This is a genomic window from Pseudoalteromonas sp. JC3, assembly GCF_030291895.1.
Taxonomy (GTDB): domain Bacteria; phylum Pseudomonadota; class Gammaproteobacteria; order Enterobacterales; family Alteromonadaceae; genus Pseudoalteromonas.
Window position 1 is genome coordinate 3,580,146 of record NZ_CP127855.1, and the last position, 54,855, is coordinate 3,635,000.

The following is a 54,855-nucleotide window of genomic DNA, read 5'->3' on the forward strand; positions in this document are numbered from 1 at the left end:
TCAAGTTTCACTTGTTGCAAAGACTCATTGAGTTTACTCACTTCGCCTTGTGCATCTTTTAATGCCGCTTGTTTTTGGGAAAGGTTTTCCTTGGCTTGGTTGAGCGTATCCAACATCGTTTGCTTTTGCGCCTTAGCTTCTAGATGTTGGGCGAGCAATAATTCAATGTCTTCATGTGCCTCCGCGAGCGGCTCTTCACAAAGCAAAATATCTTCTTGTGTTTGCTCGATGCGCTGGTTTATTTCATCGCGACGATGTTGCAAGTGTTCCAACTTAGAATTGCTGAGCTGTAGTTCACTTTCTGCCTGCTGCGACGCAAGTTTAGTGGTATGAACTAATTGCTGCGCTTCTTGTAATGCGGCCCGTCGAGATTGACTATATTGCTTGAACTCGGTCAACTTAGCCTCGGCCAGCTGTTGTGTTTGTTGTGCTTGCGCTAGCAGCTCATCACGTTGTAATTGCTGTTCAGTATAAAGCTCAAGTTGTTCGATGACCTCGCCTCGTTCTTGAGCAATGACATCAAGCTGTTCCTGAATTTTCTGTCCTTGCTCACGCCAAGCGCTCAGATTCTCATCCAGCATTTCAACTTTGGTTTTATGGCTGGCGATTGCTTGGGCCTTTTCGTGAACACATTGCTGTATTTCTAATAAACCAACTTGCGTGTCTTCAAGAGCAATACGCTTTTGTGCTACAACCTGTTCAGCCTCTTCTGCGAGTTGTTGCAAATGAGGAAGTTGAGTATGACATGACTGCAATTGGGCATAGCGTTTTAACGCGCCACTCTCTTCATTGCTTTTCGTCTTGGCCTTAAAGTTATCTCCCACAATAATGCCACCGACCGTCACGCCGAGAAGGAATTGTTCACACGATTTAAAGTCTGTAGATTCAGCACATAATTTTATTTTCGTTAAAAAGCTGGGGAACAGCCCTGAGCTTATTTTTGTCGCAACGGAATCAGCGGGAACTTCGAGTTCAGTGGGCCATAGCGTATTCATTTCGCGTTGCTCAACGACTAAATGCGTCAACCCAAGCAGTGCCGCCTCCACGCACTCTTCATACCCAGACTCAACAACAAGCTGCGATAACATAGTCGTAGCAGAAGTCTCCGACGTTTCCTCTGCCCAGCGTGATAACGCCTTTATTTCAGATTGCACTTCTTGTAACGCCTGAAGCGCTTTTTGAGCATGAGTCTGTGCCTGTAAGATTTCTTCTTTATTGGTTTTCTCTTGATCTTGCAACTTACCAGCTTGGCTTTGTAATTTAGCCATCGCTTGAACTAACTGATGATGTGCATCCTGAGCTTTAGCCAAGTCATTTTCCAACATAGATGCGTGATGCGCGTCAGCCTGTTCCTGCAACTCAGCCTGACGCTTATCTATGTGCAGTTTAGCTTGCTGTTGTTGCGCTAATTGGCTTGCCCCTTGCTGTACCTGAGCATGTATTTGTTGATACTGCTTCTGCGCGTCACTATACTGTGCTTCTAATTGAGTTTGCTCTGTGTCACTTTGCTCATTTGTGAGTTGAATTTCTTCCAATTGCAATAGCGCAATCTCAAGTCGCTCAGAAACTTCAGCGACTTTTTCAGCACTGCTCGCCACATACTCGGCTTGCTCGTCTTGCGCCTCAATCACTTCTTGCTGTTGTGATTTCAGTATTTGGGACTGCTCAATAAGCTGACGCTTTTTTTCAGTTAGATTGACTTTCTGTTGCTCAAGCGTTGCCAACTGGGTTTCAATTCGGTGCACGCTATGTTGTGCTTGCTCATAGCCATCATTGAAATGCTTAATTTCATGTTCTAGCGTCGCCAAAATGCTGTCATGGCCACTGTGAGCTTCATTAAAAAATGCTAATTTTTCGTTGAGTTTGGCAATTTCTTTGGCTTTTATTGCCTGCTTTTGCTCAAGGCTTTGCCACTTTAAAATTGCTATCCACGACTTTAAGTCACGTTCTTGCGACTTTAAAGACTTATATTCGCTCGCCTGTTGTGCTTGAAGTGCCAGTTTATCTAGCTGACTCTGTAGCTCTTGCCTAACATCGAGCAAACGCTCCATGTTTTCGCGAGTACTCTTGATGCGAGTTTGAGTTTCTCGTCGACGCTCTTTATATTTTGAAATTCCGGCGGCTTCTTCTAAAAAAACTCTTAACTCTTGCGGCTTACTTTCGATCAAGCGAGAGATCATCCCTTGCTCGATAATTGCGTAACTGCGAGGACCTAGGCCAGTACCTAAAAAGATATCCGTGATATCGCGCTTACGGCACTTACTACCATTTAAAAAATAAAGAGATTGGCCATCTCGCGTCACTAAGCGCTTAATGGCAATTTGGTTACGATCTGCAAACGTGCCGGGCAACCGGCCTTGAGTATTATCAAAAATCAGTTCTACAGAAGCTTGCGAGATAGGTTTACGTTTGGTCGAACCGTTAAAAATAACGTCCGTCATGGCATCGCCACGGAGGTTTTTCGCGGAGCTTTCTCCCAGTACCCAGCGAACTGCATCAATAACATTAGACTTACCGCAGCCGTTTGGCCCAACCACACATGTCATCTGGTCAGGAAACGGGATCTTGGTTGGCTCTACGAAAGATTTAAAGCCGGCCAGTTTGATGCTACTCAGTCGCATAGCTTATTATTATTGTTCGCGGTTACTTTTGAGAATAAGACAATTCATTAGTAAGATCTATGAGTTAGCAATGACAGCGTTTAATATTATCCAAAATGATCCCGGTAGCCATCGCCACATTCAATGATTCAGCACCACCAAACGCAGGAATAGTCACCTTTTTATTGATGTGCGCCGCTATGGTATCGCTAATACCATGAGACTCGCTGCCCATGACCAACACGGCATTACGACTAAATTGGCACTGATGTACGCTCTCACCACCAAGGAATGCACCATAGCACTCGCCTTGATATTGTTTTAAAAAGGCCTCGAGATCGGTTCTCACCACATTAACACGCACAAATGAGCCCATAGTGGCACTGATCACTTTAGGGTTAAATTGATCGGCGCAGTTTTCGCTTACCACGAGCTGCGTTAATCCATACCAATCAGCAAGACGAATAATGGTACCGAGATTACCCGGGTCTGAGACTCCATCTAATGCCAACACCAGCCCAGCAGTATTGATTTCTTCTGCTGGCGGCATTGCAACGACCGCTATCGCCGCATTATTTGACACCAAAGTACTCACCTTGCTCAACACTTCCTCTTCTGCTTCTACACAGTCAATATTAACGAGTTTGGATTTATACTTTGTCATGAACTCATTGGTCGCGAACAGCTGTTCAACAGCCAACCCAGCATCAACTAACTCAATCACATTCTTTTCGCCTTGTACTAAATACAGGCCATGTTGTTTGCGATATTTTTTTTGCCCTAAAGCACGAAGTAGTTTTTGTTGATTCTTGGAGATCATGTGCACCTCAAAAGTTGGATTTACCATTATACCTGTTCAGTATCAGATAAAAAGCGTTTCCACGAGGCATTAAGCTAAGAAATTATGTTATCTTGTGCCGAATGACACACAAGGCATAGAGGTAATCATGTCACCTGAGCTAACGCTTATTTTACTCAACTTTATTCTACTTTTTGTGGCCTACGTATTCGTTTACCCAAAGTTAAAAGAGAAAAGTCTCGCCAGTATCAGCAAACAAGATTTATTGGTTACTGCGGTTTCTTTAGTCGTGTCTGGAAGTTTGTACTATGGCAAGGATATCGAATTTTCGTTAGTGTTTTTTAAGAGTAATTGGGTGGTGTTTACGATTGTCGCATTTAGCGTGATTGAAATCCCATTTTTACTGTGGTTTAAGCGTCGCTATAACATTAAGTTTGGAGAGTAATAGAGAGGTAGCTACGCCTCTCTATTCGATTATCACTCAGCTCGCTTCTCGCGACCAAGTAACGCCATTGCGGCTTCTTTCACATCTTTTTGCTCATAAAGCACTTGATAGATCTGCTCAGTGATAGGCATTTCAATACCCGTGCGTTTGGCAAGTAGATAAACTTCTTTGGTATTGCGATAACCTTCGACCACCTGACCTATACTCGACATCGCCTCATCGACCGACTTTCCCGAGCCAAGTGCAAGGCCAAAACGGCGATTACGCGACTGGTTATCCGTACAAGTGAGAATCAGGTCACCAAGCCCCGCCATACCCATAAAGGTTTCAGAGCGCGCGCCTAACGCACATCCTAAACGACAAAGTTCAGCGAGTCCTCGGGTGATAAGCGCCGTTCTAGCATTCGCACCAAAACCAAAGCCGTCAGACATGCCCGCGCCAATTGCGATAACATTTTTGACCGCGCCGCCGAGCTGAATACCAATAAAGTCTTCGTTGCTATACACCCTAAACGAGCGACCGCAATGCAACAGCTCTGCGAGCTCTTCACGAAACTTTGCACAAATCGAAGACACTGAAATAGCAGTAGGTAATCCTGCGGCCATTTCTTTTGCAAAAGTAGGTCCACTTAGCACCGCCAGCGGCACATCGTCACCTAACACATCCAGTGCCACCTCTTGCAATAATCGCCCAGTATTTGGTTCGAGCCCCTTGGTTGCCCAAGCTACTTTTGCATTCTCAAGTAGCATAGGTTTAATCTTCTTTAAGGTGTCTGCAAACGCATGACTTGGCACAACCACCAAAATACGCTCGCTAGACTTAACAGCCGTTTCTAAATCGGCCTCGAGTTCAAGCGTGTTTGGAAACTGGATGTCAGGAAGATAACGTTGGTTTTTGCGCTCAGCTGCTAGCGCCTCAACGTGTTCACTATTGCGTCCCCATAGTGTCACTTGGTGACCATTTCGGGCGAAACAAATAGCAAGGGCGGTGCCATAAGACCCCGCCCCCAATACAGTTACAGCTGATTTTGCTGTACTCATCAATTATGCGTCAGCAGTTTGCTCAGGCTGTGCTTGAGCCGCACGTTGCTGCATATACTGAGCGAATAATGCGTCAAAGTTAACTGGCGCAAGGTTTAACTGTGGGAAAGTACCACGGTTAACCAGGCTAGCTACCGCTTCACGCGCATATGGGAATAGGATGTTAGGGCAGAATGCGCCTAGCATGTGTGCCATTTGCATTTCTTCAAGATCTGCAATTGCAAAGATACCAGCTTGTTGGATTTCACATAGGAATGCAGTTTCTTCACCAATAGTTGCCGTTACCGTTAGCGCGAGAACAACTTCAAAAACGTTGTCATCAAGCTTTGCTGAACGAGTGTCCATGTCTAGCTTAACTTCTGGTGTCCACTCTTTTTGGAAGATACCTGGTGAGTTTGGCGTTTCAAACGATACATCTTTAGTATAGATACGTTGAATGTTGAACTGAGCGCCTTCTTGTTGTTGTTCTGCTGCTTGGTTTTGTTCTGCCATGATAATTTCCTAAATTCTGTTGTGATCCTGCTAGTTCCTAGCAGTCATTATAAAAAGTAAGCTGAGCCAAAGCTCAATCAATCTTATGCTTGTAATAGCTTATCGAGTTCGCCTTTCGCTTCAAGCGCCATCATATCGTCGCAACCACCAATATGGCGCTCAGCGATAAAGATTTGTGGCACGGTATAGCCACCGTTGGCTTTTTCGATCATCTCGTCACGAAGCTCTGGCTGTGCGCCAATATCATACTCAGTGTATGTGACACCTTTTGCATCTAATAGTGCTTTTGCACGATGACAAAATGGACAATAGTCTTTGGTGTAAATTACGACTTGGCTCATCATAGACCTCAGTTATTTTCCGTTAGAGATTGGTAAACCCGCACTTTGCCATGCGCCAATACCACCTGATAATACGTACACTTGCTCGAATCCAGCTTTGTGCATGTTATCAGCAACAGCAGATGCCGTCATACCTGTGTTACAGACCAATATAATGGGCTTAGATTTATGTTTTTCAAGACCAGCAAAATCTTTTTGCTTGAGTTTTTCCGCATTCACCTGTTCAGAACCTGCAATGTGACCCTGGTTAAACTCTTTTGCTGCACGCATATCGAGTACCTGACCATCTTGGCGGTTAACAAGCATAGTCAACTGCTGGGGGTTAATTTGTCTAATTTTAGAAAACTGACTCTTAAACCAACTACTCACTAACATCGCGGCTAACACAACCCAAATGATGCTAAGTACCGGATGGTTACCTAAAAACGCAACGTATTGTTCCATTAATTTATCAACCAAAAATTATTAAACGATAAAGTGGCAGCAAGTATACCTGCTTTATTCTCGACAAAACAGACTTGTTCAACATGAGCAAATATCAATCTCAAAGTTGATAATTCATCACTGTGGGGCTGAATATTCATACAAAAACAGGTATTCTACTTACCAGCAACCAGAGCAAGCTTATCGAAGCGCTGCAGCCCAAGTTAGTAAATCTAACCTTGTAGCGTTTGCTATAAGACATCAACATCGTGCCTAATTCAGGATTTCAGGAGCGCAAATGACAGCTAAGAAAAAGCCATTGGTATTAATGATTTTAGACGGTTGGGGCTATCGCGAAGAAAGCGAGAGCAATGCTATTTTAGCAGCCAATACCCCAGTATTAGATGAACTATGGCGCTCTGCTCCGCACACCTTGATTTCAGGTTCAGGCCTTGATGTTGGTCTACCGGATGGACAAATGGGGAATTCCGAAGTTGGCCACGTTAACCTCGGTGCAGGACGTGTGGTTTATCAAGACTTCACGCGGATCACTAAAGCGATTGACGATGGTGAGTTTGAGCACAATCCAGCTCTGGTTGAGAATATCGACAAAGCCGTGGCAAAGGGAAAAGCCGTTCACCTAATGGGGTTATTGAGCCCAGGTGGCGTTCACAGCCATGAAGATCACATTGTTGCGGCAATTAAATTAGCAGCTGAGCGCGGTGCAACCGTTTATTTGCACGCATTTTTGGATGGCCGCGATACACCACCTCGCAGCGCACAAGCATCAATTGAAAAAATGGAAGCCTTGATGCAGTCACTCAATTGTGGCCGACTAGCGTCTATTATTGGTCGCTACTATGCTATGGACCGTGACAATCGTTGGGACCGCGTCGAGTCTGCATACAACCTGATGGTAAGTGGCGACGCTGATTTTACTTATAGTAATGGCGTTGAAGCGCTACAAGCAGCTTACGCGCGTGATGAAAATGATGAGTTTGTTAAAGCATCAGTGATCACCGAAGCTGGGCAACCTGCCGCTACTATCAATGATGGTGATACGGTTATCTTTATGAACTTCCGTGCAGACCGAGCGCGCCAGATGACCCGTGCTTTTGTCGATGCTGACTTTAACGGCTTCGAAAAACGCAAAGCACCGGACTTAAGTGCGTTTGTTATGATGACTGAATACGCTGCCGACATTAAAGCCCCTATCGCTTTCGCGCCTGAAGCACTTGTCAATGTGCTAGGTGAATGGCTAGCTAAGCACAACAAAACTCAGCTGCGTATTTCAGAAACGGAAAAATATGCCCATGTCACTTTCTTCTTTAGCGGCGGTCGCGAAGATCTCTTTGAAGGTGAAAAACGTGAACTTATTCCTTCTCCACAAGTTGCCACTTACGACTTACAACCAGAAATGAACTCAGAAATGCTAACTGATAAGTTAGTTGAAGCCATTCATAGCGGTGAGTTTGACGTCATTATCTGTAACTACCCGAATGGTGATATGGTTGGACACTCTGGTGTATTTGAAGCCGCAGTAAAAGCATGTGAAGCCGTTGATAAGTGTATCGGTCGTGTGGTTGCAGCGTTAAAAGAAACCGGTGGTGAAGCTCTGATCACAGCAGACCACGGCAATGCTGAGCAAATGCAAAACCCGAAAACGGGCCAAGCTCATACAGCACACACTAGTGAGCCTGTACCGTTTATTTATGTAGGTCGTGATGCAGAGCCACAAGCAGGAAAAGCACTAAGCGATGTTGCACCAACAATGCTGCATTTACTTGGTATGGAGCAGCCTAGCGAGATGACAGGCACTCCAATTATGCGTTTAAAATAACGGCCTGCCTGTATGCCGTTAAAAACGACATTTCACTATGCCGCACTTCTCGGTGCGGCGTTACTCATGACAACAGCGCCCGCTGTTGCCAACGAATCTAGAACCAAACAAGACTTAAGCGAAGTTCAGCAACAGCTTAAAGCTAGCCAACAAGCATTAGAAAAGCAGCGCGGTGAAATTAACAGTCACGAAGCAAAGCTCAAAGCCTTCGAACTTGATATTGCCAAAAGTGCCAAAGCTATCTCACTCACAGAAATCGGGATCAAAGAAAACCAAACCGAGCAGGCCGAACTTAAAAAGCAAGAAAGCACGCTGTTAAACGACAAGAAAAAATTTGAAAAGATCCTTGCGGCTCAGCTAAAAAGTGCCTACATGACGGGCTCTCATGATTATTCTAGAATGTTACTTAATCAAGAGCATGCAACAAAGCTCGAGCGCACCATTGCCTATTATGATTACCTAAATAAAGCACGTATTAAACAACTCGAACAACTGAAATCTATCGGCCAAGAATTGGCACAGACTCAAGCTGAGTTAGCAAGAACACAAGCACGCTTAGAAGCGCTACAAAACCATCAGAATGAACGCTTGGAAGCGCTCAAGAAGGCGCAGCAAGAACGTCAAAACCAGCTTGCAAACCTAAATAACAAACTCAGTGAAACACGCTCTGCCATTGCTTATTTAAAAGAAAATGAACAAACCTTAATCCAAACGTTAGAAGAGCTTGCCAAGGCACAAAGAGAAGCCGAAGTACGTTTAGATGGATTAGCCAAACTCAAAGGCAAAATGAGTTTACCAACCAAAGGTCGAATTAAACATAAATTCGGCCAAAGCAAACATGCAGGCATGAATTGGAAGGGCGTCCTCATTGGTGCAAAAGAAGGGGCTGAAATTGCGAGTGTCGCCCCCGGTCAAGTTGTGTATGCAGATTGGTTAAATGGCTTTGGCTGGGTTATTGTGCTCGATCATGGCCATGGTTTTATGAGTCTATACGGCCACGCACAAACGCTGCTTCGCGATGTTGGCGATCAAGTTCGCAGTGGTGAAGTGATCGCTTTGGTAGGACAAAGCGGCGGACAAAGAGATCCTGGTCTATACTTTGAAATACGGCATAAGGGAAGCGCTGTAGATCCGATAAAATGGTGCAGATCCAGTTAACTGAATAACCCGTGCTGCACCTTGATGAGGAGCAGCACATGAATAGACAAACCCGTTTTTACGCGCTCGCAGCGCGCTATGTTGCATTATTAAGCTTCCTGCTTTTGTTAAGTTTTAGCGCTTTTAGTCACGCGTCTACACAAAAGTTCTCGGCTCAAGAAATCGATGAAATCCTGTATCATATTCACACCTATTATGTTGAAGACTTGCCTCTCAGTCGCTACAACGCGGGCAACTTATCGAGCCTCTTTGATAATTTAGATCCCTACTCTAAATACCTCAATGAGGAAGACTTGGAATCCATCTTCAGTGCAGCAAATGGGCGCTACACGGGACTCGGTATTGAAGTCGAAGAGCAAGATAATTACGTGATTATCTTGGATACCCTGCCCAATTCACCAGCAGCCCAAGCAGGCATAGAGAGCGGTGATAAACTCCATGCAATCAATGGCGCTAATGTCGCGGGTAAATCGATAGAAGAAGTGTCTGCCCTACTCAAAGCTGCAAATAAAAATCTCATCAATTTAGTAGTATTAAGACAAGACGAGCTGGTTGCACTTGAGCTTAAACGTCAAGAGATAGTCATTGAAAGTGTCGCCAGTAAACTCTTAAACGACGGCACCGGCTTTTTAAGCGTCAACAGTTTTAATCATCACACCTACCATGATGTTGCAAGACACATAAACCGACTACAAGTACAGTTAGGTAGTCCGTTGAAAAAGCTGGTTATTGATTTACGTGACAACCCAGGTGGTACACTTAATAGTGCCGTGGCAATCTCAGATCTTTTTTTAGATAGTGGCACAATCGTCACGACCAAAGGCCGCTTCTATGACGCCAATCAGGCTTACATTGCAAAGCGGGGAGATATTTTAAATGGTGCGCCTATTTTGGTATTAATCAACAATAATTCCGCTTCAGCTGCCGAGATTTTAGCCGCCGCACTCAAGGATAATAAACGTGCCTTAGTCGTTGGCTTACGTTCCTATGGTAAAGGCTCGGTTCAATCCTTGATCCCGATTGGCAATGGCACTACTGCATTAAAGTTAACGACAGCGAGATACTACACACCTGCAGGTACATCAATTGAAGGTAAAGGCATAGAGCCCGATGTATATTTTACCAAACAAGCGCTTTCCCTGTTGGATAAAAGCGCTATAATCACTGGTGAAGAATCAATCAAAACAACAGGTATTGAACAACTTGCCTCGCATTGGCCTAAGGCACTGGCGTTAGTTCAATCACAGTAAATAAAAAACGGTCCTGTAGGGCTGTAAACTATAATAATAATTTGTGTGCTAAAAAAAATAATCGGGATAATACTGGCCTGCATGACTTTTGCAGTGCCAGCAAAACAGTTTGCCATTGTTATAGACGATATTGGCAATCACCAACGTGACTTAGAGTTGCTGTCCTTACCGGGTGGGATCACCTTTTCGATCCTGCCCCATACGCCTTTTTCTCAACAATTTGCCTTTGCAGCCAGCCGCCAACAACGCGAGCTTTTATTGCATGTGCCAATGCAGGCACAAGACACGGAAAAGGCCCTTGGTCCGGGCGCATTAACCACCGATATGGAAAAGTGGCAGTTGCAAATGACACTTGGCAATGCGCTATCGACACTGCCTCAGGTTAAAGGCGTAAACAATCACATGGGCTCAGCATTAACAGAACAAATAGAGCCAATGAAATGGACAATGGAAATACTAAAAAAGCGCGGATTATACTTTTTGGATAGCCGTACCACTAGCCACAGTCAAGCCCAATATGCTGCCAACCTTTACGGCGTAAAAAACGTCGCTCGACAGGTCTTTCTAGATAATGATATATCCACTGAGGCGCTCAACAAGCAGTGGCAACATATGCTTAAGCTACTTGATAATCACGAGCATGTTATTATCATTGCGCACCCATATAAGGAAACCGCCGCCTTTCTTGCAGCCAAGTTAGCTGAGCTTGAAAGTATTGATGCCAAACTGGTACCCGTCTCTCAACTGGTTGAACAAAAATACGTACGACTTGCAGAAATTGCTGAGCAGCATGCTATTTCCGGACAATTAAGACTCCAAGAATAAAGATTAACAATGATTATCATCAGACAGTTTCAAAACGGCGAAGAAGCCGTGCTACGCAAGCTTATGTTTGACACAATACGCTCGGTAAATGTACAGCATTACTCCAATAGCCAAGTTAATGCATGGGCACATAGCGACGTTGCCGATAAAGGCTGGCAAGACCGATTAAGGAACAATCAGCCCCTTGTCGCCGTACTAAATGGTAAAATTGTTGGCTTTGCCGATATCCAAGCTGACGGTCTTATTGATCACTTTTTTTGCCATGCGGAACATCAAGGCCAAGGCATAGGTAAAGCACTTATGCTCGCACTCTTAGAACACAGCAAAATAACCAACACAACGCGCTTATTTTCCCATGTTAGTAAAACGGCTAAACCTTTCTTTGAATATTTTGGTTTCCAAGTGATAAAGGAACAACAAGTGACGGTTCGTGGCGAAGTGTTAACTAATTACCTGATGGAAAAGAGTATGCCTGCCTGCTAGCAGGCATACGAACTTTCTTCCCTAATCTATGGGCGCAAACCGCGTGGGTAAGGCACTAAATTGCAAGGATGGATTTTGCTTCATCCACGTTTTCTTATTAGGGATTTGGATCTTAAATTCATCATCCGTCACAAACTTTTGGGTTTTACCCTTGGCATTCACAAACTGAATTGATGCAGGCTCGGTAAATGTAAACTCTAGTTCATCAAAGCTTGGAGCAAACCAAGACAAGCTACCTGCCATCAACTCAACAAAAGCGTCCATATCCTCTAAAAGAATAAACAAATCGCGATACATAACCTGCTGCTTAGTCAACGGCGCTATATCGGTATTGACCAGAATCGCAACGGCACCTTTTTCTTGATTGATCACTAAATTAACTTGATCTGCACGAGACTGCGGGAGAATAGGTAAATCAATATTGCCGTCTTTGTCTATGATACCGTTGGCAATGATCTTGTCATCTTGCTCCAGCCAAAGTTTAACATCCTCTAGCGCGATATCAGGCTGCTTCACTTCCACAGTAAATTTAGACAAGATATATTGCGACTGCGCTTTGTTGGCGATTAAATCTAGAATTTGATTAATCTCACCATATTCAACACTTCGCTCAGCGGCGAAAACAGAGTTGCAAAGTAAGCTCGCAACAGCACCTAACATCAGTAACTTTTTCATTGGGTTATCCTTTATTATTGTTGTCTTCATATGAGGAGTTCTTCGAGAAATAGTTCAAAACTTGATCTCAATTCCATACATGCCAAATAGATCAGGCTAAACTCAACATAAGCATATGGAGTGAAAAGGAGTAGCAGATGACCCAAACCGTAGCTGATTTAATGACCCCAGATCCGTTCGCAGTGATTGCTGAAAATACCTTGCAAGATGCGCACAATTTAATGAAAGAAAAAAATGTTCGTCACATTCCAGTGATTGACGAAGCAGGAGCCTTGGTTGGTATGCTCACGCAAAAGATTATGATCGCCAAGGTAATGGGAATAATGGCAACCTATGGCGCAAATGCGCTTGCAAGAAAAGAAAAGCAAACAAAAGTACAAGATATTATGGCGACCGATTTTGCGAGCGTGCGCCCAAGCCAATCACTACAAGATGTGGTGCGCTTTTTTGTCGATAATCGCCATGGCTGTATGCCTGTGGTAGACGAGCAAAACAAATTGGTTGGTATACTCACTTCATCAGACTTTGTGCGACTCGCTGCTGCACTCTTGTCTTAAACGTGGTAACAAGCGAGTGTATTCCACTGACTCGCGGAATACACTCAGCTATTAGCATGATTACGCTTTTTCTTGGAGCGTTCTCGCTACAGTTCTCATACCTAAAGTCGTTGCACCCGCAGCCCATTGACCACTAGCGCTATTTTGGAAAGAAGCCGCAAGGTCGATATGCACCCAACCTTGACCTTCATTTGGTACAAAGCGAGATAGGAAACCCGCTGCATTTGATGCACCACCAAAACCGCCACCTTTTTGCGCTCGGCTGTTAGCAGTATCCGCATAAGGCGATGGACAGTTATTTTGGTGCCACTTTTCTAGAGGCAATGGCCACGCGGCTTCAAATTCGTCACTCGCGAACTGCTGCACATCACCGACAAGTGTTTTGTCTAAACCAAATAACGCATTGTACTCTTGGCCTACAGCAACGAGCGCGGCGCCCGTTAATGTCGCGGCATCAATGATAAGCTCTGCGCCTGTTTCACCGGCAGCCATCAAGCCATCAGCAAGCACCAAGCGACCCTCTGCATCGGTATTTACGATTTCAACTGTGGTACCATTTTTGTAGGTAAGAATATCACCTAACTTATAGGCATGGCCTGAGATAAGGTTCTCAGCACAACATAGGAACAACTTAACACGACGGTCAAAACCACGTTGAATAGCCAGCGCTAAACCAGCCGTTACGGTTGCGGCCCCGCCCATATCACACTTCATCGTAAGCATGCCTTCGCTTGGCTTAATCGAGTAGCCACCTGAGTCAAACGTGATCCCTTTACCCACAAGCGCAGCGCTAACTGGTGCGTCATCATTACCTGTTGGGTTGTAGTCAAGCTCAAGCAACACAGGAGGACGCTCACTGCCGCGTCCCACTTCGTGGATACCAATCCATTGCTGCTCTAACAGCGCGTCGCCTTTAATGATTTGATAGCTAACATGCTCAGGTGCCAATGACTGAATAAACTCAGCCGCTTTTCCAGCAAGGCTTTCAGGATAAATATCTTCGGCCGTCCCGTTGATCATCTGACGCATCCATGTTGCCGACGCTTTTAGTGCATCAAGTTCGTTAAGACTTGACTGGTCGTTGTCAACAAACACCACACCATCTAATGCTTTTGGTGACACAAAACCTTGATAAAAAGCCCATTGAGATTCAGTACACCACAAGCCACCTTCTAGATGAACTTGTTTAATCCCTTGTTGTGCGATGCTACGAGCCGCCTTTTGAATATTCTTCAGCGTTTCGTCTTGTTGTAAATGGATAAAAGCACCGTCCTTTTCAAACGACAATGCAGCACCAGCAGATAAATACTCTGGTTTTGCGTCTTCACTCAGTCGTACAATAAATTTCTCTGACATTCTCTTTTCACTCTTGTGCTTGTAAGTGTGGTTAAGTGTACACTAGCCACTAAATACACCCAACCTAAAGCGACCAATGAAGTTTTCTAGGCAATTACAACAAGCAACCTTGCTCAAACGATATAAACGCTTTCTAGTCGATTTACGCGCCCCAAGTGGTGACGAATTCACCGTACACTGCGCCAATACGGGTAGAATGACCAATTGTGCAGATCCGGGATTTACGGCCTATTACTCCACCAGCGATAACCCTAAACGAAAGTACATTCATTCGTTGGAGCTGACGCAAGATAATGATGGTCATTTTATTTGTGTAAATACAGCGGTGGCCAATAAAGTGTCTGTTGAGGCCATAGAGCAAGGAAGAATAACGCAACTGCAAGGCTACAAAACACTTCAAACTGAAGTGAAATACGGGGCTGAAAATAGCCGAATTGATATTTTGTTGAGCGACCTCGAAAATGGACAATCCTCGCAATTCTGCTACGTTGAAGTAAAGTCGGTGACTTTGCTCGAGCAACAGCAAGGTTTTTTCCCTGATGCAGAAACCTTAAGAGGTCAAAAACATCTTAGAGAATTAATCCACATTAAACAGCAAGGTCATCGTGCGGTGTTACTGTTTGCCGCGCTCCATACAGGGATAAATTGTGTCAAACCAGCCAGCCATATCGATCAAAAATATGCAGCGTTAGTAAAAGAAGCAATTTCTCATGGAGTAGAAATCATTGCTTACCGAGCGCATATTGACGACAACCAAGTACAATTAATTGAAGAAATTCCTTTTGATTACGCTTGACTTTTTTCATGCTGCCCACATATAGCCGTGATAGTTTTCTCCCCCAAATAGTTAAACATTGAAAAAAGTGGCTGACATTTGCAGTAAAAAAGTGTTTGCTAAGGGGTAAAGATTTTGCTATTTATACCCGCCGGCGAAAGCTGGGGTTATGTATTAAGGATTTAGGAGAATGGTATGCCAGACCAGAAAAAACTAGGGTTATTGGCTCAAGCCGGTGTAGAACCTTATCAAGAAAAGCCAGGCGAAGAATACATGAATGAAGCACAACGTGCTCATTTCAAAGCGATATTAGAAGCATGGCGTGCCGATCTACGTAATGAAGTAGATCGTACTAAGACACACATGCAAGACGAAGCGGCAAACTTTCCTGATCCTGTGGACCGTGCAGCGCAAGAAGAAGAGTTTTCTCTTGAACTGCGTACTCGCGACCGCGAGCGTAAGCTAATCAAGAAAATTGAGAAAACACTTCAACTTATCGAAGATGATGACTTCGGCTTTTGTGAGTCGTGCGGTATTGAAATCGGCATTCGCCGTTTAGAAGCGCGTCCAACAGCTGATCTTTGTGTTGATTGTAAATCTCTCGCAGAAATCAAAGAAAAACAACAAGGCAGAGGATAATCTCAGCCCTGTGTCCCCAAGCTTAAAGCAAACTGGGAGCTATCGCGGTCGATTTGCTCCCTCGCCTTCTGGACCGCTTCATTTCGGCTCTCTAGTGGCCGCCCTGAGTAGCTATTTAGATGCAAAAGTCAATCAAGGTAAATGGCTCGTTCGCATCGAAGACATAGATACACCGCGCGTAGTTGCGGGTGCTGCCGACAATATATTAACCACTCTTGAAGCATATGGCCTTTATTGGGATGAAGACGTTGCCTATCAATCACAGCGCCATGCTCTATACCAAGCCTATTTGACGACACTGAAATCAGACTCCCTTGTGTATGCATGTCAATGTACAAGAAAGCAAATTAAAGCAATGGGTGGGTTTTACGACAATCATTGCCGAGCTTTAGCGCTAAGTTGGCAAGATAATGCTTTACGCCTACAGCAGCGCTGTCCAGTTACTGAATTTAATGATGCAATACAGGGCATGGTTGTCATTCCCCCTGCAATTGCGCATGAAGATTACATCGTTAAACGCCGCGATGGCTTATTTGCTTATCAATTGGTGGTGGTCGTTGACGACATAGAGCAAAAGATTAGTCATATCGTGCGTGGTGCCGACCTGCTAGAACCCACAGCAAGACAAATTAGTTTATTTCGGCAACTCAATCAGCCATCACCTAAGTACGCTCACGTACCACTGGCTGTCGCAGAGCCCGGATATAAGTTATCTAAGCAGAATCATGCTCCAGCTATTGATAACCATAACCCGTTACCAACCCTTTATGCCGCGCTGCGTTATTTGCATGTGCCGGTCGATTCTCTCCATAATTATCAAGATGTTGAGGCATTACTGACTCACGCTATTGATATTTTTAGTCTAGATAGCGTTCCTAAAGTACAAGAAATTCAACTAGACTCTCTAGAAAATGGCGATTTTGCTTTTCGCCCACTGTTTTCAAGTACTTCAATTTAGTCTCATTTGAGTATATGATAGCGAGCCTTAAATGCGACCTGTTTTAAGACAAAAGCAGTGGTTCACAACAACTAGAATAGAAAACTTGATTGCTCAGGAGACGAGTTATTATTTCCAAGCTTGTAAACTTTTGCCGCCAGTTTGTAACTGGAAAAGGCGATGAGACGGTGAAAATGGCCAGCCCGACACCTGCGATAATTCCTCGCAGCGAGCATGGTATATCTCGTAAACAATTTAGCCCTAACGCTATCAAAGTGCTCTATCGCTTAAAAGACGGTGGCTATGATGCCTACCTAGTTGGTGGTTGTATCCGCGATATCATGCTAGGAATAGAGCCTAAAGACTTTGATGTCGTTACCAATGCGACACCTGAACAAATCAAAAAGCTCTTCCGTAACTGTCGCTTAATAGGTCGTCGCTTCCGCCTTGCGCACATTGTTTTTGGACGAGAAATTATTGAAGTTGCCACCATGCGTGGCCATCATCAAAGTGATGACTCTTGTGCCACGACAAGTCAAGCCAGCGAACACGGGCAGCTATTACGCGACAATGTCTACGGCAGTATTGAAGAAGACGCCGAGCGCCGCGACTTTACTATCAATGCGCTATATTATTCGATCAATGACTTTACTTTACGCGACTTTGCCGGTGGTGTTGCTGACATTAAAGCGCGTAAAATTGAGCTGATTGGCGATCCTGAAACTCGCTATCGCGAAGATCCGGTACGTATGCTGAGAGCTATCCGCTTTGCAACCAAACTGGATATGGAGATTGCTACGCCGACCCGCACTCCGATTAAAGCATTAGCGCCGTTACTTGGGCATATCCCAGCTGCACGCTTGTTCGAAGAAACGCTAAAGCTATTTTTAAATGGTAAAGCGGAAGAAAACTTTCTTCAGATGCGTGAATACGGCTTGTTTGCACAATTATTCCCGGCGTTAGATAAAATCCTAGCACAGCCTGATAATGACTTTGAGCGTCGCTTTATTCAGCAAATGTTTGCCAATACGGATAGCCGTATCAACGCGGATAAAAAAGTAACCCCTGCATTTATCTATGCAGCACTTTTATGGTTCCCTATTTTAGCTAAAAGCGAAGCGCTCGCGGCCGAAGGTATGAATGAATATGATGCCTTTATGCAAGCCATTAATCACGTCCTTGCTGAAAATGCTAAACACGTTGCAGTGCCTAAACGCTTTACTTTAGGTGCCCGAGATATCTGGCATATTCAACAACGCCTAGATAAACGTTCAGGCCAGCGTGCATACCGCCTAAGCTTGCAGCCGAGATTCAAAGCAGCATATGATTTCCTATTATTGCGTGTTGAAAGTGGTGAACAAGAGCAAGAAGAACTTGCAGCTTGGTGGACTGACTACCTCAAGAATGACGTCACCGGCCAAAAAGACATGGTGCGCAACTTAGGTAACCAAAGCAAACCTAAGCGTCGTTATAATAGACGTAAGCCAAAAAGAAAACCGAAAGAAGATTAAATGAATATTGCGTACATTGGATTGGGTGCAAACCTATCCGAACCGATGGCACAAATACAGCGAGCACTCGATGTGCTCGCCGCCCATCCAGACCTCTCGCTTGTCCAGCACTCTAGCCTGTATGGCTCAAAACCTATGGGCCCTCAAGATCAACCTGATTATGTGAATGCCGTAGCAAAACTAGCGACATCATTAACAGCAGCATCTTTACTCGATGTGTTGCAACAAATAGAGCTTGAACATGGTCGTGTACGCAAAGCTGAGCGCTGGGGACCGCGCACGCTCGATTTGGATATACTGCTTTTTAATACCGACACCATTAACAGTGATAGACTGACGGTGCCACATTACGGCTTGAAAGAAAGAGAATTTGTCGTCTATCCACTGTTAGAGATAGCGCCAGAACTCAAATTACCTGATGGCACTGAGCTTAGCTCTTTAACACAAAAGTTACCACTTAACGGATTAACAATCCTCAAATAAACCAATCCAAGGGGTTTACCATGGCAAAAATTTCCGTCTCAACACTTGCCAAAATGAAGCGTGAAGGAACAAAAATAACAGCCCTCACCGCATACGATGCAAGTTTTGCAAAGTTATTTCACGACAATGGCGTAGATGTCATCTTAGTGGGTGATTCTCTGGGTATGGTTTTACAAGGTGGTGAAGACACTTTAGCCGTTACCACGGATGACATTGCCTATCACACCCGTTGTGTCAGAGCTGGTAGTAAAGAGCTATTCGTTATCGCCGATATGCCTTTTATGAGCTATTCAGATCCGCAGTCAGCCTGTCAGAATGCAGCTACCTTGATGCGCTCTGGTGCTAATATGGTTAAGCTTGAAGGTGGTGAATGGCTTTACGACAGCATTGCACTGCTTACTCAGCAAGGGATCCCAGTTTGTGGTCATTTAGGTTTAACCCCACAATCAGTGCACGTGTTTGGCGGCTTTAAAATTCAAGGTCGTGAAGAAGCACAAGCGCAAAAGATGATAGCCGATGCACAAGCGTTAGAACGTGCTGGTGCACAAATGATTGTGATTGAATGCGTACCTTCAGCACTGGCTAAACGCATTACCGACGCAGTGACAATTCCAGTCATTGGTATTGGCGCAGGTAAAGAGACCGATGGCCAAATTTTGGTTATGCATGACTTGGTTGGTATTTCTGCAGGATATATTCCTAAGTTTTCGAAGAACTTCCTGCTCGAAACTGGCAACATGCCAGATGCGGTGAAAAAGTTTTGTGCAGACGTGCAATCAGGTGAGTTCCCGGGGCCTGATCACGAATTTAATTAAATTTGCGATGAGCGATGCTTATCGCTGAGTCTGATCCAAGCGTTTTGTTTGGGTTAGTATTGTTATTATTGAGTTAGAGTACAACATGCAATCAGTTACTGAGATTAAATCGTTACGAAGCCAGATTAAAGCTTGGCGCCAACAAGGGTTGAGCATTGCCTTCGTACCAACGATGGGCAACCTTCACCGTGGTCATTTTTCCTTAGTAGAAAAAGCAAAAACCCTAGCGGATAAAGTCGTTGTCAGTATCTTTGTAAATCCAATGCAATTTGGTGCGAACGAAGACCTCGACAGCTATCCACGTACGCTTGAGCAAGACAAGCAAGGCCTTGCAGAACTAGAAACTGATATTGTGTTTACGCCTACCGTTGAGACCATATATCCTAACGGCCTAAATGCGCAAAGTTTTGTTGATGTACCAGGAGTATCAGAAGGACATTGTGGTGGCACACGCCCAGGACACTTTCGTGGCGTTGCAACGGTTGTCACTAAACTGTTTAACTTAGTACAACCTGATTTTGCCTGCTTCGGTGAAAAAGACTTTCAACAGTTACAGGTTATCAAAACAATGGTGAAAGACCTGTCTATTCCTGTTGAAGTGATTGGTGTTGCGACTCAAAGAGAAGTTTCTGGACTGGCGATGAGCTCACGTAATGGCTACCTCTCTGAATCAGAAAAAGACACTGCTAAAGTACTTTTTCAAGCACTAAAAGCAGCAGCTGGCGCTTTAGAAAATGGCGAAAAAGATTTTTCGAAGGTAACAAAAAATGCAACAGAAATGCTGCATAATGCAGGTTTAAAGTTGGATTATTTTAACATTTGTCAAAAAGATAGCTTGAAACCTGCTACACTCGAGGATAGTCAACTCGTCATTCTTGCCGCAGCTTTTCTCGGTAAAGTCAGACTGATTGATAATATTCAAGTCACAGTCTAAGGAATAATAATGAAAATTGCGTTCGCCTTGTTAGTACTTTCTACCACCCTACTGGGGTGTAGTAACTCTATCTCACCTGAGTTGAATCAATGTGCACAACAGAATTATCAATGCGAGCGCAACTGTGAGATGCAAAACACGCCAGAGACAATGTCGTTACAGATATGCACGGATAAATGTATTGAGCAGTATAATGCCTGTAAAGTACAGGCTGAAAAAATTACCGAGAGCAAACGATAGTTTGCTCTTTTTTAGCAAAAAATCCCCTTTATTCTTTTAAATACAAATACCTCCTGACTCCAGCAGTTATTTTTTATTCACCTTTTTAGAATATTTTGCGATACAATAAACTGGTCTGATGAGATAGACATACAACACCAACTTAGCTTGGCTTAAGGCTTGATTTACTAAACAATGCAGGTTGTAAGCACTAACTTTTCTTAATAACTTGTTATTTCTGGTTTTTATTCTAATCTCTAAGACAAAAGTAACACGACTGTTGAGCTCAGTATCAGTGCTTTTAATGCGTGTTACAGACACGACTCTTTGCAAAGAAAATGGGAATCAATATGAAAAAATCTGCAATTGCATTAGCGATAGCGCTTGGGACAGTGAGTTTTCAAAGTGCCGCTGAGATCAGAATTAATGGTTTTGCTTCCATTATTGGTGGTCAAACGCTAGATAGTGACGACACACTATATGGCTATGATAATGATTTTGATATGGAGAATCGTAGCTTATTCGCCTTACAACTTTCCGCCGATCTACAAGAAAGTCTAACTGCCACAGCACAGATCGTAGGCCGTGGTCAGAATGACTTTGATGCCGAGTTTGAATGGGCATACTTAACTTATGCGATTTCAGACTCGTCACAGATAAGCGCAGGTAAAATGCGTATACCATTCTATCGCTATTCTGACTTTTTAGATGTGGGTTATGCATACCGCTGGGTTAAACCACCTCAATCTGTATATAACCTAAGCTTTAGCACCTATAACGGATTGAGTTATATCCATAATTCGACATTAGGGGAATGGGAAAGCACTGTACAGCTAGCTTTAGGCAGCGTAGATGACGACATTGTTGCTATTACCTATTCAGATGAAGCCGAGTTAAATAACACGGTAGGTATTAACTGGACACTAAGCAGAGATTGGTTCAGTGCGCGTGCGGCCTACTTTGCTACCGAAGCGAGCATTAGCGCAGCTAATAGCCCTGAACTATCGGGATTATTGGCAGGGTTAACTGGCTACGGGCTAACGCAACAAGCGGATGATATTGCTGTCGATAAAGATGATGCTTACTTTGCCGCGATTGGTATTGCTATCGACTACAACGATATCTTGTTCGATGCAGAATACACTCAGTTTGAAGTGGATAACAGCATACTTGCTAAACAACAGCAGTATTACGCTTCCCTCGGTTACCGTATTGATGCATGGACAGTCCACCTAACCTACGAACACAATGAAGATAAGAATGACAACGACGAGTTTAACTCTGTCCCACTCACCATCACCGCTCCAAATGGTGTAACCATTCCTGTCACGACCGATCCAACCAATCCAAATGCACCTTATTTAAGAACACTTGTTAATGGTGCGCTTGCAGGCGCTCGTGCAGAATCAGAAACGTGGAGTATTGGTGCACGTTATGACTTCCATCCGTCAGCAGCATTCAAGATTGAACTAAACCAATTCGATAACACGCTAACAGATCAAAAAGTTGAACTGTTGAGCTTCGGTATCGATTTAGTATTCTAACGGAGGTTAATATGATTAAAAAAATAATGACCTTAGGGCTACTATTAGCCAGTCAGGCAGTTTTAGCAGATGTTGCTGTTATCGTGAACTCAGCAAATGCATCTACTGTAGATGATGGTACTATCAAAAAATTATTCCTTGGCAAAAGCAAATCATTTGCCGATGGTAGTAGTGCGACCCCTGTGAATCAGGATGGTAACGCGGTATTTGACGAGTTTAACGACAAAGTGATTGGTAAATCTAGCTCTCAGCTAAATGCCCATTGGTCTAAATTAGTATTCACCGGTAAGGGAACACCTCCGAAGAAGCTAGATAGCGATCAAGCGGTAATCGATTTTGTTTCGAGCAATGCAGACGCAATTGGTTATATCGATGCTACTAAAGTAACCGGTGCCGTCAAAGTGATTGGTAAATACTAGGGCCTGTTGACCTTTGCTGTTTGATTTTTGTTCTTCTGAGTGGGTTTTGGTCGCGACGCCCGACTTGCCGCCTAGTGATCTAGGCAAAAGTTGAGCAACAATGAACAAAGCGCACTCAGGTGAACCCAAAGGGCAGCGCTTGATTGGCATTTCTACTGTGTTCTCGCCTGACTCACATAGAATGACTATGCTACGCAGGCTCTGCCTTGTATAAATACCAATCAAACTGCTGCAAAAGCAAACTTGAAAGATAAACAGGCCCTAATATTCCTCATCAAATAAAAACAGCCACTTAATGTGGCTGTTTTTATTTATCGTTTAAAAATTAAAGCATTAGACTCTAAATTTTGAGGTTGCATCTTTCAAGTTGTCGGACAGTACATGGAGATTCTCAGCAACGTCTTGTACTTCATTCAACGCTTGCATTGTGTCTTGGAAAGACTGGTGCATAGATGTCACATTGTTTACTACCATAGCGGCTACCGAGGTCTGTTCCTCCGTTGCCGCAGCAATTTGACCATTCATGCTATTAATTGACAAGATTTGTGCTGCTATCTGCTCAATCGACTGCCCAGTTTGTGCAGCAGCTTCAGCATTATTAATTGCCATACTGCTTGCACTTGTCATTGCTTTCACCGCTTGATTTGCTGCTTCTGTTAGCACATTTAAAAGTTCTCTTATCTCATTGGTCGACTTTGCTGTTCTTGAGGCTAATTCGCGGACTTCATCAGCAACCACCGCAAAACCTCGACCTTGCTCACCAGCACGAGCCGCCTCAATCGCAGCATTCAAGGCAAGTAAATTGGTTTGCTCTGCAATTGATGTGATCACATTTAAGATTTGCGTCACGTTCTGTGTATCATCAGCTAGCTTATTGATCGTCTCTGCTGCATGATTAATTTCTTCACTTAACGCTTGTGATTCGTTAACTGACACCTGAATTTGGCGCTTACTCTGCTCAACTTCTTGTTCTGCCAGCTGAGCAGCATCAGAAGCTTGTGACGCTGAATGAGAGATATCACCCACACTTAACCGCATTTCTTCCATAGACTGACGTACTACTTCCGCGTCATGCGTTTGTTGATTCGTTGCCCCTTCAGCTTTTTCCATCCCCTGAATAAGGCGACTTGAGTCTTTCATCAAAGGTTCGACGACACTCATCACCTCAACAACAGCCCCTTTTAGTAACCCGACAAATTCATTAAAGTTTATGGATACCTGGCCAATTTCATCGTGAGAGCGCACATTGAGCGTGGTGGACAAAGAACCCTGCCCTTGCGCTAATAGTTTCAGATTTTGCGCCGCATCCTTAGCTGAGTTGCCTATACCTCTTGCGATCATAACCGCTAAGAAAACCAGCACAAGTAAAGAAATAACGGCCACAATCAACATTATCGTGAGCGCGTTTGCTGAGCGCTCTTCGGTATTTTGAAGTAATTCAACAAAACGATCATTCGCGTTCGTTTTAGCCTTGGTAAAATCTGCGACTAAGCCTTCGTAGATTTCAGTTTTCTTTTTGGCATCTTCTTGGATACGGGAAAAATCAGCTGTACCATCTATCATTCCTCCAGCAATTTGTTGCGCAATTTTGCCGTACTGCGTAAGTTCATCGCTATTATCTGAGGGCATAAAGCCACTTTGTACCGACTCAATTTTTTGCAAGTTAGCTTGGATTTGCTGTTGATATTCTTTTGCTTTATCTAATAATTCAGCATCCCCGAAGGTTACAGCTTGAGTGAATAGCTCATCTAAATTCTGCAGCTTATTTGCGTTTTCTGTGGCGAGGTTAAGAATTTTGTATGTCTGCTCCTCTAATTCATTTAAGGCCCTTTGGTTAGAACTAATAGCGTTGTAATTAACAAACACGATAACCACAAAAGCGACAACCGCAACGAGCGTAATTGCGTGGATCTTTTTGGTGATACTAAGATCAGCAAAAGCAGTACCTAGACTCATATATACACCTTTTGAAGTAAGACGAGTTCATTATCGACTGATTTATTATAAATTTTAACTAAATATAGAATATTTCCAGCTTTTTTGCCGCCTGAGGATGAAGATTTAAACAAATTATTCAATCTGGGAACATAGAAGTGTGAAAATAAAAAATGCCGCTCAACGAGCGGCATCAATAACAACAAGTAATTAGCGGGTTGAGTAATTGATTAAAGTAAACCTAACTTTTTCAATTCACGTGTCGCCATTTCGCTAGAAAGAGGAACGTAACCATCTTTCTCAACGATCTTTTGACCTTCTTTAGACAATACCATCTTCAAGAATTCAGCCTCGATAGGTGCTAATTCTTTATTAGGGTGCTTGTTCACATATAGGTATAGGAAGCGAGACAGTGGGTATTTGCCCTGTGCCACATTTTCTAATGTTGCATCAACGTAGTTCGTGCCTTTTTTCGCCAATGGTACGGTACGTACGCCTGACGTTTTATAACCGATACCAGAATAACCAATCGCATTCACTGAAGACGAGATAGACTGTACTACAGACGCAGAACCTGGCTGCTCGTTAACATTATTGCGGAAGTCACCTTTACACAGTGCTTTTTTCTTGAAGTAACCATAAGTACCAGATACTGAGTTACGACCATAAAGCTGAATATCTTTTGCTGCCCAATCACCCGTTAGACCAACATCACTCCAGCGATTTGCCTGTGCTGCCGAACCACACTTGCGCGTTGAAGAGAAGATTGAATCAACCTGTTCAATTGTTAAGCCTTCAATTGGGTTATCTTTGTGTACAAATACTGCGAGCGCATCAATTGCTACGCGGATTTCTGTTGGCTTATAACCATAACGCTTTTCAAAAGCTTCGATTTCTTTTGATTTCATCTTACGGCTCATTGGGCCGAAGTTTGCCGTTGCTTCCGTTAGTGCAGGTGGCGCAGTAGAAGAACCAGCAGCTTGAATTTGGATATTTACGTTAGGGTAAATTCTTTTATATTCTTCTGCCCAAAACGTCATCATGTTGGCAAGCGTATCAGAACCTACAGAAGAGAAGTTTCCTGAGATACCGCTGGTTTTATTATACTCTGGTAACTTTTCGTCTAAAGCAGATACTTGAGTAGAAACTAATGTAGTAATAGCCACACCCATTGCGGCAACTAAGCTTTTAAATTTCATTGGGGTCACTCCAGTTGTTGGTCCCAGTTATTTTACGCAGCTCATTGTGCAGCGATAAAATGACAATAAAATTACCCTTAAATTACACTTTTATGACTTTCATCATTTGTCATAAAAATTCGCTTTTGTTTGGGGAAAGTAAACCAAAAGCGAGAGCCTTCACCCACTTTGCTTTCAATATGTAAAGCTGAGTCATGACGAGACAACACATGTTTAGTAATTGCTAAACCAAGGCCCGAGCCGCCTGTTTTTCGGCTTCGTGCTTTATCCACACGGTAAAAACGTTCAGTTAGTCGGTTAATGTGTTCAGGCGCGATACCATCGCCATTATCGACGACACTAAAGGTCGGCAAGTCGTTTTCTAAATACCAACGTACACGAATGTGCCCACCGGGTTTAGTGTAATGAATAGCATTAAAAATTAAATTTGAGTAAGCACTGCGTAACTCATCCCCAGCCCCTTTGATATCCAAAGTCGGATCAATATCAAAAACGAGCTCATGGCCCTTTTCCTGATTAAGTGACTTCGCTTCGGTATGAATAAGATCAAGCATGGCAGGAATATTCACGGCTTTGTCATTGTCTTGCTTTCTCGCCCCTTCGATTCGAGACAAGGAAAGAAGTTGATTTACCAGACTATCCATCCGTTTACACTGATCTATCATAGTGCCATGTGCTTTAGCCCACATCGCGGGGGGTGGCATATTATCGCTATCCATCATCTCTAGATAGCCAGCCATGACGGTTAGCGGCGTCCTTAGCTCATGAGATACATTTGCGACAAAGTCTTTGCGCATTTGCTCTAATTGCTTTAGTCGGCTGACATCACGCGCCACTAGCATAAGCTGCTCGGCATAAGGCATGACTCGTATTTCCAACACTTGCTCATGTGCAAGTCCGGTCTCAAGCTCTAATGCTTCATCAAAGCGATGTTCATGCATGTATTTTACAAATTTAGGATCTCGGATAAGGTTATCCAATCTTTGACCATGATCTGTAGGCCATTGCAAACCTAACACTTTCAAAGCTAATTGGTTACACCACACAATACTGAGATCTTGTTGCAGTACAACGACCGCGTCTGGGATAGCTTCAGCCCCCTCACGAAAGCGTCGGATCAGTTCCGCGAGCTCATTACGCTTTTTACGATTACGTTGCTGAAGCTGATAGATCCCTTCAAACACTTGCTCCCAAGCGCCCTTACCTTCAGGTGGATTAAAACTACGTTGATTGAGCAGCCAGTCGCTCAAACGATAGAGTTGTTTGTAATGCCAAACTAATAAGACGAAAGCACCTATGAAAAGAAACAGAAAAGGTGCACTGACTAAATAGCCAATTAAGGCTAGTGGTAGGAAATACAAAAACAGGCGTCTCGTTAACGCCTGTTTATCAATCACTCGATACATAGACTAAATCCATTTAGGAACCAAATAATTCAGTTCCTCTTGGAATACTAATTACAGTTTACTCGAAAAGCGGTAACCTGCACCACGTACGGTTTGCACTAAGCGATCGTGGCCAAGCGGTGCGATAGCTTTACGTAAGCGACGAATATGAACGTCTACAGTGCGATCTTCAACGTACACGTTAGTGCCCCATACGTGATCTAACAGCTGTTCACGGCTATAAACACGTTCAGGGTGTGTCATGAAGAAATGTAATAAACGAAACTCTGTCGGCCCCATATCTAACTCAGTGCCCGCAGATGTCACTCGGTGAGAAATAGGGTCTAAACGTAATCCGTGAACTTCTATCGCTTCTTCTAGCGACGTCGGTGAAACTCGACGCATTACCGCTTTAATACGAGCCATTAGCTCTTTAGGAGAGAAAGGCTTTGTCACATAATCATCCGCACCAACCTCTAATCCTTTAACTTTGTCTTCCTCTTCACCTCTTGCCGTTAGCATGATGATTGGGATCTGACGGGTATATTCACTTTGCTTAAACTTTTTAGCAATTTGAATACCACTGCCTCCTGGCAGCATCCAGTCTAGTAGCACCATATCTGGATAAGGTTCTACCATAGCAGCAACTGCTGAATCATAGTCTTCCGCTTCAATTGCTTGAAAACCATTTTGCTCTAGTACGAACACCAACATTTCTCTGATAGGTGCTTCATCATCAACTACAAGTACTTTACGTGACATTCCCAATGTTCTCTCGTTACCGACGTTGTTGATGTCATTATTATGACTAACTGTGACATTTTTATGAAAGTGTAACGTGTAAACGCAAAACAAGCCAAAAAAATCTCTTTTTTGGCTACAAAGGGAATACCTTATTTATTTGTAATAATATGATTTTAAATATATTTTATACTAAAATATTGGTCTCAAAATAGTGTTTTCGAAATATGGACTACGATCTCCAAACCATACTACAGAAACTACGCTGCAATTCACCGCAAAATCAGCATGCTTTTTGTAAATAGCCTTACGCCTTTGTAAATTAAAAGTCATATCTCAATGTGACCGCCATCGTGTTGTGATCTTCGTTGTTATCCAAAGAAAATTTCGAATACCAAAGATACATACGAGCTTGTTTACTTAGACTTTTTTCCACACCTACTGAGGCTGCATTGCCAGAGTCTTTCAGCTTACCTGCAGCCCCATCCGAATCTTGATACTGGGCAAGTAAGGTATATGACTCAATCTGGTAAGCAGCACTCACCATGAAGCTATCTACTTCCTCATCACTATCAATCGCTTCATTTTGTTGATACATACCGCCGAGTTTAAAGTCTCCCAGTTTTCCTTGTACCGTCACGCGATTAATGTCTTGTCCCGCAACTTTATTGTCGTGGGCAACAGCAACATATACATTAGTTTTCTTGAGTTTGCTATCACCGTAACTTGCCGACAAAGATAAGCCATCTTCGCCGTTTTGTTTGCTGTTGTCTTCGGCAATATAACTCACTGTAAACTGCAAATGATTAATAGCCGGGGTCGTATATTGCACGGTGTCACCAAGGCGATTTTCACCAACAAATAACGAATTAATATCACCAGAAAAGTCATTCATTAAGTCCACTTTGCCTTGCGACTTTTTCATCGGTGTATCATCACGGCCGATCAGGAGCTGACCATAGCTCCCTTTAACCCCAAGATACTGAGAGCGTGCTGTAAGGTTATCACCTGACTTACCATCTTTGTCTTGATCTGTGATCTCAACTTGGAATTCATATTTATAAAAGACCTCAAGCCCATCCTGCAGCTTTGTCGATCCCTTTAACCCCATGCGAGAGTTATAACTCTCAATTGAAGTATCGCTATCACCGTCTTTATCAGAGTTTTGCACCCCGACATGAGCTCTACCGTATAGAGATACAGCTTCGTTTGCATAACTACAAACACTCATAGAGCAAAGGCTTAGAGCAACAAATGGTAGGTATTTCATTTTCATCTTTGATCACCTTGGATAGTATTTGGGCGCAGTACAACAAGGTTTGAGATGCCGAAGCCAGACAGAGAGGACGTAGCGAACAGATCTCGTATTGTTAAAGTTAGACACTTTTAGCTGGAGATCAAGAAACTGACTCCGGGATCAGTATTTTATTAACTGCTAGAGATCATCTATAGTCAGGATCAGCTTTTTACCAACAAGATCGTCCCCAAGATCATTTTCTTACTAACCTCTTACTACTTAACGCTGGATCACGTTGGTATAAAAATGATCTAAGCGAGGCTAACTTATTGATCTGAGGTTTTGAAATATATCTACTTAGTTAAACAATGATCTTTGTTAGTAAAGATCTGATCCCTATTTACCTCGCTAGTAAAATGGCGATCTAAGTGTATTTTCACCTTGCAAGCCCTATTAAACATTGGCTTTCAATCAAGGATCAGATACAAAAAAGCCTCTATTTCAGAGGCTTTTTGAAGTATCAGCGTGCGATGCACAATTTTACTTAGTCAAATTTTGATCCGTAAGTTATTTCACTTTAGGATCTAACTCACCAGTTAGATATCTCAAGTGCATATCATCAAGTGAAATTGGCTTGATCTTAGCAGCTTGACCAGCTGTACCAAACGCTTCGTAGCGCGCAACACAGATCTCAGTCATCGCTTTCGTCGCTTCCGCTAAGAATTTGCGAGGATCGAAATTGCTTGGGTTTTGCGCAAGGTGGCGACGAATAGCACCTGTTGATGCTAAACGTAGATCAGTATCAATATTAACTTTACGAACACCGAATTTAATACCTTCAACAATTTGCTCGACCGGTACACCGTAAGTCTCAGGGATTTCGCCACCAAACTCATTGATGATTGCTAACCAATCCTGCGGTACTGAAGACGAACCATGCATTACTAAGTGAGTATCAGGAATACGAGCGTGGATTTCTTTGATGCGGTTAATTGCTAAGATATCGCCCGTTGGTGGACGAGTAAATTTATAAGCACCGTGTGATGTACCGCATGCAATAGCAAGCGCATCTACATTGGTTTTCTTGACGAAGTCTGCAGCTTCTTCAGGATCTGTCAGTAGCTGATCTTCTGTTAATTTACCTTCAGCGCCAATACCGTCCTCTTCACCAGCTTCACCGGTTTCAAGAGAACCAAGTACACCTAACTCGCCCTCAACAGACACGCCACAAGCGTGCGCCATTTCAACAGTACGACGAGTAACGTCCACATTATACTCGTAGCTTGAAGGCGTTTTACCGTCTTCCATTAGAGAGCCGTCCATCATGACTGATGAGAAACCAAGTTGAATTGAGCGCTGGCATACAGCAGGTGAAGTACCATGATCTTGGTGCATTACAACTGGAATATGAGGCCATTCTTCTACAGCCGCTAAAATCATGTGGCGGATAAATGGTGCACCAGCATATTTGCGTGCACCAGCAGAACCTTGCACGATAACCGGACTATTTGTCTTGTCCGCAGCTTCCATGATCGCACGCATTTGCTCTTGGTTATTCACGTTGAATGCAGGAACGCCATAACCATGCTCAGCTGCATGATCGAGAAGTTGACGCATACTGATTAAAGCCATATTGCTTTTCTCCAATTGTTGATAGCCACCGCTATCGGTTTGAACGGATAATATGTTTACACCAGCCAACGCTGATGAAGTTAACCACTTTATTTGTTGGCTAACCGGACGCTACGCGTCGTCAAGCAAACATCAAGTATGTGAGAGAGTGATGTTTACCTGATATTAAGAGGCAGCTTAACGCTACCTCAATCAATTTTAGTCTCTAGCTCGCTGCTCAAGCATGGCGACCGCAGGAAGCGTTTTACCCTCAAGAAATTCAAGGAAAGCACCGCCACCTGTAGAAATATAAGAGATATCTTGCTCAACACCATACTTATCGATAGCAGCTAACGTATCGCCACCACCAGCAATTGAGAATGCTGACGACTTAGCGATAGCATTGGCAATCGCTTCAGTACCATTACCAAATTGATCAAATTCAAATACACCCACTGGGCCATTCCAAACCACAGTGCCAGCATTTGCAATGATCTCGGCAAGTTGAGTTGCAGTATCAGGACCGATGTCGAAGATCATGTCTTCGTCTGAAACTTCGCTCGCATCTTTAATGGTAGCAACTGCAGATTCTGAAAACTCATTACCGACAACCACATCAGTCGGAACAGGAATATCACCGTCATTCGCTCTGGCAGCAGCCACTAGCTTGTTCGCTTCAGGGATCAAGTCCGCTTCGTACAGCGACTTACCAACAGGGTTACCCGCTGCAGCAATGAAAGTATTCGCGATACCACCACCAGTAACGAGTTGGTCAACAACCTTAGACAATGAATCAAGCACGGTTAGTTTAGTTGATACTTTAGAGCCGCCAACGATGGCCACTAAAGGACGAGCTGGGTTATCTAGTGCTTTACCAAGCGCGTCGAGTTCAGCTGCAAGCAATGGACCTGCACAAGCCACCTCTGCGTACAAGCCAACACCATGTGTTGAAGCCTGTGCGCGGTGCGCAGTACCAAAGGCATCCATCACGTAGACATCACAAAGCGCAGCTAGTTTTTTCGCGAGTACTTCATCGTCTTTCTTCTCGCCAACGTTAAAACGCACGTTTTCGAATACGATAACTTCATTGTCTTGTACATCCACGCCGTCTAGATAGTCAGTCACTAAACGTACATCTTGAGATAACGCATCATTAAGATAATCCACAACCGGCTGCATGGAGTATTGTGCATCATATTCTCCCTCGGTTGGACGACCAAGGTGAGACATCACCATCACTTTAGCACCTTTTTCTAGCGCTAATTTGATACTAGGTAGTGCAGCACGGATCCGCGCGTCCGACGCGACTTTGCCATCTTTAATTGGCACATTTAGGTCTTCGCGGATCAACACACGCTTGCCGTTTAAATCTAAATCCGCCATCTTAATGACTGACATTGGACATCTCCTTAAAGAACGATACATTTTGTTATCTACAAGGCAGCAATCGTTTGCTACCTCGGTTTGAATTATTGTTTTAATTTTGTGCAGACAATTTGATTATAACAGCGTCTGAAACAAATGATTAGCCACGCATCATCACGCAAGCGGTATCAAGCATACGATTAGCAAAACCCCACTCGTTATCACACCAAACTAGCAGCTTAACCAAGCGCTTGTGACTCACTCGAGTTTGCGTACCATCTATAATACAAGAATGTGGATCGTGATTAAAATCAACCGATACTAGCGGCTCTTCAGTGTAGCTCAATACCCCTTCTAAACGACCACCAGCGGCCTGCTTTAGAACCGAGTTTACCGCATCAATTGTGACATTTTCATTGAGCGTAACGCTCAGATCCATCGCCGTAACATTGATTGTTGGCACCCGTACCGCGATCGCCTCAAAACGACCTTGAAACTTAGGTAAAATACGCTCAATACCGCGAGCCAGCTTAGTATCAACAGGAATGATGGATTGGCTTGCCGCACGCGTACGCCGCAAATCACTGTGATAAGCATCAATCACTTGTTGATCATGCATAGAGGCGTGAATAGTCGTAATAGCACCGGACTCAACACCAAACTTATCGTCTAGCACTTTAATTACCGGAACAATACAGTTTGTTGTACATGAGCCGTTAGACACAATGGTGTGCTCAGGTAACAATATCTCTTCGTTGATACCGAAGATCACCGTCGCATCAACATCAGCATCCGCGGGGTGTGAAAACAGTACTTTCTTTGCCCCAGCCTGAATATGCGCAAGTGCGTGCTGACGAGAATGATAGACGCCAGTGCAATCGAGCACCACATCAACATCCAGCGCACGCCAAGGCAGGTGACTTGGATCTGGCTCTGAAAATAACTGGATCTTATCCTCAGCTACTTCCAAAAAAGATTCTGTTAACGAAACTGGAAAAGCAAAACGCCCATGTGAGGTATCGTATTTTAGAAGATGCGCGATCCCTTTAGGATCCGCCAACTCATTGATGGCTACAATTTGTATTTCGTGGTGACGACCCGACTCATAGAGTGCTCTTACGATATTACGCCCTATTCGACCAAAGCCATTAATTGCAAGCTTGATTGTCATTAAATTGAAAATCCATGAAGTCGCAAGTACGAAAGTTCCCCTTCGTTTTGATGGCGCTATTGTAATCGACCTGAGTGAAATGTGTAAGAGGCTAGGGCAATTTTTTAACTCAAGTTAAATCCGCAATTTTACATTTACCACCGGCACAGATGGCCAGAGATTGCGCCAACAGTAGCTCCGCTGTCGCTAAAGCATCGCTAAGCGCATCATGCAATTGGTGAGGAGGTAAACCATAACGCATTCTACAAGCGTTTAGTGTTAACGCATCTTGCGCCAGCGGATAGCCTTGCTTTAATACACGACGCTTATCTATCTGCATGGTATCTAACAGCAAGGCAGGTCTTACGTTTAGCTCAAAGCGCTGAAATGCCGCCTTAAGAAACGCCCAATCCATCTGTACGTTATGACATACCAACACTTTACCGTGGAGCGTGCGCTGAAGCGCCAGCAACAGAGTTTGTAAGGACTCACCGTCAGCCAATCGACTACTATCAATACCGTGGAAAACTGGACTCTGTGCAAGCGATTGCACCTCACTGTTCAAATGATACTGTGCATCTTTCACTTGGATCCGCATATTTTTAATCGGCAACCAACCAGCCGACACAATTTCATGGCGCTTAGGATCAAGCCCGGTGAGCTCAAGGTCTAGCACCACCAACTCGGCTTGCGCAAACGGCAGATGTTTATAGCGCCACTTAGCAACAGAATGAGAAAACCAGTTCACTGCTTACAAACTCCCTCGAGCAAACTTAAACGCACTCGCCTGCTGTGCTTGTTTGACTAAATAAAATGCTTCTTTGAGTTGATGGCGTTCAAGAGAAGAGAGGTTTTCTGGGTTTATACAATTTCCTGGTAATCCTTCACGGTTGATTTGAGTCTTTAACCGCAATTGTGTTAAGAATCGCCAACAGTCTTTTAGATTGTCGATATCCGACTTAGCAAGTAATGGGCTTTTAGTCAGTGCTTCTAGGCGCTCTAATGTGTTAGCTCTTGCAACCCCAACCTTTAGCGCATACAACCTAACCACATCGTTGATAATGGCAACCCCACGCTTTTTCAGATCTAAATACTTATGTTTGCTCTTGTCTTTTTCCAGCTTAAATTGTTGAAAGATCCCAATCGGTACCGAGTTTGCGTTGATGTCTGTCGCCATCGCCGCATAAAACAACTCGTTTCGACTGATCTGATCCAAAGATTGGCGCAGGGTCGCATAGAGATCACTGGCGCCATCAATAAAACGCATATCAAAGTAGATCTTGCAATTAAGCATCGCTTTTGGCGTAGGAGACAAGATCCACTTGCTAAATTTGGCGGTCCACTGGGCAACTGTGCCACGGCAATCTGCATTACTAGCCATGATATTTCCCGGGCAAGATTGAATACCGCACTCGTTGAGTTGTTCACAGACAAACGCGCCTAAAGCAGCAAAGTAACGACGATCGTTTTCGCTAATATTGTCTGGTAGCAACAAACCATTGTCTTGATCTGAATGTAAGGTCTGCTCTTCTCGTGCCTGAGAGCCAAAACAGATCCACGCAAAACGGCATGGTGCAGCACCGTGCTGCTGTTGATATAAATAGATTAACCTTGATGTTAGTGCATCAGTGAGGCCACTTAGTAGCTTGCCAATCAGTGAAATATCTTCAATATGATAGGAAAATTGACGCAATAGATCCGGGATCTCCTGAGCGCAGTTTTTGATAGCCAGAAGATTTTGCGCTTTATAGATCCTGCCAATAAGTTGCACCGGATCACTTTTTTGCTGTCTCAGCAGATCGGTGCTGGTCAGCATGCCCAATGGTTTATATGCTTCATTTAACACTGGCAAGTGATGAATATTGTGCTTAAGCATTAAATGCAGGGCCGAAAACACACGGTTGTTTTCGAAAATATGTTTTGGCTTTTCCGTCATGATCTCAGCAAGTGGAGCACTGGGATCTTTGTCTTGCGCTAGAACTCGATTGCGCAGATCTCTATCCGTCACAACGCCAACCAAGCGCGCTTGCTCCGTGACCATAATTGATGAAACACGATGCTGGCTCATCAATTTGGCAGCGTCACGAATACTCGCTGTCGGCGCGATAGTAACCGCGTCTTTAGTCATTAGCTCAGATATTTTCCGCTCTGACCAAGTTTCGCTTTGCTGTTTATAACGAGAAGAAAGTAGTCGGTTAGCATGTGCTCTAACAAAGTATTGCTCAAAAGGTTTATATTCTCGGCGCAAAAAATCAAAGTTCTGCTCATTGAGAATATAAACCAAGCCATCTTTTTGAACTTCGATGCGATTTTGAATGGCATCACCGGTTAATAAAGAAGGATAACCAAAGTAATCTCCCTCACTCATACGACCAATGACTTCGTCTTTTGCAGAGATCAGATCAACCACACCTGAGCGCAGCAGATATAGATTTGGCTTGCCATCTTGAAGCCAATCTTGTTGATTCGTCTGGCTAAGATAAACAATTTCGATATGTTTTGAAAAGTAGCTGGCAGCCGCTTCGGGCAATTCAGAAAACGGGGCTTGTTTATAAACAAACTGAAAGACATCTTGAATTTCTGGCGTCATACCTAACTGTCCTTTTAATCGTCTACAATTTTGCACTATCAAAAACAAATTTGCCCAGCACGCTGGCTGGGCAAATTAGATTAGCATTGCTTAGTGTGCGTGAGCAGCGCTAGACCCTTTAGGGTTACGGATCCCATCAACCATCACTTTGACTTCTTCAGGTGTATCCGCAGTCACCTTCATAACCAGTGCAGCTACAACGAAGTTCACTAGCATACCTACAATACCGATCCCTTCAGGAGAAATCCCAAACAACCAGTTTGCAGGGGCATTTAGCTCAGGGCTAACAAACTTAAAGTAAATAATATAAGCCGCAGTGAAACCTATACCCGTTACCATGCCGGCAATCGCACCTTCTTTATTCATTCGCTTAGAGAATATCCCCATGATAATTGCAGGGAAGAAACTCGCCGCAGCTAGCCCGAAGGCAAATGCAACCACCGAGGCAACAAATCCTGGCGGGTTTATACCAAAATATGCTGAGATCCCAATCGCTACCATCGCTGCTAAGCGTGCAGCCAGCAATTCTTGTTTATCGTTGATATCCGGCTTAATGGTACGCTTCAACAAGTCATGTGATACCGATGTTGAAATAACCAGTAGCAAACCAGCGGTTGTCGATAGCGCTGCTGCAATACCACCTGCAGCGACCAATGCAATCACCCACGCAGGCAGATTTGCAATTTCTGGATTCGCCAATACCATAATATCGCGGTCAATCTTCACTTCGTTTGCACTGGCAGGATCGTCAATCTTACCTGCAGAGTACTGCATTTTGCCATCACCATTCTTATCATTGAATACGATAAGGCCCGTCCTTTCCCAGTTTTTCACCCACTGTGGTGCTTCTTCATATACCGTGCCACTACCATCTTTACCGTTGATAGTATCGATCATGTTTACACGAGCGAACGACGCAACAGCGGGTGCAGTTGTATATACGATAGCGATAAACACTAAGGTCCAAGCGGCTGAAATACGAGTGTCTTTTACTCTAGGAACGGTAAAAAAGCGAACAATTACATGTGGCAGACCAGCAGTACCAACCATAAGTGCAGCGGTAATAGCAAACACATCAACCATACTCTTAGAGCCTTCAGTGTACTGCGCAAAACCGAGCTCGGTACTAAGTCCATCTAGCTTGTCGAGTAGGTAGGTGCCCGAGCCATCAGCCAACGTAGCGCCAAAACCGGTTTGTGGAAGTAAATGGCCCGTCATCATCAGGGAGATGAAAATTGCAGGAACTAAATAAGCAAAGACAAGGACACAATACTGAGCAACTTGTGTATAAGTGATCCCTTTCATACCGCCAAGTACCGCGTAGAAGAATACAATCACCATACCGATGTAAACACCCGTTTCAATATCCACTTCGAGGAAACGAGAGAACACCACACCAACACCACGCATTTGACCGGCAATATAGGTAAAACAAATGAAGATAGCACACAGGATCGCAACCACACGTGCAACCTGAGAATAGTAACGATCACCAATAAAATCTGGTACCGTGAACTTACCAAATTTACGCAAATAAGGTGCTAAACACAGGGCAAGTAATACATAACCGCCGGTCCACCCCATGAGATAAACACCGCCGTCGTAACCAGCGAAGGAAATAATCCCTGCCATTGAAATAAAGGACGCTGCACTCATCCAATCTGCAGCAGTTGCCATACCGTTTGCAACAGGAGGTACACCGCCGCCAGCAACATAGAATTCATTCGTGGACCCAGCTCTCGCCCAGATAGCGATACCGATATAAAGCGCAAAACTAAGGCCGACGATAATAAAAGTTAAAATTTGAACATCCATCGATTAGCTCCTCACTCATCCACGCCGTATTTTTTGTCTAACGCATTCATTTTTGAAACGTAGACAAAAATTAACGCAACAAAAGTATAAATTGCGCCTTGCTGAGAAAACCAAAATCCGAGTTTAAATCCAAAAAAACGAACTTCGTTGAGCACATCAACTAACAGGATGCCGAATCCAAATGAAACGACAAACCAAATAGCGAGTAGCTTAAACATCAAGGCGAGATTTTCTGACCAATATGCTTTCGCTTGTTCTTCACTTTTAAAAGCCATTTTAAATCTCCTATCACCCGCTCCAACATGGAGCAAGTTGTGTTAATAGACCTTAATGAGAGTAGCAACGGCTTGGTAAGTTGAAATTGAGACCTTAGTCGTAACGGCAAGTTAACGTTTACGTAAACTGCAGATGCGTGATATTCATAAGAATTAAAAAGTCTTTATAAACAAAAAGATAAGTCAAAACAGGTTGGATGAAGATGTATTTTCAATGAGTAGATGCGACAGTAAGACATTAGTCTAACTTGAATGGTGAATGAACGTCTTTACTCACCAAAGAAAACTCTAACACTTTGATTTTAAATCACATGTAAAGCTCAAATAAAATTATAGAGTAAACTAGACTATGGGTGCCATTTGTTTGCTACAGTATGACGATATTAATACCAAAAACTATAACAAACATTATGACTGCCATTTTACTCCTTGTTGCCGCTGCTTATATTGGTGTACTTTTTTGGCTCGCCAACTGGGGAGATAAAACCACCCCCCGCGCACTCAAAATTAGTCATCATCCGTTTGTTTATGCCTTTTCCTTAGGGATTTATTGTACCTCTTGGACTTATTACGGCTCGGTAGGTACTGCGGCCACCAGTAGCTGGCATTACTTCCCTATTCTATTGGGGCCCATTTTACTGTTTTTGTTCGGTCAGGGTTTTTTGCGCAAACTCATATTGGTCAGTAAAAAGCAGAATATCACCACCATTGCCGACTTCATTTCGGCACGATACGGTAAACGCCAAACTACGGCCGTCATGGTAACGATGATAGCCCTATTGGCAACCATTCCATATATTGCACTCCAGCTCAAAGCCTTGAGTAGTAGCTTTTTGTTATTACAGCAGGATGAGCAAGTGTCTGGCACTGCGCTCGCATTAGCTGGCACCTTGATCATGGCATTATTTGCGATTTTCTTTGGCACCAGAAAGGTAGATGTGACTGAGTATCGCTCAGGGTTGATGTTGGCCGTTGCTTTTGAATCTATCGTTAAGTTACTCGCACTCGGTATTGTTGCCGTGCTTGCATGGCAATCTTTAGCTCAAGTTCCAGACTCATTTGAAGCATTGAGCGAACATTGGCAATCTTTTGACTTCTTTAACTTCAACTTCGTTGGACAAACGCTTATGGCAGCGGCTGCCATCGTCTGTTTGCCCCGACAATTTCATGTTGTGGTGGTAGATAACCACAATACTTCACACTTAAAAACCGCACGTTGGGCATTTACGCTTTACTTGTTATTGATAGCAGCCATGATCATCCCAATCGCTACCGCCGCTATCCACCCCGATATTGGCTATGGTGCGGCACCGGATAGTTTCGTACTCGCTTTACCTATCATGATGGAGCATCCGATCCTAGCTACATTTGTATTTATCGGCGGTTTATCTGCGGCAACGGCCATGATAGTCGTTGCGACTCTCACACTTAGTACCATGTTATCAAACGATGTGGTATTGCCTCTGTTGTTCAAGCGTAAATTTAAGAAGAACATTCTTAACAGCAGTTTTAAGAGTCAAATACTCTTAGTCCGACGCTTTGTTATCGCCGCAATCTTATTACTTTCATATATGTACCAGCGATGGTTTGGTCATGGTGAAGCACTCGCAAATATGGGGTTAGTTGCCTTCTCATTGGTGACTCAGCTATTGCCTGCAATTGTCGGTGGACTTTATTGGCGCAAAGGCCATGCGTATGGCGTATATGCGGGGCTCATCGCAGGTTTTATCTGCTGGATGCTATTTCTTATGTTTCCAATTCTGGAAGCTGGAGGATTACTTGATTACGAAATGCGCCAGACCCTTATCACCCGAGGAACTTTACTTGCACTGCTCGCCAACATTAGTTGCTATATTAGCTTTTCTATCGGCGCACAGGAGCGCCTAATCGACCGTATTCAGGCCGCGGCATTCGTAAACCCTAAAGATCAGGCTGCGCTCTCTAAACGCTTGAATAAACAAGTTCGCGCTACCGTGTATGACTTTAAAGTGCTACTACAAACCTTCTTGGGGGTTCAGCGCAGTCAGCAATTGCTCGGGCACTATGCTCAAAATAATATTTTAGAAGATAATGACGCGTACCCAGCTCCTGAATTTATCTCATTCTGCGAGCGCGCACTCACGGGAGTGCTCGGTGCTTCATCAGCCCAAGCTCTGATCCGTACCGTGTCATCGGGTCGCCAAATGGCATTTGAAGAGGTGGTTAACTTTTTTGATGAAACTACACAAGCACTACAGTTCAACCAAAACCTACTTTATACCTCATTAGAAAATTTAAGCCATGGGATTTCGGTTGTTGATAAAGATCTAAAACTAGTTGCATGGAACAGGCGTTATCACGAGATGTTCGCCTACCCTGATGGTTTCTTAGAAGTAGGACAACCGATAGAAGAAGTGATCCGCTTTAACGCCGAGCGCGGTGAATGCGGACCTGGAGAAATTGATAAACACGTCGATAAACGAGTTCAACATCTGAAAAATGGCACTCCTCACCACTTTATTCGCCACCGCCGTAATGGCCAAGTATTTGAGATGACGGGAAACCCGCTTCCTGAAGGCGGGTTTGTGACGAGTTTTTCAGATATCACCACGCATATTGCGACGCAAAACGCACTGGAAGAAATCAATATGGATCTAGAGAACCGTATTGAAGCCAGAACCCAAGAGATCCGCACCATTAATATGGATCTTAAAGCGGAAATAGCCAATCGTCACGAAACAGAGCAGGCACTAATGGCCGCTAAAAAAGAAGCAGAACAAGCAAATGAGAGTAAAACTCGCTTCTTAGCGCTTGCCAGTCATGATATTTTGCAGCCACTCAATGCCGCACGCCTGTACTTAGCAGCGATTGATACCCACAATCTAATAAGTAAAGATCAGGGTAACTTTGAAAAACTCACCGATAGCCTAGACTCCACCGTGCACCTGATGAGCGCGCTTTTGGATATTGCAAAACTTGAGCAAGGTGCAATGAAGCCCACTCCTAGGCACTTCAACATTGACGATATCTTATTACCACTGGCAAATGAGTATGCCATCATTTCAAAAGAGAAAGGTCTCGAACTTAAGGTAAGAAGCTCCCACAGCATTGTACACAGCGACACCACTTACCTACGCCGAATCATTCAAAATCTGGTTTCCAATGCCGTTAAATATACCGACAGTGGCAAAGTGCTTATCGCCTGTCGACGCCGTAAACATAGTTTGAGGCTTGAAGTATGGGATACCGGTCCAGGTATTTCAAACCATGAGCAAAATAAGATATTTAACGATTTTTATCGTATTCAAGCGGGCGATAATAAAGGTATTGGGCTTGGGCTTGGTGTTGTAAAACGTCTATGCGATCTCTTATCCATCACAATTTCTGTGAACTCGGTTGTCAATCAAGGCAGCCGCTTTGCCATAGACATACCCTATGGCAATGTGGATTTACTCCAAGTAAAAGAAGATATTAGCCAAAAACCGCAAAGCAAAACTCAACTTAATGTCATCGCGGTTGATGACGACCCGAAAAACCTAGAAGCCATGGCGAGCCTGCTAGATAAATGGCATTGCCACTATCAGCTGTTTTACAAAGTAGAAGACGCGCTTGCTTACGCAAAACACAATCCCGCACCAGATGTTATTTTAATGGATTACCAACTTAACGATAACTGTGATGGGATCTCTTTGATCAAATCGCTACGCATCGTATGGCAAAATACGGTTCCAGCTATTTTAATTACCGCCGTGAGGGATGAAGAAGTAAAAATCGCCGCTAAAAGTGAGCAGATCCATTACCTGTCTAAGCCAGTAAAGCCAGCAAAACTCAAAGCTCTGCTCAACCATGGACGGTGATCAAAAAAGCCTAAATAAACTTAGGCTTTAGTCGCGGATATCAAAGCTTTACCATTATTGTAAAGCTAAGCAAGAACTAGTGTGATGCCAGTGCCAGTAATTGATTTTCAGCTTCTACGACGTCGCTAACTTGTTCGGCTGTATAAAAAATCTCTCCCTTCACAGTCATCACTAAACTAAACTGGCTCTTGTGCTGTGCAATAAACAACTCATCAACAGTCACATCCGAAATCTCTTCTACCAGTGGTCTTATCCCCTAAATTATCATTATTTGGACTGTCTGGAGATGAATCATCAGAGCCACAACCTGCCAATAGCAAACCCAAGGCAATACAACTCAACGTAAATCTATTTTTCATGGATATCCCTCCTCGGTCCTTTAAAGTAACGCAACACGGTTCTTTACGTGCTTTCATTGCGATGCAGTTACACCTAAGTGATAGCTTCACTGTTGAACTATCTGACAAAAATCGTCTTAACGAAAAACCTGTGAGATTTTTTCTGCCAGCTAGAAATTAATTACATTTGATACCTATTTGTTGCTAGGATAATGAAGTAATAACAAGATAGGGAATGCGCATGGATATCATTGCACTGCTGGCCGATTGGCAAAGAGGCAGCAAAGAAAGTGAGAAAAAGCTTAAAGCCTTAGTTTATAACCACTTAAAAACCGTGTGTAGTTTACACCTTGAAGCACACAAGAAACAAATGGACGCGACATTCATTCTAAGCCATTTGCCTAATACTACCTGCCTCTTGCACCAATCCTTAATGGAATTGATCCCTCCAAGCTATGGCATTGAGCATAAGACACACTTTAATCGCTACCTAAGCCTTTTTGTACGTAATATGCTACGAGATGAAATTCGCAAATTAAAAGCACAAAAGAGAACACCACCAACTTATTGGATTGAAGAAGCTACAGAGGCACCTCCTGACCAATATCTAGCACTAGATAGTGCCCTTTCACTGCTTGCGAAACAACACCCAACAAAAGCAGATATTTTTTCACAGCATTATTTTTTGGGCCTTGAGCCTGAACAATTGGCTCAGCAACTTAATATTTCAACAGCGACTGTTTATAGAGAGCTCAAAGCCGCAAAAGCCTTTATCAGGGTAAATGCGTAAAATAATAAAGGAAGCCCTATGACTTTTAATGATGCGCTCAGCGTATTTGATCACTTACTTGACAATTATTCTCAAAACCTGACCGCGGGTTTAAATAGCATACCCGAATTGTCGCCACAACTGAGAGATGAAGTAACGGCATTAATCTCAGCACATGAACAAAATGTGCAGCAAACTTTGTTTAGCAATATCATTGCGGCTCAAGTAGATACTTTAGATGCAGATAAAGATTTGCTTTCACTCACCGGTGAACAGATCCAACACTTTAAACTCAAAACGCTACTGGGCTCGGGCGGTATGGGGGTGGTGTATCTTGCTAAGCGCTGCGACGGCCAACTAGAACAACAAGTCGCCATTAAAATTATTGCGCCATCAATCACTTTGTTAACCTCAAAAGAACTCGCGTTTAAAGAAGCGCAATATTTGGCCCGCTTAAACCACCCCAATATTGCTAAAGTGTACGACGTTGGCACAACAGAAAGTGGCCTAATTTACCTAATCATGGAATACATAGAAGGCGACCCCTTACAGCAGTTTTGTGCAACTGCGACTAATGATGAAATGCTGAAGCTACTGATTAAAGTATGTGATGCAGTAAGCTACTCTCACCAAAATCGAATTATTCATGGTGATTTAAAGCCCGATAATATCTTGGTGGATAAGCTGGGTGAGCCAAAACTGGTGGACTTTGGCGTAGCTCATACGCTAAGCGAGCAAAGTAACGCAACCTATTCAGCATATATCAATGGGCTAAGTAGAGACTACGCCAGCCCAGAGCAGCTTGCTGGAGAGCCATTAACCACACAAAGTGATGTGTATAGCTTGGGCAAGATCTTAAAAAAACGATTAAATTCGGAAACTAATAGGGCTAAAGTTAATGCTGATTTACTTGCAGTATTAGACAGAGCAACTTCAGCGGCCTTATCAGTAAGATATAGTTCAATCGCCTTATTGCAGGCCGATCTTCATGCAGTTTATGAAAAAAAGCCTTTATCAGCTACAACAAAGAAAAATACAATTCTTTATAGGTTGCAAAAACGATTCTACCGTCAGCCATTTCTTACCTCACTTTTATCTGTAGCAGTACTTGCAATCATCACAATGACCGCAGCACTGATTGTTAAAAACCAACACTTAAATGAACAGTTTCAGCAAAAGTCGGCAATTGTTAACTACTTAAAAGATGTCTTTTATGCCGCAGATCCGAGATATTACAACGGAGAAAAGCCTGATTATGCACAGCTTCTATATTCTGGTAGCGCTAATTTAGACACTCAATTACCTAAGCAGAACGACGCCAGAATAGAAATTAAAGAAATTATCGCTCGCGCACTATTATCACTCGGAGATTATGAAAGGGCACGAATGCTGTTAGAGTCAGATATAGATAGCAACAAGCTCAATATACCCTTGGCAGAAACCATGTTCTATCAAGGTGCTTATGACCAAGCTGATGAGCTATTAAGCAAACTCACTCTAAGGCATGGTAGTGAAGAGTGGATAGAAAAAATCATCATTAGAAGTGCGATTCAATTAAAGCGAGGCAACAATAAAGAAGCCGTTGAAACGCTAGATAAACTTGCAAACCTAGTTCCAAGCACCGCAAACCAACAAAGACAGCTCATTCAAGCATCAGTAAAAAAAGCCATAGCTTACGATGAGCAGAGCATGTTTCAAGAAGCACTGCAAGAAATACAAAAAGCTTCTAAACTGGCAGAAGCCACCTACCCTGCTGACCATATTGGCCTACTTGATGTTTACAATACTCATGGCAACATTCTAAGTAGCTTAGGTGAGCTTGAAAAGGCCAGTAAGATATATAAAAAGCACCTTAACATTACCAAAAAGGTACTCGGTGAGCAGCACCCTTCCACCGGTAATGCATACAGAAACATCGGCTTTATAGAAGAAATGCAGGATCATTTCGAACTCGCGATCGAGTATTACAAGTCTAGCGAGTCCATTTTTTTAGAAAGTTATGGTGAGGACCATGAACAACTGGCATTTTTATGGAATGACATCGGGATAGCCTCACGCCTACGAGGAGACTTTGAGCAATCAGAGCACTATTTATTGAAAGCAGCTACAACCGCCAAAAAGGTGCTAGGTAAAAACAACCCCAATGTAGCTAGTATTTTAGGTAATCTCGCCATTGCTCAATTTTATTTAAAAAGACACGAGCAAGCTATCGATACGCTAAACTCCGCTTTAAAAATTGATTTATTATCATCGGGAGAGCTTCATAGCCGAACTGGTCATAGGTATTTCTGGTTAGGTTTTGTTCATGCAAATATTGGGGAGCTGGAACAAGCAAAAAAATATAACTCGAAATCAGTAGATGTATTTTCGCAGATATATCCTAAGGGAAATAAAACGACTTGGGACGCAATCATGCACAAGTTAACTATACAGTTGTCAAAAAAAGAGTATAAACAACTTGAAGAAAGCTTTATAGCTGCTGAAGAGTTTATACGAAGTTCAGCTGAACAGACTCGTTTTTCGAATGATATAAATAAGGTAAAGGTGCTTAGTGCGTTAATTAGAGGAGATATTGAGCAAGCGAAAATAGCATCATCTAAAATTGATGTAACGGTTTCGCATGATAGTAGCGAGGCATTACTTAATTTTTGGAAAAATATTCCGCATAAAAAACACACAGATTTATCTAAGGCTAAACAACAAACCTATAATCACCGAGGAGTCAGACGGATAGAAGAACTTCATAGCTTGCAAAACTGCTACATTAACAAGCCTATTTCTGAGTGCAAAATAGCAAGTCCAGTGTTACTTTTGCTCTAGTTTTGCAGAATAATGGTAATTTCTGGCAGAGCCTTAGCGATAGCGGTGCTTAACTTACTTTTCTCAGTTCAAAATTGGTCAATTAATTAACGCTATTGGTATTAAAGCCAGACTCAATCTTTAATAATTGAGCCTGGCTTACTAGTTATACGCAGTTCGTTTAAGCCATTGGCTAATGAGGGTAGACCTTGATGTAGCGTGTGTGTTCATTGACTTCAATGACCATATAAGACTTACCGTAGTAACCCAGTTCTGCATAGTTGCCATCAACGCCATTCGCTAGGTTTTGGTGGTTCAATACGTTGCTTGTTATGTAAGTTTGATACAAGTTTCCATTGTGATCCTTAACTGCATCAATGTGAGCATACTCATTGTCTTCGACCATAATGACGTAATATCTGTAAGAACCATAAAACCTTCTGGCTGATGCTGAGTCGGTATCACCAATTTTTTTGTATCCGTGCTCTAGCGGGGCAAGCCACTCATTATGATTGGCAAGCCTATTATTGCCGGCAAAAACAGAATATTTATGCCTGCCTGGCGCCGCTTGTATATATTTTCTTGCTAACTCTCTGTCATAAAAGAAGTATTCTTCTGCCTCACCAGAGCAATTATTGAATGCATCTCTTCCCCAGCACAACAACAACTTGTCTGGCTCTGAGCGATAGATACCTATGTAATCAACATCGGAGCCATCATCAATTCTGATGAAACCGTCAACGATTGTGTACTCAAGGGTGATGTTTCTTCCATTTACAACCGCACGAGCCTCTCTATCACTGAAGGTAATCTCTGTGAGCTGAAACGATTTGTCATTTCCTGAAAAATAAACATTGTACAAGGTTTTTCCATTCAACCATGAAGAACTAAATTTGGATATATTCCCCTGCTGTTTTGGATAAACTCTGAAATAAATCTGATCACTTGTTCTGGCACCTTCGTTGTCTTTTACTTCTAGATAGACTGTAAGTATTTTCTCTTCATCGGTTTCTGGAATAGTGAAGGTTGCAATACTATCAGATACGCTAAATGGTAAATATTGCTCCCCCATCTTCACATACCAACGCCGACTCAGAATATAACCATCAGGGTCATTGTAGTGTGCTGGCAAAGAAACATTTTCTCCAGAAGTAAGCTTGTTACTAACTGGGCTGATTATTGCTACAAAAGGAGAAATATTTGACTGGTTTTGAATAAAGCTTACCTTAAACTTTTCATCTTCCAGTTTATTATTCTCCGTCTCGATCGACAGTTTATAATCATAGACTTGAAACTCAGGAGAGACGTTATGCTCGCCACTACATGCAATTGTTGAATTTTCTGAGCTGACACAAGCAAGTAGTACTTTATCTCTGGATTCAGTTTCTATATTGACAATTAACTCATCAGCTTCAATGCTCGAAACTTCGTCTAATAACAGCGAAAACTTTATGGAATCTAATTCTTTAATCTCACTATTTGAAACTTTGATTTCTGTTTTCTTAGTGAAAAGCCCAAACTCATGAGATGTATTGAAGACCTTAAAATCAGCAATGTTTACAGATTCATCGTTAACTTTTCGTATGTGTTTATCAGCGCTTAAGATGATATCTAGCATTCTTCCATCTTCAGCTAAAATTTGTGGGTCACTGAAGATTTCTTTTAGGTTGCCAGTTGGCTCCTGATCAGAAACTGCTAATTTATATAGTTCATATCGTTGTAAGAACAGATCAAGGTTGACCCAAAAAGCCCTAATTTCCTCTGGCTCAGTAAGTGAACCAGCAGGAATATAGCTGCTAGAAGTAAGAAAACCATGTTGTATTACATAATCATTATAAAATGCATCACCATTAAAAGACATTTGTACTGCACTGATAAACTCCTCAAAGTCGAAGACCCCTTTATCTCTTAGTGACGCATAAGCTTCTATTTGAATCCCTAATATTTTGTCACTCACCTTCTTCATTTCCTTTATCGGGGTGGTGATTACGGCTTCTAGATACCAAGACACAAAGTCCGTAGGTAATATACCAATAGCGCTATTTATTAGTCCAGTTGCTCTGGTAATATTTCGTAGCGTACTGGCATCGAAAAAATTGAAACCAAACTCAGCGGCCTCTAAAACTAACTGAGCGTCACTTCTAAAGTCCGCGAATGAAAACCCAGCTTCAGCAAGTTTGTTATACTGGTTGGCTAAACTATTGGTGTAAATCTCCTTATCTTTAAACTTATGAAATGACTCAGCCAAATTTATGTAATATGCGTCTGTGTTGTCATCTTTTATGTCGGTTAGATTTTTATAAATTGATTTACCTAAATACCACGATGAGAAGATATCAAAGATTGTAATTTCTGACTCTTTATTACTTCTTCCATTTAAGTTTAAAATTTCTACCCATTCGTCATCGTTGAAGTCGTAAAGCCTTTCACAATCTTCTTCTGTAAGGCCGCTATAATTTTTATTATCACATGCCCCCTTTACCATTAACTCAAGGTTATGGATTACCTCTTCAGATTCACTTTTTCCAAAAATGTCTTTTTCAAGTATGAAGTCGGTAAAGTGTGTGGTCTGAAAATATGCATGTTTAGAAGAAGTGTCTACATATATTGGTTTTATGCTTTCAATAACATTACCTTGTGATATTCGTGTAGCTATGATGCTTTCAGGATCAATATCACCGTGATACGCTAGTTTTATTGTGACAGGTACATCGAAGGTCGTACCGGAGGGCTCTAAAGTTAATATATCGCTCTTTAGTACTCCATTAATACCATGAGTGCTTTCTGCAGAGCTTAGCTTTGCTGATATCGTAAGGTCTCCTCCAGATGAGCCGACGGGGAAATAAACTTCTGAGCTGGTGTTGGTATTATCAACAAGGTGCACCGTATTGTCCTGATCAGCAACGATAGTTGCTACTTCTACAGCTTCTTGCTCAAGGACGGTTAGCTGTCTATCAGTTTTATAGAAAACCCCGTTCTCTGTAGACAATGATATTGATACTTTATTAATGCCGCTTTGTTGTAGCTGTAGGCCTTCATTAGCATTCACAAAATCTGAGTTGTTTAAAGAAATTCTGACACTGGTGCCAAGGGGCTTTTCTGTTAAATTTGGATATATTTTATCGCCTATATTGAAATAGCTATCATTACTAATAACTAGTTTACTTTCAAGCTGCTTAAAAACGAAATTAAGCTTTTCAAGGTAGTTGGCTTTATTTTTATAATCACTTAAAAGGTACTTACTTTTCCCCATGAAAGTGCTTTCTAGACCTTTATGAAAGTAGGAGATATCACGATAAGATATAGTACCATCGCTATTTAGATCATTGATTAGAATATTTGCAAAGTGTGATAGTTGCTCATTTAGGTTGTTATTTCTAATATCTTGATCGACCGCTTGGTAGATAATGTCAGAGAGAAGCGAGATAGCCATACCATTATCGAGTATATCGTGGTTGAAAACTAAACCATACTCCACAGCGTTTTGACTTTCCGAGTTGTTGATACTCCCAGATACAGTGACGTAATAAAGCTTATTTTTCTCTATTCTTATTTTTTCAAAGAAAGCTGCTTTTGAATTTTCATCGAATTCCCCTGTGCTAATTCGAATACCTGGGTTTTCAGTATGAAATACAGCAACGTTTGTAACAGTTAAATCATCAATCAGAATGGGGACTTCAATATTTTGAGTTATTTCAACTTTTACTCTATCTCTGGCTTCATTTCCCGAATCATCACTAACAGTGATTTCTAACTCAGCATATCCATAGAATGGTAAAGAAGGTAGCTCAACCAATGTCTCTAAACTATTAACGTTTTCAATCGCTAATGTGGGGCCACTTACTTGTTGCCACCTAACAGCTTTAATTTTATTTTGTGTATCTACGGAAGGTCTTAAATTTACAGTATTACCCGACACACCCAATATATCTTCACCAGCATCAACTGAAAGCTCTGGTTTTATCTGAGAAAACTCAGCTTGGACGAAGCAAGGCTCTCGAATTTCCCCCGTAGAATAAACGTAATTATTAAGGCTTCCTGAGCAACCACTCGCTTCACTAATTTCAAAGCCCTCACTAGGAATGAGGGTAAAGCTAACAGTGCCACCATAAGCTACCGTTTGCGTACTAGGTGAAATGGTACCGCCTTCACCTGCACTCGCATCCACAGTAAAGGATTTTTGGTTAAAACTTACACTGACTTGGCAAGCAGAAGTAATGGTGCCAGTGATGTAAGTGTTGCCAACAAGTGTTCCGTTACACCCAGATACTTCAGCGATGCTAAATCCAACATCAGGTGTTACAGTAAAGCGGGCAGTATCACCATAATTAATAATTTGTGTACTAGGTGAAATACCACCGCCTTCACCAGCACTCGCATCCACAGTAAAAGTTTGTTGACTAAAGCTAGCGTTGATTTGGCAAGCAGACGTTATCACGCCAGTGGTGTAGGTGTTGTCAGTAAGCGTGCCGTTGCATCCTGTTACTCCACTTATTTCATAGCCTTCATCTGCCACAAGAGTAAAAGTGGCGCTATCACCATAGCTTACCGTTTGTGTGCTGGGTGAAATACCACCGCCCTCACCTGCACTAGCATCTACATTGAAAGTGTGCGGACTAAAGCTAGCGCTGACTTGGCAAGCAGAAGTAACCATACCGGTAGTGTATGTGTTGCCCGTCAGAGTACCACTACATCCTGTAACATCACTTATCCCAAAGCCCTCATCAGGCGAAAGCGTGAAAATCGTTGAGTCGCCATAGCTAACAGTTTGTGTGTTAGGTGAAATACTACCACCTTCATAAGCAATGCCTTGTACTATTATTTTTTGTAATTCTGCTATACCCCCGGGATCTTTAATTATCCCATTGGCAACTCCATCACTATCACCATAACCACCATCTTGGAGATGTAAAACAATACTACGCTTATCAGCAGCAAGCTGGGCGAATTCAGTAGGCATAAAATACCACGTTTCCCCATCGCTCTTAATGTAACGAGATTGCTCTGAAACTGCACTTGGGTAAGTTAGTTCAACTAAGACATCTGCACCCGGAGTTGTTGCAATATCTATCGCAAGTAACTGGAATGGCAGTACAATATCGTTACTCATCGCTGGCAAGTTTGGTTCATCTTTTGAGATAATTCCTTGGCTGCTTGTAGCAATAACTCCAGCATTATCAAGAACCTTAACTTGAAGTTGCTGACCGCTTTTTTCATCAGTAAACGTTCGTTTTGGTGTTAAGGTTTTGAGTGATATTTCGCAACTTTCTACAAGTTTAGCTACTTGATAATACTCTCCGACTAATTGACCTTGACAGCCAGTTATACTCTCTACTTTATGACTAGCATCCAATATCAGTTGAGCAGAAAGACTATCACCGTAAAAGTAGTCAGGTTTATCCAGCGTCAAACTTGCACCTTCTGGAAAATTTGTTTTTATAGATAACTTTAAAGGCTTGAATGAAACGTCAATACTGCAACTGTCATTCACATTATTGACATGATAATTAAGCTTCTCCTTGTCCAAAAGACCGTGACACCCCGTAGCATCGGCAAGGTAATACCCTTCGTCAGGCCGCAGCTCAAAGGTGGCAGAGGAACCCGCTTCTATATTTAGACTCTCAGGAACTATCGACCCAGCCCCAGTATAAGTTGTGACCACTTTATAACTTGCTTTAGTGTTTTGTTCATTTTTTTCTGGATTAGTGTCATTACATGCAGATAAAAAACCACAAAGTAGTAATATATAGAGGCGGAATGTAAAAGTTCTCATCTAATATCCTGAGGTAGTAAAAGCAACAAAAGTTGCAAACGAATTCACGATTAGTCATCACAGTAATACCAACCTTAAAAAGGTTGATCACGTATTTTGAAGTGAACTTTCTCAACACTTAGTGCTTTTTTTTAAGACGTGACATTTTATCTGTCGTGGTCAAATAAAATTGGCCAAAGTTTTTTGTTGGTAAGCATTTATCTCACTGCCAATTAGCAGTATTCTGAAAGTTCGCTTGGACGAATTGGAATGAGGAAATGAGTTACATACTAACGACAGAGTGCAAAGATGACATAGGACTGATCGCGAAGATCACGAGCCTTTGCCATGAGCACGACCTAAACATCACGCGTAATAACGAATTTGTAGATAAAGAAGGACAGCGCTTCTTTATGCGTACAGAGATCACAGGCACACCCAGTGATAACTTTCTGACACAACTTCGTCAGTCATTACCGACTGGCGCCAAATTAAACCTATACGGACAAGAACGAACAAAAGTGGTGCTGCTTGCGACGAAGGAAGCGCACTGCTTAGGCGGCGTGTTGCTTAAACAATATGAACAAGCATTCAATATTGAAGTACAAGCAGTTATCGCAAACTATGATACGTTGGAACCCCTTGTTAAAGGCTTTGGTATTCCTTTTCATCTGGTATCACATGAAGGGTTGAGTAGAGCTGAACACGACAGTGCAATGGCCGACTTAATCGAACAATATGATCCTGATATTGTTGGCTTGGCAAAGTATATGCGGATCTTAACACCGGAATTTGTCTCACGCTTTGACGGGAAAATTATTAATATCCACCACTCATTCTTGCCCGCCTTTATCGGTGCAAAACCCTACCATCAGGCATTTGAACGTGGCGTGAAAATTATTGGTGCTACTGCTCACTTTGTTAATGATGAATTAGATGAAGGGCCTATTATTGCCCAAAATGTCACGCAAGTTAGTCATGCTCAAAATGCCGAGGAGATGGCAAAAATCGGTAGAGACATTGAAAAAACAGTATTTTGTAACGCGTTACAATTAGCCTGCGAGCATAAGCTTTTCATTAACGGCAATAAAACTGTCGTCTTTTCATAATCAAGTTCAGAAACGCAATTTAGCAACTCAGGAAATGAACGCATGGATGCGTGCACTCCCACAATGCTGTGTATTCGGTGGTAGGAGCGAGTTTACCTCGCGAGGTTTTTCGGAATTTCATTGCAACCCCTCGGCGGGTAAACCGCCTCTTAGCATGTTGCACTGTGCTGATATTGTGGTGGGAGCGAGTTTACCTCGCGAGGTTTTTAAATCACACATAGCAAAAAACCCGTCGCATTGCTGCAACGGGTTTTGATGTACATGGATGTTCGAATGTCGATGAAGTTCATGGATGAACGCTTTTCATCAACCTCTTATTTGGCCCTGGCTCGCTACGAAGTAGGATGTTCTCATTTTTTAAATAGAGAGTCACATGGGTGATCCACACTATCATTGACCGGGGCCGACCCTTCGGCTGTTTTGTTTCACTTCTGAGTTTGGGTGACGAGAAACCGAAGCACCGCTTCGCAGTTCGAGGAAGTGAGCGCAAGGACGCGCGAAGGGGAGATGCTACATGGAAGTACTTTACCCCAAACAGCAAAAAACCCGTCGCATTGCTGCAACGGGTTTCTCTTATTTGGCCCTGGCGATGTTCTACTTTCACATGGGTAATCCACACTATCATCGACGCTGTTTTGTTTCACTTCTGAGTTCGGCATGGGGTCAGGTGGGTCCAAAACGCTATAGTCACCAGGAAATTCTGTTCATCAATGAAGTCTCCTTCATCAATGTAAATCTGGAAAAAGCTATTAAATTCTTTTGTCTACTTTAGTCTATTAACTTCTGTTAGCTAAGGCCTCCATGGATGGAGGTCATGCTAGGAATTGTCTGGAACAATTCTAGTAAACCACTTTGGCGTTGTATGGTTAAGCCTCTCGGGTAATTAGTACGAGTTAGCTTAATGCCTCACAGCACTTCCACATCTCGCCTATCAACGTTGTAGTCTTCAACGGCCCTTCAGTTGACTCTAAGTCAAAGTGAGAACTCATCTCGAGGCCTGCTTCCCGCTTAGATGCTTTCAGCGGTTATCAGTTCCGAACGTAGCTACCGGGCAATGCAATTGGCATCACAACCCGAACACCAGCGGTTCGTCCACTCCGGTCCTCTCGTACTAGGAGCAGCCCCTCTCAATTCTCAAACGCCCACGGCAGATAGGGACCGAACTGTCTCACGACGTTCTAAACCCAGCTCGCGTACCACTTTAAATGGCGAACAGCCATACCCTTGGGACCGACTTCAGCCCCAGGATGTGATGAGCCGACATCGAGGTGCCAAACACCGCCGTCGATATGAACTCTTGGGCGGTATCAGCCTGTTATCCCCGGAGTACCTTTTATCCGTTGAGCGATGGCCCTTCCATTCAGAACCACCGGATCACTATGACCTACTTTCGTACCTGCTCGACGTGTCTGTCTCGCAGTTAAGCTTGCTTCTACCATTACACTAACCGTACGATGTCCGACCGTACTTAGCAAACCTTCGTGCTCCTCCGTTACTCTTTGGGAGGAGACCGCCCCAGTCAAACTACCCACCAGGCACTGTCCTCAACCCCGATTCAGGGGCCTAAGTTAGAACATCAACACTACAAGGGTGGTATTTCAAGGTCGGCTCCACAGAAACTAGCGTTCCTGCTTCAAAGCCTCCCACCTATCCTACACATGTAGGGTCAATGTTCAGTGCCAAGCTGTAGTAAAGGTTCACGGGGTCTTTCCGTCTAGCCGCGGGTACACAGCATCTTCACTGCGATTTCAATTTCACTGAGTCTCGGGTGGAGACAGCGTGGCCATGGTTACACCATTCGTGCAGGTCGGAACTTACCCGACAAGGAATTTCGCTACCTTAGGACCGTTATAGTTACGGCCGCCGTTTACCGGGGCTTCGATCAAGAGCTTCGCCTAAGCTAACCCCATCAATTAACCTTCCGGCACCGGGCAGGTGTCACACCGTATACGTCATCTTACGATTTTGCACAGTGCTGTGTTTTTAATAAACAGTCCCAGCCACCTGGTCACTGCGGCTCTCGTTTGCTTACAGAGCAAGTCTTTCACAAACAAGAGCGTACCTTCTCCCGAAGTTACGGTACAATTTTGCCTAGTTCCTTCACCCGAGTTCTCTCAAGCGCCTTAGTATTCTCTACCTGACCACCTGTGTCGGTTTAGGGTACGATTCAGTATGAACTGAAGCTTAGAGGCTTTTCCTGGAAGTAGGGCATCAACAACTTCACCACCTTAGTGGCTCGTCTCGACTCTCAGCCTTGGCAACCCGGATTTTCCTAAGTCACCAGCCTACAGCCTTTCACATGGACAACCAACGCCATGCTTGCCTAGCCTGCTCCGTCCCCCCATCGCATTCATACCGAGTACGGGAATATTAACCCGTTTCCCATCGA

44 protein-coding genes and 2 rRNA genes (2 of these 46 running past the window's edge) are annotated in these 54,855 nt (G+C 43.2%); 21 read left to right on the forward strand and 25 right to left on the reverse strand.

The features are described from left to right. Both QSH61_RS15565 and QSH61_RS15570 read right to left on the reverse strand, forming a co-directional pair. On the reverse strand, positions 1–2,621 hold the 5' portion of the coding sequence (locus QSH61_RS15565) for an AAA family ATPase (protein ID WP_206473056.1). Its footprint begins 769 nt before the window's first position; only the first 2,621 of its 3,390 coding nucleotides appear in the window; it begins with the start codon at positions 2,619–2,621; its stop codon lies off the left edge, out of view. 64 nt (positions 2,622–2,685) lie between these two features. After that, a complete protein-coding gene (locus QSH61_RS15570; RefSeq protein ID WP_010607584.1) occupies positions 2,686–3,420 on the reverse strand; it encodes a TrmH family RNA methyltransferase in 735 nt (244 codons plus the stop codon). Positions 3,421–3,547: 127 nt separating this feature from the next. On the opposite strand from QSH61_RS15570, the gene QSH61_RS15575 reads away from it, so the two are divergent. Next, on the forward strand, positions 3,548–3,844 hold the full coding sequence (locus QSH61_RS15575) for a hypothetical protein (RefSeq protein WP_010378819.1): 297 nt from the start codon (positions 3,548–3,550) through the stop codon (positions 3,842–3,844). Between the two features lie 32 nt (positions 3,845–3,876). Here the strand turns inward: QSH61_RS15575 and gpsA are convergent, their stop codons facing one another. The 4 genes from gpsA to QSH61_RS15595 all read right to left on the reverse strand — a co-directional run bounded on the left by gpsA (position 3,877) and on the right by QSH61_RS15595 (position 6,161). After that, the gene (gpsA, locus tag QSH61_RS15580; RefSeq protein WP_010607583.1) at positions 3,877–4,884 is read right to left on the reverse strand and encodes an NAD(P)H-dependent glycerol-3-phosphate dehydrogenase; all 1,008 of its coding nucleotides are present in this window, start codon (positions 4,882–4,884) and stop codon (positions 3,877–3,879) included. Between the two features lie 3 nt (positions 4,885–4,887). Then, the gene (gene secB / locus QSH61_RS15585; protein WP_010607582.1) at positions 4,888–5,376 is read right to left on the reverse strand and encodes a protein-export chaperone SecB; all 489 of its coding nucleotides are present in this window, start codon (positions 5,374–5,376) and stop codon (positions 4,888–4,890) included. A gap of 83 nt (positions 5,377–5,459) precedes the next feature. Then, on the reverse strand, positions 5,460–5,717 hold the full coding sequence (gene grxC / locus QSH61_RS15590) for a glutaredoxin 3 (protein WP_206473070.1): 258 nt from the start codon (positions 5,715–5,717) through the stop codon (positions 5,460–5,462). Between the two features lie 12 nt (positions 5,718–5,729). After that, a complete protein-coding gene (locus tag QSH61_RS15595; protein ID WP_010378806.1) occupies positions 5,730–6,161 on the reverse strand; it encodes a rhodanese-like domain-containing protein in 432 nt (143 codons plus the stop codon). A gap of 277 nt (positions 6,162–6,438) precedes the next feature. On the opposite strand from QSH61_RS15595, the gene gpmM reads away from it, so the two are divergent. The 5 genes from gpmM to QSH61_RS15620 all read left to right on the forward strand — a co-directional run bounded on the left by gpmM (position 6,439) and on the right by QSH61_RS15620 (position 11,696). Beyond that, the gene (gpmM, locus tag QSH61_RS15600) at positions 6,439–7,980 is read left to right on the forward strand and encodes a 2,3-bisphosphoglycerate-independent phosphoglycerate mutase (protein ID WP_045990307.1); all 1,542 of its coding nucleotides are present in this window, start codon (positions 6,439–6,441) and stop codon (positions 7,978–7,980) included. 12 nt (positions 7,981–7,992) lie between these two features. Further along, complete coding sequence (locus QSH61_RS15605) at positions 7,993–9,138, forward strand: murein hydrolase activator EnvC family protein (RefSeq protein WP_174169725.1); 1,146 nt, start codon at positions 7,993–7,995, stop codon at positions 9,136–9,138. 38 nt (positions 9,139–9,176) lie between these two features. After that, the gene (locus tag QSH61_RS15610; RefSeq protein ID WP_010378798.1) at positions 9,177–10,388 is read left to right on the forward strand and encodes a S41 family peptidase; all 1,212 of its coding nucleotides are present in this window, start codon (positions 9,177–9,179) and stop codon (positions 10,386–10,388) included. An 81-nt stretch (positions 10,389–10,469) separates the two neighbouring features. Then, complete coding sequence (locus QSH61_RS15615) at positions 10,470–11,213, forward strand: divergent polysaccharide deacetylase family protein (protein WP_045990310.1); 744 nt, start codon at positions 10,470–10,472, stop codon at positions 11,211–11,213. Between the two features lie 9 nt (positions 11,214–11,222). After that, the gene (locus tag QSH61_RS15620; RefSeq protein WP_174169723.1) at positions 11,223–11,696 is read left to right on the forward strand and encodes a GNAT family N-acetyltransferase; all 474 of its coding nucleotides are present in this window, start codon (positions 11,223–11,225) and stop codon (positions 11,694–11,696) included. 21 nt (positions 11,697–11,717) lie between these two features. Here the strand turns inward: QSH61_RS15620 and QSH61_RS15625 are convergent, their stop codons facing one another. Continuing rightward, positions 11,718–12,371, reverse strand: a complete 654-nt coding sequence (locus QSH61_RS15625; protein ID WP_174169722.1) for a DUF2987 domain-containing protein — start codon at positions 12,369–12,371, stop codon at positions 11,718–11,720. 137 nt (positions 12,372–12,508) lie between these two features. Between QSH61_RS15625 and QSH61_RS15630 the strand changes: the two genes are divergently transcribed. Further along, on the forward strand, positions 12,509–12,928 hold the full coding sequence (locus tag QSH61_RS15630; RefSeq protein ID WP_010378791.1) for a CBS domain-containing protein: 420 nt from the start codon (positions 12,509–12,511) through the stop codon (positions 12,926–12,928). A gap of 60 nt (positions 12,929–12,988) precedes the next feature. Here the strand turns inward: QSH61_RS15630 and pepB are convergent, their stop codons facing one another. Continuing rightward, positions 12,989–14,284 carry an aminopeptidase PepB gene (gene pepB / locus QSH61_RS15635; RefSeq protein ID WP_102057504.1) on the reverse strand — a complete coding sequence of 432 codons (1,296 nt, stop codon included), beginning with the start codon at positions 14,282–14,284 and terminating at the stop codon, positions 12,989–12,991. 76 nt (positions 14,285–14,360) lie between these two features. Between pepB and sfsA the strand changes: the two genes are divergently transcribed. The 10 genes from sfsA (at position 14,361) to QSH61_RS15685 (ending at position 22,560) form a co-directional block, all read left to right on the forward strand. After that, on the forward strand, positions 14,361–15,080 hold the full coding sequence (gene sfsA / locus QSH61_RS15640) for a DNA/RNA nuclease SfsA (RefSeq protein WP_010607573.1): 720 nt from the start codon (positions 14,361–14,363) through the stop codon (positions 15,078–15,080). Positions 15,081–15,254: 174 nt separating this feature from the next. Next, on the forward strand, positions 15,255–15,698 hold the full coding sequence (gene dksA, locus QSH61_RS15645) for an RNA polymerase-binding protein DksA (protein ID WP_017216564.1): 444 nt from the start codon (positions 15,255–15,257) through the stop codon (positions 15,696–15,698). A 10-nt stretch (positions 15,699–15,708) separates the two neighbouring features. After that, entirely contained in the window at positions 15,709–16,656 is a 948-nt protein-coding gene (gene gluQRS, locus QSH61_RS15650; protein ID WP_174169719.1) for a tRNA glutamyl-Q(34) synthetase GluQRS, read from the forward strand. Positions 16,657–16,829: 173 nt separating this feature from the next. Continuing rightward, entirely contained in the window at positions 16,830–18,146 is a 1,317-nt protein-coding gene (gene pcnB / locus QSH61_RS15655) for a polynucleotide adenylyltransferase PcnB (protein ID WP_029215927.1), read from the forward strand. Further along, positions 18,147–18,629: a 2-amino-4-hydroxy-6-hydroxymethyldihydropteridine diphosphokinase gene (gene folK, locus QSH61_RS15660; RefSeq protein ID WP_010607569.1), complete on the forward strand. Its 483-nt coding sequence runs from the start codon at positions 18,147–18,149 to the stop codon at positions 18,627–18,629. It abuts the gene before it with no gap. A 20-nt stretch (positions 18,630–18,649) separates the two neighbouring features. Next, positions 18,650–19,444: a 3-methyl-2-oxobutanoate hydroxymethyltransferase gene (panB, locus tag QSH61_RS15665; protein ID WP_010607568.1), complete on the forward strand. Its 795-nt coding sequence runs from the start codon at positions 18,650–18,652 to the stop codon at positions 19,442–19,444. An 85-nt stretch (positions 19,445–19,529) separates the two neighbouring features. Further along, complete coding sequence (gene panC / locus QSH61_RS15670; protein WP_206473058.1) at positions 19,530–20,378, forward strand: pantoate--beta-alanine ligase; 849 nt, start codon at positions 19,530–19,532, stop codon at positions 20,376–20,378. 9 nt (positions 20,379–20,387) lie between these two features. Next, the gene (locus QSH61_RS15675; protein ID WP_010607566.1) at positions 20,388–20,618 is read left to right on the forward strand and encodes a hypothetical protein; all 231 of its coding nucleotides are present in this window, start codon (positions 20,388–20,390) and stop codon (positions 20,616–20,618) included. A 329-nt stretch (positions 20,619–20,947) separates the two neighbouring features. Continuing rightward, positions 20,948–22,141: a porin gene (locus QSH61_RS15680; RefSeq protein WP_102057509.1), complete on the forward strand. Its 1,194-nt coding sequence runs from the start codon at positions 20,948–20,950 to the stop codon at positions 22,139–22,141. Between the two features lie 11 nt (positions 22,142–22,152). Continuing rightward, a complete protein-coding gene (locus tag QSH61_RS15685; protein WP_102057510.1) occupies positions 22,153–22,560 on the forward strand; it encodes a type 2 periplasmic-binding domain-containing protein in 408 nt (135 codons plus the stop codon). On the opposite strand, the gene QSH61_RS24435 is transcribed toward QSH61_RS15685, so the two are convergent. The 13 genes from QSH61_RS24435 to QSH61_RS15745 form a co-directional block, all read right to left on the reverse strand. Beyond that, positions 22,450–22,710 carry a hypothetical protein gene (locus QSH61_RS24435; RefSeq protein WP_081489986.1) on the reverse strand — a complete coding sequence of 87 codons (261 nt, stop codon included), beginning with the start codon at positions 22,708–22,710 and terminating at the stop codon, positions 22,450–22,452. The genes QSH61_RS15685 and QSH61_RS24435 overlap by 111 nt on opposite strands. A gap of 183 nt (positions 22,711–22,893) precedes the next feature. Continuing rightward, positions 22,894–24,516: a methyl-accepting chemotaxis protein gene (locus QSH61_RS15690; protein ID WP_010607563.1), complete on the reverse strand. Its 1,623-nt coding sequence runs from the start codon at positions 24,514–24,516 to the stop codon at positions 22,894–22,896. 209 nt (positions 24,517–24,725) lie between these two features. Further along, on the reverse strand, positions 24,726–25,694 hold the full coding sequence (locus QSH61_RS15695) for a PstS family phosphate ABC transporter substrate-binding protein (protein WP_017216573.1): 969 nt from the start codon (positions 25,692–25,694) through the stop codon (positions 24,726–24,728). Between the two features lie 77 nt (positions 25,695–25,771). Then, a complete protein-coding gene (gene phoR, locus QSH61_RS15700) occupies positions 25,772–27,100 on the reverse strand; it encodes a phosphate regulon sensor histidine kinase PhoR (RefSeq protein WP_174169717.1) in 1,329 nt (442 codons plus the stop codon). A gap of 51 nt (positions 27,101–27,151) precedes the next feature. After that, entirely contained in the window at positions 27,152–27,841 is a 690-nt protein-coding gene (gene phoB / locus QSH61_RS15705) for a phosphate regulon transcriptional regulator PhoB (protein WP_010378755.1), read from the reverse strand. Positions 27,842–28,142: 301 nt separating this feature from the next. Further along, entirely contained in the window at positions 28,143–29,096 is a 954-nt protein-coding gene (locus tag QSH61_RS15710; protein WP_174169716.1) for a porin, read from the reverse strand. A gap of 528 nt (positions 29,097–29,624) precedes the next feature. Beyond that, positions 29,625–30,689 carry a class II fructose-bisphosphate aldolase gene (gene fba / locus QSH61_RS15715; RefSeq protein ID WP_010607559.1) on the reverse strand — a complete coding sequence of 355 codons (1,065 nt, stop codon included), beginning with the start codon at positions 30,687–30,689 and terminating at the stop codon, positions 29,625–29,627. 198 nt (positions 30,690–30,887) lie between these two features. Then, positions 30,888–32,066 (reverse strand): phosphoglycerate kinase, encoded by a 1,179-nt coding sequence (locus QSH61_RS15720; RefSeq protein WP_010607558.1) that lies wholly within the window; start codon positions 32,064–32,066, stop codon positions 30,888–30,890. Between the two features lie 127 nt (positions 32,067–32,193). Further along, positions 32,194–33,204, reverse strand: coding sequence for an erythrose-4-phosphate dehydrogenase (epd, locus tag QSH61_RS15725; RefSeq protein WP_010607557.1), 1,011 nt, complete (start codon positions 33,202–33,204; stop codon positions 32,194–32,196). A gap of 109 nt (positions 33,205–33,313) precedes the next feature. Continuing rightward, positions 33,314–33,931, reverse strand: a complete 618-nt coding sequence (locus QSH61_RS15730) for a 3'-5' exonuclease (protein ID WP_174169715.1) — start codon at positions 33,929–33,931, stop codon at positions 33,314–33,316. Between the two features lie 3 nt (positions 33,932–33,934). Further along, positions 33,935–35,773 (reverse strand): DUF294 nucleotidyltransferase-like domain-containing protein, encoded by a 1,839-nt coding sequence (locus tag QSH61_RS15735; protein WP_102057515.1) that lies wholly within the window; start codon positions 35,771–35,773, stop codon positions 33,935–33,937. A 90-nt stretch (positions 35,774–35,863) separates the two neighbouring features. Continuing rightward, the gene (locus QSH61_RS15740) at positions 35,864–37,588 is read right to left on the reverse strand and encodes a sodium:solute symporter family protein (protein WP_010607554.1); all 1,725 of its coding nucleotides are present in this window, start codon (positions 37,586–37,588) and stop codon (positions 35,864–35,866) included. An 11-nt stretch (positions 37,589–37,599) separates the two neighbouring features. Beyond that, positions 37,600–37,863 (reverse strand): DUF4212 domain-containing protein, encoded by a 264-nt coding sequence (locus QSH61_RS15745; protein ID WP_010607553.1) that lies wholly within the window; start codon positions 37,861–37,863, stop codon positions 37,600–37,602. Positions 37,864–38,273: 410 nt separating this feature from the next. On the opposite strand from QSH61_RS15745, the gene QSH61_RS15750 reads away from it, so the two are divergent. Continuing rightward, a complete protein-coding gene (locus tag QSH61_RS15750; RefSeq protein ID WP_206473065.1) occupies positions 38,274–41,699 on the forward strand; it encodes a PAS domain-containing hybrid sensor histidine kinase/response regulator in 3,426 nt (1,141 codons plus the stop codon). Between the two features lie 76 nt (positions 41,700–41,775). On the opposite strand, the gene QSH61_RS15755 is transcribed toward QSH61_RS15750, so the two are convergent. Then, positions 41,776–41,922 carry a hypothetical protein gene (locus tag QSH61_RS15755; protein ID WP_206473066.1) on the reverse strand — a complete coding sequence of 49 codons (147 nt, stop codon included), beginning with the start codon at positions 41,920–41,922 and terminating at the stop codon, positions 41,776–41,778. A 356-nt stretch (positions 41,923–42,278) separates the two neighbouring features. On the opposite strand from QSH61_RS15755, the gene QSH61_RS15760 reads away from it, so the two are divergent. Next, on the forward strand, positions 42,279–42,827 hold the full coding sequence (locus QSH61_RS15760; protein WP_206473067.1) for an ECF-type sigma factor: 549 nt from the start codon (positions 42,279–42,281) through the stop codon (positions 42,825–42,827). An 18-nt stretch (positions 42,828–42,845) separates the two neighbouring features. After that, a complete protein-coding gene (locus tag QSH61_RS15765) occupies positions 42,846–45,626 on the forward strand; it encodes a serine/threonine-protein kinase (protein ID WP_206473068.1) in 2,781 nt (926 codons plus the stop codon). A 172-nt stretch (positions 45,627–45,798) separates the two neighbouring features. On the opposite strand, the gene QSH61_RS15770 is transcribed toward QSH61_RS15765, so the two are convergent. Beyond that, a complete protein-coding gene (locus tag QSH61_RS15770; RefSeq protein WP_206473069.1) occupies positions 45,799–51,378 on the reverse strand; it encodes a choice-of-anchor U domain-containing protein in 5,580 nt (1,859 codons plus the stop codon). 257 nt (positions 51,379–51,635) lie between these two features. Here QSH61_RS15770 and purU point away from each other — a divergent pair, with 257 nt between their 5' ends. Further along, complete coding sequence (gene purU / locus QSH61_RS15775) at positions 51,636–52,466, forward strand: formyltetrahydrofolate deformylase (protein WP_010607548.1); 831 nt, start codon at positions 51,636–51,638, stop codon at positions 52,464–52,466. Positions 52,467–53,047: 581 nt separating this feature from the next. Here the strand turns inward: purU and rrf are convergent. Both rrf and QSH61_RS15785 read right to left on the reverse strand, forming a co-directional pair. Beyond that, positions 53,048–53,161: ribosomal RNA gene (rrf, locus tag QSH61_RS15780) — 5S ribosomal RNA — on the reverse strand. Positions 53,162–53,328: 167 nt separating this feature from the next. Further along, positions 53,329–54,855 (reverse strand): 23S ribosomal RNA (locus QSH61_RS15785) (it continues 1,452 nt past the right edge of the window).

Coding starts and splice junctions, on each gene's coding strand:
- QSH61_RS15630 (WP_010378791.1), top strand. CDS start 12,509: ATGACCCAAACCGTAGCTGATTTAATGACCCCAGATCCGTTCGCAGTG.
- secB (WP_010607582.1), bottom strand. CDS start 5,376: ATGGCAGAACAAAACCAAGCAGCAGAACAACAACAAGAAGGCGCTCAG.
- QSH61_RS15570 (WP_010607584.1), bottom strand. CDS start 3,420: ATGATCTCCAAGAATCAACAAAAACTACTTCGTGCTTTAGGGCAAAAA.
- QSH61_RS15695 (WP_017216573.1), bottom strand. CDS start 25,694: ATGAAATTTAAAAGCTTAGTTGCCGCAATGGGTGTGGCTATTACTACA.
- QSH61_RS15620 (WP_174169723.1), top strand. CDS start 11,223: ATGATTATCATCAGACAGTTTCAAAACGGCGAAGAAGCCGTGCTACGC.
- dksA (WP_017216564.1), top strand. CDS start 15,255: ATGCCAGACCAGAAAAAACTAGGGTTATTGGCTCAAGCCGGTGTAGAA.
- QSH61_RS15745 (WP_010607553.1), bottom strand. CDS start 37,863: ATGGCTTTTAAAAGTGAAGAACAAGCGAAAGCATATTGGTCAGAAAAT.
- QSH61_RS15690 (WP_010607563.1), bottom strand. CDS start 24,516: ATGAGTCTAGGTACTGCTTTTGCTGATCTTAGTATCACCAAAAAGATC.
- QSH61_RS15610 (WP_010378798.1), top strand. CDS start 9,177: ATGAATAGACAAACCCGTTTTTACGCGCTCGCAGCGCGCTATGTTGCA.
- QSH61_RS15740 (WP_010607554.1), bottom strand. CDS start 37,588: ATGGATGTTCAAATTTTAACTTTTATTATCGTCGGCCTTAGTTTTGCG.
- QSH61_RS15675 (WP_010607566.1), top strand. CDS start 20,388: ATGAAAATTGCGTTCGCCTTGTTAGTACTTTCTACCACCCTACTGGGG.
- gpsA (WP_010607583.1), bottom strand. CDS start 4,884: ATGAGTACAGCAAAATCAGCTGTAACTGTATTGGGGGCGGGGTCTTAT.
- QSH61_RS15605 (WP_174169725.1), top strand. CDS start 7,993: ATGCCGTTAAAAACGACATTTCACTATGCCGCACTTCTCGGTGCGGCG.
- QSH61_RS15760 (WP_206473067.1), top strand. CDS start 42,279: ATGGATATCATTGCACTGCTGGCCGATTGGCAAAGAGGCAGCAAAGAA.
- pepB (WP_102057504.1), bottom strand. CDS start 14,284: ATGTCAGAGAAATTTATTGTACGACTGAGTGAAGACGCAAAACCAGAG.
- QSH61_RS24435 (WP_081489986.1), bottom strand. CDS start 22,710: ATGCCAATCAAGCGCTGCCCTTTGGGTTCACCTGAGTGCGCTTTGTTC.
- epd (WP_010607557.1), bottom strand. CDS start 33,204: ATGACAATCAAGCTTGCAATTAATGGCTTTGGTCGAATAGGGCGTAAT.
- QSH61_RS15625 (WP_174169722.1), bottom strand. CDS start 12,371: ATGAAAAAGTTACTGATGTTAGGTGCTGTTGCGAGCTTACTTTGCAAC.
- QSH61_RS15750 (WP_206473065.1), top strand. CDS start 38,274: ATGACTGCCATTTTACTCCTTGTTGCCGCTGCTTATATTGGTGTACTT.
- gpmM (WP_045990307.1), top strand. CDS start 6,439: ATGACAGCTAAGAAAAAGCCATTGGTATTAATGATTTTAGACGGTTGG.
- QSH61_RS15770 (WP_206473069.1), bottom strand. CDS start 51,378: ATGAGAACTTTTACATTCCGCCTCTATATATTACTACTTTGTGGTTTT.
- sfsA (WP_010607573.1), top strand. CDS start 14,361: ATGAAGTTTTCTAGGCAATTACAACAAGCAACCTTGCTCAAACGATAT.
- phoB (WP_010378755.1), bottom strand. CDS start 27,841: ATGTCACGTAAAGTACTTGTAGTTGATGATGAAGCACCTATCAGAGAA.
- QSH61_RS15615 (WP_045990310.1), top strand. CDS start 10,470: ATGACTTTTGCAGTGCCAGCAAAACAGTTTGCCATTGTTATAGACGAT.
- fba (WP_010607559.1), bottom strand. CDS start 30,689: ATGGCTTTAATCAGTATGCGTCAACTTCTCGATCATGCAGCTGAGCAT.
- QSH61_RS15595 (WP_010378806.1), bottom strand. CDS start 6,161: ATGGAACAATACGTTGCGTTTTTAGGTAACCATCCGGTACTTAGCATC.
- purU (WP_010607548.1), top strand. CDS start 51,636: ATGAGTTACATACTAACGACAGAGTGCAAAGATGACATAGGACTGATC.
- QSH61_RS15685 (WP_102057510.1), top strand. CDS start 22,153: ATGATTAAAAAAATAATGACCTTAGGGCTACTATTAGCCAGTCAGGCA.
- folK (WP_010607569.1), top strand. CDS start 18,147: ATGAATATTGCGTACATTGGATTGGGTGCAAACCTATCCGAACCGATG.
- QSH61_RS15765 (WP_206473068.1), top strand. CDS start 42,846: ATGACTTTTAATGATGCGCTCAGCGTATTTGATCACTTACTTGACAAT.
- phoR (WP_174169717.1), bottom strand. CDS start 27,100: ATGTATCGAGTGATTGATAAACAGGCGTTAACGAGACGCCTGTTTTTG.
- QSH61_RS15575 (WP_010378819.1), top strand. CDS start 3,548: ATGTCACCTGAGCTAACGCTTATTTTACTCAACTTTATTCTACTTTTT.
- panB (WP_010607568.1), top strand. CDS start 18,650: ATGGCAAAAATTTCCGTCTCAACACTTGCCAAAATGAAGCGTGAAGGA.
- panC (WP_206473058.1), top strand. CDS start 19,530: ATGCAATCAGTTACTGAGATTAAATCGTTACGAAGCCAGATTAAAGCT.
- QSH61_RS15680 (WP_102057509.1), top strand. CDS start 20,948: ATGAAAAAATCTGCAATTGCATTAGCGATAGCGCTTGGGACAGTGAGT.
- grxC (WP_206473070.1), bottom strand. CDS start 5,717: ATGAGCCAAGTCGTAATTTACACCAAAGACTATTGTCCATTTTGTCAT.
- pcnB (WP_029215927.1), top strand. CDS start 16,830: ATGGCCAGCCCGACACCTGCGATAATTCCTCGCAGCGAGCATGGTATA.
- QSH61_RS15710 (WP_174169716.1), bottom strand. CDS start 29,096: ATGAAAATGAAATACCTACCATTTGTTGCTCTAAGCCTTTGCTCTATG.
- QSH61_RS15720 (WP_010607558.1), bottom strand. CDS start 32,066: ATGTCAGTCATTAAGATGGCGGATTTAGATTTAAACGGCAAGCGTGTG.
- QSH61_RS15735 (WP_102057515.1), bottom strand. CDS start 35,773: ATGACGCCAGAAATTCAAGATGTCTTTCAGTTTGTTTATAAACAAGCC.